General features: G+C 71.0%; 19 protein-coding genes and 3 pseudogenes (1 of these 22 running past the window's edge). 4 read left to right on the forward strand and 18 right to left on the reverse strand.

What is annotated here, in order from left to right; all coding sequences use genetic code 11:
- The 11 genes and pseudogenes from BM417_RS04775 to BM417_RS04820 form a co-directional block, all read right to left on the reverse strand.
- A pseudogene (locus BM417_RS04775) lies at positions 1 to 3626 on the reverse strand (SDR family NAD(P)-dependent oxidoreductase); its annotated part reaches 6631 nt to the left of the window's first position; the annotation flags it as partial.
- 39 nt (positions 3627 to 3665) lie between these two features.
- Positions 3666 to 11423: a type I polyketide synthase gene (locus BM417_RS04780; RefSeq protein ID WP_093588454.1), complete on the reverse strand. Its 7758-nt coding sequence runs from the start codon at positions 11421 to 11423 to the stop codon at positions 3666 to 3668.
- The gene (locus tag BM417_RS04785; RefSeq protein WP_093588455.1) at positions 11420 to 14590 is read right to left on the reverse strand and encodes a type I polyketide synthase; all 3171 of its coding nucleotides are present in this window, start codon (positions 14588 to 14590) and stop codon (positions 11420 to 11422) included. Before BM417_RS04785 ends, BM417_RS04780 begins: the two co-directional genes overlap by 4 nt.
- The gene (locus tag BM417_RS04790; RefSeq protein ID WP_093588456.1) at positions 14583 to 27509 is read right to left on the reverse strand and encodes a type I polyketide synthase; all 12927 of its coding nucleotides are present in this window, start codon (positions 27507 to 27509) and stop codon (positions 14583 to 14585) included. The genes BM417_RS04785 and BM417_RS04790 overlap by 8 nt, the downstream gene beginning before the upstream one ends.
- Before the next feature lie 187 nt (positions 27510 to 27696).
- Positions 27697 to 30927 (reverse strand): AfsR/SARP family transcriptional regulator, encoded by a 3231-nt coding sequence (locus BM417_RS04795; RefSeq protein ID WP_093588457.1) that lies wholly within the window; start codon positions 30925 to 30927, stop codon positions 27697 to 27699.
- 7 nt (positions 30928 to 30934) lie between these two features.
- On the reverse strand, positions 30935 to 31075 hold the full coding sequence (locus BM417_RS47555) for a hypothetical protein (protein WP_177320277.1): 141 nt from the start codon (positions 31073 to 31075) through the stop codon (positions 30935 to 30937).
- Positions 31076 to 31539: 464 nt separating this feature from the next.
- Positions 31540 to 34680, reverse strand: coding sequence for a LamG-like jellyroll fold domain-containing protein (locus BM417_RS04800; RefSeq protein ID WP_177320278.1), 3141 nt, complete (start codon positions 34678 to 34680; stop codon positions 31540 to 31542).
- A gap of 113 nt (positions 34681 to 34793) precedes the next feature.
- Positions 34794 to 37034, reverse strand: coding sequence for a hypothetical protein (locus BM417_RS04805; RefSeq protein ID WP_143138504.1), 2241 nt, complete (start codon positions 37032 to 37034; stop codon positions 34794 to 34796).
- 13 nt (positions 37035 to 37047) lie between these two features.
- Complete coding sequence (locus BM417_RS04810) at positions 37048 to 46368, reverse strand: RHS repeat-associated core domain-containing protein (protein WP_093588460.1); 9321 nt, start codon at positions 46366 to 46368, stop codon at positions 37048 to 37050.
- A gap of 246 nt (positions 46369 to 46614) precedes the next feature.
- On the reverse strand, positions 46615 to 46959 hold the full coding sequence (locus BM417_RS04815) for a hypothetical protein (RefSeq protein ID WP_245821696.1): 345 nt from the start codon (positions 46957 to 46959) through the stop codon (positions 46615 to 46617).
- 37 nt (positions 46960 to 46996) lie between these two features.
- On the reverse strand, positions 46997 to 47206 hold the full coding sequence (locus BM417_RS04820) for a hypothetical protein (protein ID WP_093588461.1): 210 nt from the start codon (positions 47204 to 47206) through the stop codon (positions 46997 to 46999).
- Between the two features lie 156 nt (positions 47207 to 47362).
- Between BM417_RS04820 and BM417_RS04825 the strand changes: the two genes are divergently transcribed.
- The gene (locus BM417_RS04825) at positions 47363 to 48412 is read left to right on the forward strand and encodes an amidohydrolase family protein (RefSeq protein ID WP_177320279.1); all 1050 of its coding nucleotides are present in this window, start codon (positions 47363 to 47365) and stop codon (positions 48410 to 48412) included.
- 284 nt (positions 48413 to 48696) lie between these two features.
- On the opposite strand, the gene BM417_RS04830 is transcribed toward BM417_RS04825, so the two are convergent.
- Entirely contained in the window at positions 48697 to 49113 is a 417-nt protein-coding gene (locus BM417_RS04830; protein ID WP_143138505.1) for a hypothetical protein, read from the reverse strand.
- Positions 49114 to 49255: 142 nt separating this feature from the next.
- On the opposite strand from BM417_RS04830, the gene BM417_RS04835 reads away from it, so the two are divergent.
- Positions 49256 to 49741, forward strand: coding sequence for a hypothetical protein (locus BM417_RS04835; RefSeq protein WP_093588463.1), 486 nt, complete (start codon positions 49256 to 49258; stop codon positions 49739 to 49741).
- Between the two features lie 162 nt (positions 49742 to 49903).
- Here BM417_RS04835 and BM417_RS04840 read toward each other — a convergent pair whose 3' ends face one another.
- From BM417_RS04840 to BM417_RS04855, 4 genes are all read right to left on the reverse strand, one after another.
- Complete coding sequence (locus BM417_RS04840; RefSeq protein WP_245821697.1) at positions 49904 to 50833, reverse strand: class I SAM-dependent methyltransferase; 930 nt, start codon at positions 50831 to 50833, stop codon at positions 49904 to 49906.
- Positions 50834 to 50898: 65 nt separating this feature from the next.
- Complete coding sequence (locus BM417_RS04845) at positions 50899 to 51552, reverse strand: hypothetical protein (protein WP_093588464.1); 654 nt, start codon at positions 51550 to 51552, stop codon at positions 50899 to 50901.
- Positions 51549 to 51863, reverse strand: a complete 315-nt coding sequence (locus tag BM417_RS04850) for a hypothetical protein (RefSeq protein ID WP_093588465.1) — start codon at positions 51861 to 51863, stop codon at positions 51549 to 51551. Before BM417_RS04850 ends, BM417_RS04845 begins: the two co-directional genes overlap by 4 nt.
- A 12-nt stretch (positions 51864 to 51875) precedes the next feature.
- Positions 51876 to 55967: a CHAT domain-containing protein gene (locus tag BM417_RS04855; RefSeq protein ID WP_093588466.1), complete on the reverse strand. Its 4092-nt coding sequence runs from the start codon at positions 55965 to 55967 to the stop codon at positions 51876 to 51878.
- Positions 55968 to 56211: 244 nt separating this feature from the next.
- Between BM417_RS04855 and BM417_RS50200 the strand changes: the two are divergent.
- Positions 56212 to 56322 (forward strand): annotated as a pseudogene (locus tag BM417_RS50200) (tyrosine-type recombinase/integrase); the annotation flags it as partial.
- Positions 56323 to 56380: 58 nt separating this feature from the next.
- Here BM417_RS50200 and BM417_RS49010 read toward each other — a convergent pair.
- On the reverse strand, positions 56381 to 56791 hold the full coding sequence (locus BM417_RS49010; protein ID WP_093588467.1) for an amino acid kinase family protein: 411 nt from the start codon (positions 56789 to 56791) through the stop codon (positions 56381 to 56383).
- A 91-nt stretch (positions 56792 to 56882) separates the two neighbouring features.
- Here BM417_RS49010 and BM417_RS04865 point away from each other — a divergent pair, with 91 nt between their 5' ends.
- A complete protein-coding gene (locus BM417_RS04865) occupies positions 56883 to 57068 on the forward strand; it encodes a hypothetical protein (RefSeq protein ID WP_143138506.1) in 186 nt (61 codons plus the stop codon).
- Here BM417_RS04865 and BM417_RS47565 read toward each other — a convergent pair.
- Positions 57026 to 57592: pseudogene (locus BM417_RS47565) on the reverse strand (hypothetical protein). The gene BM417_RS04865 and the pseudogene BM417_RS47565 sit on opposite strands and share 43 nt — an antisense overlap.
- Between the last annotated feature and the right edge of the window lie 79 nt (positions 57593 to 57671).

Raw genomic sequence — 57671 nt, forward strand, 5'->3', positions numbered from 1 at the left:
GCGTCGAGGTCGAGCTCACGGGTCAGCTCGTGCAGGGTCACCGCCGCCGCGGCCTTCACCCGCAGCACGCGGCCCACCTGGTCGAGGCTCAGTTCGTCGAGCACGGCGTCGTCGAGGACGGCGGCGGTGTGGATCACCGAGCGCAGCGGGACGTCCTGCGGCAGGGCGTCGATCAGCGTGCCGAGTGCGTCGCGGTCGGCGGCGTCGCACGCGGCCACGGTGACCCGCGAGCCGAGTGCGGTGAGCTCGTTGGCGAGGTCGGCTGCGCCGGCGGCGTCCGGTCCGCTGCGGCTGACGAGCAACAGGTGCGGCGCGCCCAGGGTGGCCATCCGGCGCGCGACGTGGGCGCCGAGCGCACCCGTGCCGCCGGTGATCAGGACCGTGCCCTCCGGCCGCCAGTCACGCCGGGCGAGCGCTCCGGCGGACCGGACGAGCCTCCGCGCGAACACGCCTTCCTGGCGCACGGCCAGTTCGTCCTCCGCGCCGCTCAGGCCACCCAGGAACAGGTCGACGGCGTCGTCGTCCGCGTCGGCGGGCAGGTCGGCGACCCCGCCCCAGCGAGCCGGGTGCTCCTGGCGCACCACCTGGCCGAGCCCCCAGACGAGGGCCTGCTCCGGGTCGGTGACCGGGTCCGCGTCCGAGGTGGAGACCGCGCCCCGCGTGACCGTCCACAAAGGAACTTCGTGGTCCGCAAGCGCTTGCACCGCGGCTAGAGTCGCGGCGAACCCCGCCGGAACGTCCGGATGTCCCAGCGTACGACCGTCGGGAGCGACGGCCAGCACACCGCGGACGTCCGTGAGGTCACCCACTTCAGCTGAGCGGATCACCTCGGCGCCGTGGCGGGCGAGTCCCTGCGCGACGCGGTCAGTGAGGTCGTCCGCGCCGAGCACGACCCAGGTACCCGTGACGGCAGGGGTTCCGGCGGGCACGAGCCGCCAGGTCGTCTCGTGCCGCAGGTCGTCGACGGCCGTGCGGCGACGCGGTGTGCCGGGCTCCGACCAGTAACGCTCGCGCTGGAACGGATACGTCGGCAGGGTCACGCGGCGGGTGCCGGTGCCCGCGAAGACGCCGGCCCAGTCGACCTCGGCACCTCGGGCGAACGCCTCACCGAGCGAGGTCACCAAGCGGGACAGGTCGCCGTCGTCGCGGCGGAGGGTGCCGACGGCGGCGGCGCCCGCACCGGCGTGCTCGATCGTCTCCTCGATGCCGACGGTGAGCACGGGGTGCGGGCTGCACTCGACGAAGACGGTGGCCCGGTTCGCGAGAAGTGTCGTGACGGCCTGGTCGAACCGGACGGGTTCGCGGAGGTTGCGGTACCAGTAGGCAGCGTCCAGCCCGGTGGTGTCCAGGACCTCCCCGGTCACCGCCGAGACGAACGGGATCCGGCCGGGCAGAGGCCGCACCGGGGCCAACAGCTCGGCCAGTTCTGCGGCCAGCAGCTCGACCTGCGCCGAGTGCGAGGCGTAGTCGACGGCGATCCGCCGCGCCCGCACCTCGACCGACGCGACTAGCTCGTCCAGCGCCCCGGCCTCACCCGAGACCACGACCGACGACGGGCCGTTGACCGCCGCCACCGAGATCCTGCCGTCCCACGCCGCGATCAGCTCGCGGGCGTGATCGACCGACGCGGCCAGCGAGACCATGCCGCCCAGTCCGGACAGCCGCAGAATCGCCTTGCTGCGCAGCGCGACCACACGAGCACCGTCCTCAAGGGACAGACCGCCCGCGACGACCGCCGCGGCGATCTCCCCCTGGGAGTGGCCCACCACGGCAGCGGGTTCGACGCCGTGCGAACGCCAGACCTCGGCCAGCGACACCATCACCGCCCACAGCACGGGCTGCACGACGTCGACCCGGCCAAGCGCCTCCTCGTCGTCGAGGACGTCCAGCAGGTTCCAGTCGACGAACGACGAGAGAGCCGAAGCGCACTCGGACATCCGCGAGGCGAACACCGGAGAGGAACCGAGGAGCGCACGACCCATCCCGGCCCACTGCGAACCCTGGCCGGGAAAAACGAAGACGACGTCACCGGGATTCGCCGGCTCACTGGTGACCGCGTCGAGTCCGGCGGCGTCGAGCACCACGGCCCGGTGCTCGCGCACCGACCGCGTGGTGACCAACGCGCGCCCGATGTCGACCGGGTCGTCGTCGAGGACTCCGAGGGCCTGGGCGAGATCTCGCAGGGCTGACCCGGTCCGGGCCGAGAGCACCCACGGCACCACGGGCAGTTCCGCGGACGGCTCGTCGTCTTCGGCGGGAACGGCCTCGATGATCACGTGCGCGTTCGTCCCGCTGACGCCGAACGACGACACCCCGGCGCGCCGGGGCACGTCGGTCTCGGGCCACCGCACAGCTTCGGCGAGCAGCCGAACCTGACCGGAGGTCCAGTCCACATGGGATGAAGGAACGTCAGAGTGCAGCGTCTTCGGCAGCACGCCGTGCCGCATCGCCTCGACCATCTTGATCACGCCACCGACACCGGCAGCGGCCTGCGTGTGCCCGATGTTCGACTTCAACGATCCCAGCCACAACGGCCGGTCCCGGTCCTTGCCGTACGTGGCCAGCAGGGCCTCGGCCTCGATCGGGTCACCCAGCGTCGTGCCGGTGCCGTGCGCCTCCACGACGTCCACATCGGACGGTGCGAGGCGCGAGTCGGCCAGCGCCGCACGGATCACCCGTTGCTGCGCCAGGCCGTTCGGCGCGGTCAGGCCGTTGGAAGCGCCGTCCTGGTTGACCGCGGAACCGCGCAGCACCGCCAGCACCGGATGGCCGAGCCGGCGGGCGTCGGACAGCCGTTCCAGGACGAGCAGGCCGACGCCCTCACCCCAGGCGGTGCCGTCGGCGTTGTCGGAGAAGGCCTTGGCGCGGCCGTCGGCGGCGAGTCCGCCCTGCTGGCTGAACTCGACGAACCCCTCCGGCGTCGTCATGATCGTGACCCCGCCCGCCAGCGCGAGCGTGCACTCCTCCGCCCGCAGCGCCTGCGCGGCGAGGTGCATCGCCACCAGCGACGACGAGCAGGCCGTGTCGACGGTCAGCGCCGGGCCCTCCAGCCCGAAGGTGTAGGCGATCCGGCCGGAGAACACGCTGGCCGCGCTGCCGGTGAGCAGATATCCGGACAGGGCCTCGACCTGTTCCTCCGACGGTCCGGCGATCTGCGCCATGCCGCCGACGAACACCCCGGTGCGACTGCCCCGCAGACCGTCGACCGGCAGGCCCGCGCGTTCGAACGCCTCGTGCGCGACCTCCAGGAGCAGGCGTTGCTGCGGGTCCATGGCGACGGCTTCGCGCGGCGAGATCCCGAAGAACTCCGGGTCGAAGTCCGCTGCCTCGTGCAGGAAACCGCCCTGGCGGACGTAGCTGTGCCCCGGCTGCGGCGCGCCGGCCCGGTAGAGCCGGGCGACGTCCCAGCCGCGGTCGGCGGGGAAGTCGGAGATCGCGTCGGTCTCCCCCGCGACCAGGTCCCACAGGCGTTCGGGCGTGTTCGCGCCTCCGGGGTACCGGCAGGCCATGCCGACGATCGCGATCGGCTCGCCCGCCCTGTCCTCGGCGTCGCGCAGCCGGGCACGAACGTCGTGCAGGTCGGCCGTGACGCGCTTGAGGAAGTAGCGGAGCTTGTCTTCACTCGACATGGGAGGTCCTCGGAGAACTTTGGGTCGGTGGGCGCATCAGGAGATGCCGAACTCGGTGTCGAGCAGCCGGAACATCTCGTCGTCGGTGGCGGAGTCGAGCCGGTCGGTGATCGACTCGTCCTCTCCTCCGTCGCGCCACTGGGCGAGCAGGACTTCGAGGCGGGCCAGGACGCGACCGCGGTCCTCCGTGCCGGACGCCGCCAGCCCGGCTTCGAGCCGGTCCAGATCGTCGCCGAGGAGGTCGGTCGCGGGCTCCACCAAGGACTTCAGGTGCACGGCGACGGCGTCGGCCGTCGGGTGGTCGAAAACAAGCGTGCTGGGCAAAGCGAGTCCGGTCGCCCTGGACAGGCCGTTGCGCAGTTCGACCGAGGCCAGCGAGTCGAGGCCGAGGTCGCGCAACGGCTGGTGGACGTCCACCGCCTCGGGCGCGGAATGCCCGAGCACCACGGCGATCTCGCCGCGCACGATGTCGAGCAGCAACCGGTCGAGCTCGGATCCCTTGGCAGTGCTCAGAATCTCGGCGACCGCACCACCGGACGTCACCTCGGCTGCCAGCACCTCGCGCACCTCGGGCAGATCGCCGAGCAGCGGACTCGGGCGCTGCGCCGTGAAAGCGGGCACGAACCGGCTCCAGTCGACGTCCGCGACGACGACCGCCGGCTCGTCCCGTTCCACAGCCGCGACCAGTTCCGCGACCGCCCGCCCCGGCGGCAGCCCGGCGACACCGCGCCGTGCCATCTGAACTCCGGCCTCGCCCTCGGCCATCCCGGGGCCGGCCCACGGCCCCCAGGCGATCGACGTGGCGGTCAGACCGCGGGCACGACGGGACTCGGCAAGCGCGTCGAGCGCCGCGTTGGCAGCCGAATAGGCACCCTGGCCCCCGCTGCCCCAGGTGGCCGCGATCGACGAGAACAGCACGAACGCGTCGAGCGGGGTGTCCCCGAGCAGGGCGTCGAGGTGGAGCGCCCCGAGGACCTTGGCCGACCGGACGCGCGCGAACTCGGCGAGATCGGTGTCCACCAGGTAATCGGGGTCGCCAAGGCCAGCCGCGTGCACGACGGCCGACGGCGGGAACTCCGCCACCAACGCGGCAAGCGCGTCCCGGTCGGCGACATCGCACGCGCGCACCGTGACCTGCGCGCCGAGTGCGGTCAGCTCGTCGACGAGCCCGGCATCAGCCTGCCCGCGGCGGCTGGTCAACACCAGGTGCCCGGCACCGTCCGCCGCCAGCCGCCGGGCCACCTGCCCGCCGAGCGCACCGGTGCCGCCGGTGATCAGAACCGTGCCGCGAGGCCGCCACTCCCGGACCTTCCGGCCGCCGGACGCCCGCACGAGACGCCGCCCGAACACCCCGGACGGCCGCACGGCGACCTGGTCCTCGGTGCCGCCGAGGACGGCGGCCAGGTCGAGGCCGGCTGCCGAGTCCACACCGCCATCCGGCGTGGCTGCCAGGTCCACACCCGCGTCCAGCACGGCTGCCAGGTCCAGACCGCCGCCCTGCACGGCGGCCAAGTCCACACCGCCGTCCAGCACGGCTGCCGGGTCCACACCACCACCCAGCACGGCTGCCAGATCCACACCACCGCCGTCCAGCACGGCCGCCAGATCCACACCACCACCCAGCACGGCTGCCAGATCCACACCACCGCCGTCCAGCACGGCCGCCAGGTCCACACCACCACCCAGGTCGACACACCCACCCCACCGACGCGGATGCTCCAGGCCGACCACGCGGCCCAGCCCCCAGATCTCAGCGGCGGCGGGATCCACCGCCTCACCCGGCTCGACCTGCACGGCATTGCGCGTCACGCACCACAACGGCGCCTCACGGCCCGCATCCCCGAGCGCCTGCACGAGGACGAGCACCTGACTGACGTCGGTGAGCAGCGACAACACACGATCGGTCTCCGGCACCAACGCGGCGAGGTCCGCCCGGCCGATCCCGGCAGGCAGCTCCAGCACCGTGGCGTCGAGCCTCTCGACGAACCGTTCCGCTGCAACGCCTTCCGGCACGACGACCAGCCACGATCCCGAAGCGGCCGAGACGTCGACCGGCTTCCAGACCACGCGGTAACGCCAGTGCTCGGCCCCACCGTCGGCCTCGGCGCGCCAGCGGGCCAGCGCGGGCAGCAAGCCGTCCACAGTGGACGCATCAATCGCGAGGGTGTCCGCCAGACCCGCGACGTCACCGTCACGGACAGCAGCCCAGAACCGCTCCCCGGCCGGATCAGCGGCCGCGGGCGAACCAGGGGCGAGCCAGTACCGCTCCCGTTCGAACGGGTACGTCGGCAGCTCGACCGGCACGTCCGCCGAACCGAGCAGCGAAGTCCACTGTGGACTCACCCCGCCGACGTGCAGCCGTCCCAGCGCGGTGAGCAGCGTCTCCGGCTCGGACCGGTCCGAGCGCAGCACCGGCACGGCGCCGTCGACCAGCGCGGACAGCACGGCGTCCGGACCGATCTCGACGAACGTGGTGACACCGTCGGCGCGCAGGGCCTCGACGCCGTCCGCGAACCGGACCGTCGCCTCGACCTGACCGGCCCAGTACTCCGCCGTCGCCAGGTCCGCCGTCCCGCCGGTGGGCACCATCGGCAGCGTGGCAGGGCCGAACGCCAGGCCGTCGAGCACGGCACGGAAGTCGGGCAGCATCGGCGCCATCAACGGCGAGTGGAACGCGTGGCTCGTGTTGAGCCGCTTGGTCTTGGCGAACTTCGACGCCAGCCCGGTGACCGCGTCCACCTCTCCGGACAACACCACAGCGGAAGAACCGTTCACCGCCGCGAGCGACACCCCGGAAGGAAGCGGCAGAACCTCGTCCTCCGAAGCCTGCACGGCGATCATCACGCCACCAGGCGGCAACGCCTGCATCAAGCGGCCACGGGCGGCCACCAGCGCGGCCGCGTCCTCCAGGCTCAGGATCCCGGCGACGTGGGCCGCGGCGATCTCCCCGACCGAGTGCCCGAGAACGACGTCCGGGCGCACTCCCCACTTCTCGAGCAGCCGCACGAGCGCGACCTCGATCGCGAAGATGCCCTGCTGCGCGAACTCGGTGCCGTCGAGCTCCGGTCCGCCGTCGAGGACGACCTCCCGCACGCGCGGGTCAAGGCAGGCGCACACGGCGTCGAACGCCGCCGCGAAGTCCGGGTACGTCTCGTGCAGCTCACGCCCCATCCCGGCACGCTGGGAACCCTGACCGGTGAACAGGAACGCCGTCCGGCCCGGCCGGGCGACCCCGGTGATCGCGCCACGGCCGTCCCGGATCGCGGCCAGCCCTGCCGCGCGGTCCTCTGAAGCAGTTGCGACGACCACCGCCCGGTGCTCGAACGCCGTCCGCCCGGTCGCGAGTATCCGTGCCACGTCCACCGCATCGGCGTCAACGCTCAGCAGCCGCTCGGCCTGTGCCCGCAGCGCGGTCTCGGTGCGAGCCGACAGCAGCCACGGCACAGGCCCGGCGAACTCTCGTTCCGCCGCAACTTCGGCAGGCTGTTCGAGGATGACGTGCGCGTTGGTACCGCTGACACCGAAGGACGACACAGCGGCCCGGCGAACATCGGTCTCCGGCCACGGAGTGGTCTCGGTCAGCAACGAGACCGCGCCCGCCGTCCAGTCCACCTTGGCCGACGGCGTGCCGAGGTGCAGCGTCCTGGGCAGCACGCCGTGCCGCATCGCCTCGATCATCTTGATGACCCCGCCCACGCCGGACGCGGCCTGGGCGTGCCCGATGTTCGACTTCAGCGACCCCAGCCACAGCGGGACCTCCCGGTCCTGGCCGTAGGTCGCGAGCACGGCCTGCGCCTCGATCGGGTCACCCAGCACGGTGCCGGTGCCGTGCGCCTCGACCACGTCGACGTCCGAAGTGGACAGACCGGCGTTGGCCAGCGCCTGCCGGATCACCCGCTGCTGCGACGGTCCGTTCGGGGCGGTGAGCCCGTTCGACGCGCCGTCGGAGTTCACGGCAGATCCGGCGACCACGGCGAGCACCGGGTGACCGTGCCGGCGGGCGTCCGAAAGCCGTTCCAGCAGCAGCATTCCCGCGCCTTCCGCCCACGCCGTGCCGTCGGCGTCGTCGGAGAACGACTTGATCCGCCCATCTGGTGCGAGCCCGCGCTGACGGCTGAACTCGACGAACGCGCCAGGACTCGACATCACCGTCACCCCGCCCGCGAGCGCCAGCGTGCACTCGCCCGCACGCAACGCCTGCGCGGCCAGGTGGAGCGAGACCAACGACGACGAGCATGCGGTGTCGACGGTCAGCGCCGGCCCCTCGAACCCGAAGGTGTACGCGATCCGGCCGGACAGCACGCTGGCCGCGGTGCCGGTGCCGAGGTTTCCGCCGACGTGCTCAGGTGCCTCGTGCAGCGGCGGACCGTAGTCCTGCGAGGCGACGCCGGCGAACACGCCGACGGCGTCCCCGCGCACCGCGCGCGGATCGATGCCCGCGTGTTCGAAGGTCTCCCAGGTGACCTCCAGCAGCAACCGTTGCTGGGGGTCCATCGCCAGCGCCTCGCGTGGGCTGATGCCGAAGAAGGCGGCGTCGAACCCGGCCGCGTCAGCCAGAAAGCCACCGTGGGCGACGTAGGTCTTCCCCGGCCGGCCCGGTTCCGGGTCGTGCACCTCGTCGAGATTCCAGCCGCGGTCCGCCGGGAACGGCGTGATCGCGTCGGTGCCGTTGAGCACGACGTCCCACAACCGCGCCGGGGACGTGACATCGCCCGGATAGCGGCATCCCATGCCCACGACGACGATCGGATCGTCCGAACCCGCGTGCGCGACGGGCGCCTCGCCGGTCCCGGTCTCGCCCACCAGCCACGCGGCCAGCGCGGCGGGCGTCGGGTAGTCGAAGACGAGCGTGGGCGGCAACGTCAGCCCGGTCGCCCTGCTCAGCCGGGAGCTCAGCTCCACCGCGGTGAGCGAGTCGAACCCCAGGTCGGCGAACGCACGGTCGCCGTCGAGTGCCTCCGGATACCCGAGCACGGCGGCGGCCTGCGCACGCACCAGGTCGATCAGCTCGATCCGGTCCCCCGGTGAGGGAAGGGCAGGACGCTCCGAAACCGGGGCACCGCTCGCCGTCGTGAGCCAGTAGCGCTCGTGCTGGAAGGCGTAGGTGGGCAGGTCGGTCCGGCGTGCGCCGGTCCCGGCGAAGTAGGCGGACCAGTCGACCGGAACACCATGGGTGTGCAGGGTCGCGACGGCGGTCAGCAGCGTGGCCGCCTCGTCCCGGTCCGGGCGCAGCGCGACGGCTGTCACGGCGTCGGAGAGCCCGCGGGCCAGCGCGGTCAGCACGCCGTCGGGTCCCAGTTCCAGGTAGGCCGTGACGCCCTGGTCCTCCAGCGCCGCGACGGCGTCCGCGAAGCGCACCGCGTCCCTGACCTGACCGGTCCAGTAGTCCACAGTGGACAAATTGGTCTCGGCCCGTCCGGTGCGAGTCGACACGAACGGCACGGCCGGCGCGCGGAAGTCCAGCTCTCGCACGACTTCTGCCAACGGCGCCAACACAGGATCCATGGCGGCGGAGTGGAACGCGTGGCTAGTGGTAAGACGCCGGGTGCGGCGACCCTGCGCCGCCCAGTGGGAAACGACGTCCGCGACGGCGTCCCGCGGCCCGGAGACGACGACCGAGGACGGCCCGTTCACGGCGGCGAGGTCCACCCCCGCCGGCAACGTGCCGACGATCTCGGCCTCGCCCGCCTCGACCGCGGCCATGGCCCCGCCCGCGGGCATCGCGGCCATCAACCGTCCGCGCGCGGCCACCAGTGCCGCCGCATCGGCCAGGCTGAGCACGCCCGCCACGTGGGCGGCGGTGATCTCGCCGAGCGAGTGCCCCGCTACGACGTCGGGCCGGACGCCCCACGACTCGACGAGCCGGGCGAGAGCGACCTCGACCGCGAACAGGCCTGCCTGCGCGTGGTCGGTTCGATCGAGCAGATCGCCGGACTCGGCGAACACGACGTCCTTGAGCGAGGGCGAGTCCTGACGAAGAACGTCAGGCTCAGCGGGCACGACGTCATCAGCCGACGGCACACCTCGCCGGTGCGCGTCGATCTCCGCGCACACCTCGTCGAACGCGGCGGCGAACACCGGGAACGCCGCGTACAGCTCCCGGCCCATCCCGGCACGCTGAGAACCCTGTCCGGTGAACAGGAACGCGAGCTTGGTGTCTCCAGAAGCCTTGCCCTGCACGAGATCGGCGGCGGGGAGCCCAGCGGCCAGCGCCGTCAACCCGGCCTGCAGCCCGGCCGCGCCCACGACGACCGCCCGGTGGTCCAGCAACGCACGGGTCGTCGCCAGCGAGTAGGCCGAGTCCAGGGAACCGGCTTCCGCCAGCCTTGCCGCCTGTGCCCGCAGTGCCTCCGGAGACTTCGCCGACAACAGGAACGGCAGAACGGCCGTCGTCGTGGCCGGCTCTGACTCAGGCGCGGCAGGAGCTTCCTCGACGATCACGTGCGCGTTGGTCCCGCTGACGCCGAACGACGAGACCCCGGCGCGACGCGGACGTTCCCCGGCGGGCCACGGCTGCGGCTCGGTGAGCAGCTCGACCGCTCCGGTGGACCAGTCCACGTGAGGCGAGGGCTCGTCGGCGTGCAGCGTGCGCGGCAACGTCCCGGCGCGCAGGGCGAGAACGGTCTTGATGATCCCGCCGACGCCAGCCGCGGCCTGGGCGTGCCCGAGGTTGGACTTGAGCGAACCCAGCCACAGCGGGGTCTCCCGGTCCTGGCCGTAGGTGGCGAGGATCGCCTCCGCCTCGATCGGGTCGCCGAGGACCGTGCCGGTGCCGTGCGCCTCGACAGCGTCCACATCGGACGGAACGAGCCGGGCGTCGGCCAGCGCCGCCCGGATCACCCGCTGCTGAGCGAGGCCGCTGGGCGCGGTGAGACCGTTGGAGGCTCCGTCGGAGTTGACCGCCGATCCGGCCAGCACGGCGAGCACGCGGTGACCGTTGCGTTGTGCGTCGGACAGGCGTTCCAGCACCAGGACGCCGACGCCCTCCGCCCAGCCGGTGCCGTCCGCGCCGGCGCCGAACGACTTGCAACGCCCGTCCGGGGCGAGGCCGCGCTGACGGCTGAACTCGACGAACCCGCCGGGTGTGCTCATCACCGACACACCGGCGGCCAGGGCCAGGGTGCTCTCCCCCGCGCGCAGCGACCGGATCGCGAGGTGCACCGCGACGAGCGACGCCGAGCACGCGGTGTCGACGGTGAGCGCCGGTCCCTCCAGGCCGAACGCGTACGCGATCCGTCCGGAAAGGACACTGGCGGCCAGTCCCGTGAGCAGATGGCCCTCGACGTCGGCGGGTGCCTCGTGCAGCCGCGGCCCGTAGTCCTGGCCGTTGGTGCCGACGAAGACGCCGATCTTGTTGCCACGCACGGAGTCCGGGGCGATGCCGGCCCGTTCGAACCCCTCCCACGCGGCCTCGAGCAGCAGGCGTTGCTGCGGGTCCATCGCGAGGGCCTCGCGCGGGCTCAGGCCGAACAGCTCGGCGTCGAACCCCGCGACGTCCTCCAGGAACCCGCCGTGCCGGACGTAGCTGGAGCCGGGCGCCTCGCTCGGGTCGTGCAGCCTGTCCAGGTCCCAGCCCCGGTCGCCGGGGAACTCGGTGACGGCGTCCCGCCCCAGCTCGACCAGCGTCCAGAGGTCCTCCGGCGTCCGCACCCCGCCGGGGTAGCGGCAGCTCATCCCGACGACGGCGACGGGCTCGTGCGCCTGGTCCTCCAGCTCGCGGACCCGGCCCCGCGCCTCCCGCAAATCACCGGTGGCGCGCTTGAGGTAGTCCAGGAGCTTCTCTTCGTTCGTCACGACGCGGCACCCAGTTCCTGATCCAGCAAGGCGAACATCTCGTCGGCACTGGCGGCGTCCAGATCCGCCGTGGCGTCGGGTCCCGGCGCGATCAACGCGCGCAACCTGGTCAGCACCTGGACGCGGGCCGCGCCGTCGAGGTCGCGCAGGCCCGCCTCGACGGCGTCGAGGTGGCGGTCCAGGCTGCCGGCGCCCGACCCCGATACCTCGGACTCCAGGTGTGCGGCGAGCGAGGACACCGTCGGGTGGTCGAACACCACCGTCACCGGCAGATCCAGCCCGGTGACGGAGGCCAGCCGGTTGCGCAGCTGGACACCCGCCGCGGAGTCGAGGCCCAGCTCGCGGAACGACCCGGTGAGCTCGACCTCCTCCGGCGACGCGTGCCCGAGCACGGCGGCCGCGGCGGAGCGGACCAGCTTCACCAGCGTCCGCCGCCGTTCCTGGCCGGTCTGCCCCTCCAGGTAGCCGGTCCACCTCTCGGTGACGCCCGCCACCGACTCCGCTCCTGCCGCCGGACCGGACGTGGTCAGCCAGTAGTCGCGGTGGTCGAACGCGTACGTGGGCAGGTCGACCCGCCGCCCGGCGGGAAGCAGCCAGTCGACCCCGACGCCGCGCACGGCCAGTTCGGCCAGGGACAGCCGGACCCGCGCGAGGCCGCCGTCACCGCGGCGCAGCGCACCGGCGACGACAGCGCCCGGTGCGGTCTGCTGCATGCCCATCGTCAGCACGGGATGCGGGCTCAGTTCGACGAACGCCGTCCGGCCTTCCGCCGTCAGCAGCCGCATCGCCGGGTCGAACAGCACCGGCTCGCGCAGGTTTGTGAACCAGTACCGCGCGTCCAGTCCAGTGGTGTCGAAGAAGGAACCGGTCACCGCCGACACGAACGGGATCTCCGCCTGGCGCGGCCGGATCGGGGCGAGGTCGACGAGCAGCCGCTCCCGCAGCGAGTCGACCTGCGCGGAGTGCGACGCGTAGTCCACCGGGATCCGCTTCGCGCGGTCGCCGCAGTGCTCGACCAGTTCGTCCAACGCCTCGGGCGCGCCGGAAACGACGACGGACTCGGCCCCGTTGACCGCGGCGATCGAAAGTTCCGGCCGCCCCGCCAGCAGGGCTTCGACCTCGGCGACCGGCAGCCGCAACGACACCATGCCGCCGCGGCCGGACAGCTCGGCCAGCGCCCGGCTGCGCAGCGCCACCACCCGCGCACCGTCCGAAAGGGACAGTGCGCCCGCGACGCACGCGGCGGCGATCTCGCCCTGGCTGTGCCCGAGCACGGCCGCCGGACGGACACCGTGGGACTGCCACAACGCGGCCAGCGACACCATCACCGCCCACAGCGCGGGCTGGACCACGTCGACGCGGTCGAGCTCGTCACCGCGGCGCAGCACGCGCAGCAGGTCGAAGTCGGTGAACGGCGTCAGCGCCGCGGCGCACTCGACCAGCCGAGCCGCGAACACCGGCGACGTGTCCAGCAGCTCCCTGCCCATGCCGGCCCACTGCGATCCCTGGCCGGGGAAGACGAACACCGCTGCCGAGTCCGCATCGGCGAGCCCGGTGACCGCGGTGGAGGTCTCCTCACCGGCGGCGAGCGCGGCGAGTCCACGACGACGCGTCTCTACGTCCGGGCCGAGCACGACCGCGCGGTGCTCGAACGAGCTGCGCGAGGTCAGCAACGAGTGCGCGACGTCGACCGCGCGACCATCCACACAGGACAACAGCCGGGAAGCCTGCCCTCGCAACGCGGCGGCGCTGCGAGCGGAGAAGACCCACGGCACCGCGGGGTCGTCCGGCCCGGACGGCTCCTCCGCGACGACCGGCGCTTCTTCGAGGATCACGTGAGCATTGGTGCCGCTGACGCCGAACGAGGACACCCCGGCCCTGCGTGGCCGCACCCCCGCAGGCCACGGCCGCGCCTCGGCGAGCAGCGAGACAGCTCCCGTCCAGTCGACGTGCGGCGAAGGCGAGTCGGCGTGCAACGTCTTCGGCAGAACGCCGTGACGCAGCGCGAGAATCATCTTCAGCAACCCGGCCACCCCGGCTGCGGCCTGGGTGTGGCCGAGGTTCGACTTGACCGAGCCGAGCCAGAGCGGTTCCGGCCGGTCCTGGCCGTAGGCCGCGAGCAACGCCTGGGCCTCGATCGGGTCCCCCAGCGCGGTTCCGGTGCCGTGCGCCTCCACAGCGTCCACATCGGACGCGGACAACCGCGCGTCGGCCAGCGCTGCGGCGACAACTCGCTGCTGCGCCGGGCCGTTGGGTGCGGTGAGCCCGTTGGACGCGCCGTCCGAGTTCACCGCCGAGCCGCGCACCACGGCCAGCACGGGGTGTCCGTGCCGAACCGCGTCCGAAAGCCGTTCCAGCAGAAGGACTCCCGCGCCCTCGGCGAAGCCGGTCCCGTCCGCCCCCGCGCCGAACGCCTTGCAGCGCCCGTCGGCGGAAAGCCCGCCCTGGCGCGAGAACTCGACGAACACCGACGGCGTGGCCAGCACGGTCGAGCCACCCGCGAGCGCGAGCGTGCACTCGCCCCGGCGCAGCGACTGCACCGCGAGGTGCACGGCCACCAGCGACGAGGAGCAGGCGGTGTCGAGCGTCAGCGCCGGGCCCTCGAAGCCGAAGGCGTAGGCGACCCGGCCGGAGGCGAGCGACCCCGACGTCCCCATCAGCACCCGGCCGGCGAGGTCGGCGTCGGACGCGCCGGTGCCGTAGTCCTGGTACATGGTTCCGGTGAACACGCCCGTCTTGCTGCCGCGCAACGACATCGGGTCGATCCCCGCGCGTTCGACCGCCTCCCAGGAGACTTCGAGCAGCAGGCGGTGCTGGGGGTCGGTGACCTCGGCCGCGGCCGGCGAGATGCCGAAGAACCCGGCGTCGAACGCGCCCGGCGCGGAGAGGAAGCCGCCGTGCCGCGTGCTGGAGTGCCCCGGCTCGTCCGGCCGGTGCAGGCCGTCGACGTCCCAGCCGCGGTCGCCGGGGAACTCCGTGATCGCGTCGGTGCCGTCGGCGAGCAGCCGCCACAGGTCCTCCGGCGTCGTGACGCCGCCGGGGTAGCGGCAGCCGGCGCCGACGATCGCGATGGGCTCCTCGGCCGCCCGCAAACGCTCGCGCGCCTGGTGCAGTTCGACGGTGACCCACCGCAGGTTCTCCAGCAGCACCTGGTCGTGCTCAGCCATGGTTGCCCAGCTCCTTGGAGATGAAGTCGAGGATTTCGTCGGCCGAGGCGGTGCGCAGCCGTTGTGCCGGGTCGTCCGGCGCGGGCTCCGGCCGCCTCAGCCGGGCACCCAGCGCGTCGAGCCGCGCCGCGACCGCGGCCAGCACGGCGTCGTCCACTGTGGACTCCGCCAGCGCCGCCTCCAGCCGGTCCACGTGGTCGAGCACGACCGGCCGCGCCGGTTCGGTGACCAGTCCGCGTTCGAGGTGCGCGGCGACGGCGGCCGGCGTCGGGTGGTCGAAGATCAGCGTCGCGGGCAGCCGCACGCCGGTCGCGGCGGTGAGCCGGTTGCGCAGCTCGACCGCGGTCAGCGAGTCGAACCCGATCTCGGCGAACGGCTGGGCCGGGTCGACCGCGGCCGTGCCCCGATGCCCGAGCACCGCCGCGACCTCACCGCGCACGAGGTCGAGCAACACCTGCTGCCGTTCGGCCGCGGGCACGTCACTCAGCCGGACCTGACTCTTCGGCGGGGTGACCGGGGTGCGCACGAGCCCGCGCAGCAGCGGCGGAATCTCGCCGAGCCGCGCCGCCGACGTCTCCAGCCGGACCGGGAACAGCACCGAGTCCCCGGCCGCCCAGGCCGCGTCGAACAGGTCGAGGCCCTGACGGCTCGACAGCGGCAGCACACCCGTACGGCTCAGCCGTCCAACGTCGGCTCCGCTCGTCATCGTGCTCGCTTCGGCCCACAGCCCCCAGCCCAGCGAGAGCGCGGGAAGTCCGTGCGCTCGACGCTGACGGGCGAGCGCGTCGAGATAGGCGTTCGCGGCGGCGTAGTTGGCCTGGCCCGCCGTGCCGAGGGTGCCCGCGACCGACGAGAACAGGACGAAGCTGCGCAGGTTCGCGGTGAGCTCGTGCAGGTGCCGGGCGGCGTCGATCTTGGGTCGCAGCACGGTGTCGAGCCGATCGGGCGTCAGCGCGGTGAACGTCGCGTCGTCCAGGACACCGGCGGCGTGCACGACCGAGGTCAGCGGGTGCGCGGCCGGGATCGCGGCGAGCACCTCCGCGAGCCGGGAACGGTCGGCGGCGTCAGCGGCCACGACCTCGGCTTCCGCACCCAGTTCCGCGAGTTCGGCGACGAACTCGGCCGCACCGTCGGTGGCCATCCCGCGCCGGCTCAGCAGCAACAGGTGCCGCGCGCCGTGGACGAGCACGAGGTGCTTCGCGACGAGCCGCCCAAGGGTGCCGAGCGCCCCGGTGACGAGCACGGTGCCGTCCGGGTCGAGCAACGGTTCGGTGGCGGCGCGAACTTCCGCGCGGGCCAACGCCGGGACGTGGGCTGTACCGGCCCGCAACGCGAGTTGTCCTTCACCGGTACCGAGTGCGGCGGGCAACGCGCTCAGCGAACGCGGGTCGTCGTCCACGTCGGCCAGCACGATCCGGCCGGGGTGCTCGGCCTGCGCCGACCGCAGCAGGCCCCACACCGCCGCGCCCGCGAGATCGGTGACGTCGTCCCCGGTGGCCGACCGGGTCAGCACGACCAGCCGTTCGTCCCCTGGCCGGTCCAGCCACTCCCGCACGAGATCGAGCTGCCGGACGAGCACCTCGCGGACGTCGCCGGTGCCCACGGGAACGATCACGTCGGCCCCTGCGGGCGTGCCGAAGTCTTGGTACACGGGCAGTCCCAGGTCGTCGCCGACCACGACCAGGTTCGGCGCGGACGCGGTGACCTCGATCGGCTGCCACGCGAGCCGGTACAACGAGTTCGAGCCGGCCGCGAGCTGCGCGGGCGAGAAGGGACGCAGCGTCAAGGCATCCGCGGTGAGCACCGGACGGCCGTTGTCGTCGTCGACCGCGAGCGACACCGTGTCGAGGCCCGCGGACGAAAGCCTGACACGCAAACGCTGAGCGCCCGAAGTGTGGGCAGTGACCCCGGACCACGTGAACGGCAGCCGCGGGGCATCGTCGGCGAAGAAGTCGCCGAGCCGCACGGCCTGGGCGGCGGCGTCGAGCAGTGCCGGGTGCATCACGAACGTGCCGGGTTCGGCGTCGATCGCGACCTCCGCGAAGACCTCGTCTCCCGACTTCCACGCCCGCGTCAGGCCCTGGAACGCGGGCCCGTAGTCGAAACCGTCCTCGGCCGCGGCGACGTAGAACTTCTCGACGTCCACCTCGACCGAGCCCGCCGGCGGCCAGGACAGCGCGGGCCGGGTGTTCGCCAGAGCCGCGAGCGTGCCGGACGCGTGCCGGGTCCACGGCATGTCACCGTCCTCAAGACGGGCGTGGATCCGCAGCTCCCGTCCTTCGGAGACGGTGACCTGGACGAGCATCGCGCCCTGGCGGGGCAGCACGAGCGGCGCCTCGACGGTCAGGTCCTCGACCGCGGCACCCGTCTCCCGGGCCGCGTGCAGTGCCAGGTCGAGGAACGCGGTGCCGGGCAGCAGCGGCGTGTCGAGCACGGCGTGGTCGGCGAGCCACGGCTGCGTCCGCAGGGACACCCTGCCGGTGAACAGCCGAATGTCCTGCTCGGCGAGCCGGGTCGACGCGGTCAGCAGCGGGTGCCCGGCGGCGTCGAGGCCCAGTCCGGTGACACCGGGCAGCACCTGCGGGGCGTCGAGCCAGAACCGTTCGCGCTGGAACGGGTACGCGGGCAGCGTGGCAGGCGCACCCGCGGGCAACGTCCAGTCGACCGGCACGCCGTGGACGTGCGCCTCGCCGAGTGCGTTCAGGACACGGACGAGAGAGCCGTCGTTGCGCTTCAGGGTGCCGATCGCGACCGCGGTGTCGCTCACATCGTCGAACGACTCGGCGAGCGCGGTGACGAGCACGGGGTGCGGGCTGCACTCGACGAAGACGTCGTGACCGGCCTCCACCAGCGCCTCGGTGGTGCGGGCGAACTCGACCGGCTGCCGCAGGTTCCGGTACCAGTAACCGGCTTCCAGGTCCGCGGTGTCCGTGAGCGCGGCGGTCACCGTCGAGTAGAACGGGATCCGCCCCGACTCCGGCCGCACCGGCGCCAGCACGCGGGCCAGTTCGTCCTCGATCAGCTCCACGTGCGCCGAGTGCGAGGCGTAGTCGACGGCGATCCGGCGCACCCGGACGTCCTGAACCGTGGCCAGCAGCTCCTCGACGGCGTCCGCATCGCCGGACACCACCGTGGAGGACGCACCGTTCGCCGCGGCGACCGAGAGCCGCCCGTCCCACGGGCCGATCAGCTCCCGCGCCCGCTCCACCGGTGCGGCCACGGACACCATGCCACCGCGACCAGAGACCGCGAGCAACGCCTTGCTGCGCAACGCGACCACCCGAGCACCGTCCTCAACGGACAGTCCACCGGCGACGACGGCGGCGGCGATCTCGCCCTGGGAGTGCCCGACGACGGCTGCGGGTTCGACGCCGTGCGCGCGCCAGACCGCGGCGAGCGACACCATCATCGCCCACAGCGCCGGCTGCACCACGTCCACGCGGGTCAACGCCTCGGCGTCGTCCAGCACGTCCAGCAGATTCCAGTCCACAAAGGACGACAACGCCGCCGCGCACTCGGACATCCGTTCGGCGAACACCGGTGAGGCCTGGAGGAGCTCCCGGCCCATGCCCGCCCATTGCGCACCCTGACCGGGGAACACGAACACGACTCGGCGAGCCGCACGAGCCACACCCGCGCCGCTGCCCTGCTCGGCCAGCGCGGTGAGACCGGCCCGCAGATCGCCCGCGACGACAGCGCGGTGCTCGAACCGCGACCGCACCGCAAGCGCACGCGCGACACCGGCCTCGTCACCTCCGACCAGCGGAAGAAGCTGACGCGCCCGTTCCCGCAGAGCAGGTTCGGTCCGCGCCGACAGCACCCACGGCACCGGCCCGGCCGACACCTCGGACTGTTCCGGCGCCGGAACCCCTTCCAGGACAACGTGAGCGTTGGTGCCACTGATCCCGAACGACGACACCGCCGCCCGACGCGGCCGCGTCACCGACGGCCAGTCGCGGGACTCGGTCAGCAGCTCGACGGCGCCGGACTCCCAGTCGACGTGCGGCGACGGCTCGTCGACGTGCAGCGTCTTCGGCAGCACACCGTGGCGCATGGCCTGCACCATCTTGATGACCGCGCCGACACCGGCGGCGGCCTGGGCGTGCCCGATGTTCGACTTGAGCGAGCCCAGCCACAAAGGCACGTCCCGGTCCTGGCCGTAGGTCGCCAGCAGGGCCTGCGCTTCGATCGGGTCACCGAGCGGGGTGCCGGTGCCGTGCGCCTCGACCGCATCGACGTCCGAAGTGGACAGTCCGGCGGCGGCGAGCGCCTGGCCGATCACGCGTTGCTGGGAAGGCCCGTTGGGTGCGGTGAGACCGTTGGAGGCGCCGTCGGAGTTGATCGCGGACCCGCGCAGCACCGCGAGCACCGGGTGTCCGTTGCGGCGTGCGTCGGACAGGCGTTCCAGCAACACCATCCCGGCGCCCTCGGCCCAGGCGGTGCCGTCGGCCGCCGCCGCGAACGGCTTGCACCGGCCGTCCGGTGCCAGCGCGCGCTGCCGGCTGAACTCGACGAACGAACCTGGCGTAGCCATCACGGCGACACCGCCCGCCAGTGCGAGCCCGCACTCGCCCTGCCGCAGCGCCTGGGCGGCCAGGTGCAGCGCCACCAGCGAGGACGAGCACGCGGTGTCGACGGTGACTGCGGGGCCTTCGAAGCCGAAGGTGTAGGCGACGCGGCCGGAGACGACACTGCCGGAACCGCCGGTGAACGAGTACCCCTCGGCCTCCTCCGGCAACGGGGCCAGCCGCGCGGTGTAGTCGTGGTACATGGCGCCCGCGAACACGCCGGTCCGGCTGCCGCGCAGGGACACGGGGTCGATTCCCGCGTTCTCGACCGCCTCCCAGGAGGTTTCGAGCAACAGGCGCTGCTGCGGGTCCATGGCGGTCGCCTCGCGAGGGCTGATGCCGAAGAACTCCGCGTCGAACAGACCGGCGTCGTGCAGGAACCCGCCGCGCGTCGTGTAGGTGCGGCCAGGGCGGTCGGGGTCGGCGTCGTAGAGCGCCTCGACGTCCCAGCCGCGATCGTCCGGGAAGCCGGTGATGGCGTCGCGGCCGTCGGCGACCAGCCGCCACAGCTCGTCCGGGCTCGTCACCCCGCCGGGGAAGCGGCAGGCCATCGCGACGATCGCGATCGGGTCGCCCGAGATCTCGGTCCGCGCGACAGCGGACCGGCTGTCGTCGGACCCGGCGAGCTCGGCGTGCAGGCGGTCGATCACCGCCGCCGGGGTCGGGTGGTCGAACAGCAGCGTGACGGGCAGCCGGAGTCCGGTGGCGGTGGCGAGCCGGTTGCGGAACTCGACCGAGGTGAGCGAGTCGAAGCCGATCTCCTTGAACGCGCGGTCCGGCGCCGCGGCCTGGTTCGCCAGCCCGAGCACAGCCGCGATCTCGCCGTGCACCAGCGCGGTCAGCGCCTCCCTGCTCATCCCCGCGTCCGGGCGGACGTTCGTGCCTCGGCCCGCGCGCAGGCGGACGAGACCCCGCAGCAGTGCGGGCACCGCGCCGGCGGCCCGCAGCCCGGCCTCGTCGAGCCGCAGTGGCACCAGCACCGCGTCCTCGGCACCGCGGCACCGGTCGAGCAGAGCGAGAGCGTCCGAAGTGGACAGTGTGCCGACCCCGGCGCGGGACATCCGGATCCGGTCCTGGGCGGCGAGCCCGCCGCCCATGCCGTCCGCCGTCTCCCACAGGCCCCAGGCCAGCGCGGTGGCGGGCAGGCCTGCGTCCCTGCGGTGTGCGGCGAGCGCGTCGAGGAAGGTGTTCGCGGCGGCGTAGTTCGCCTGTCCCGCCGTGCCCAGGGTGCCCGCGACCGAGGAGAACAGCACGAACTCGGCCAGGCCGGACGTCAGCTCGTGCAGGTGCCAGGCGGCGTCCACCTTGGCCCGCAGGACGTCGTCGAGTTGCTGTGCGGTGAGCGTCTCCACCGGGCCGTCGGCGAGGACGCCGGCGACGTGCAGGACCGCCGTCAGCGGGTGAGCCTCGGGGACCTCGGCCAGCAGCGCCGCGAGCGCGGCGCGGTCGGCGACGTCGCAGCCGGCGAGGGTGACGTTCGCCCCCAGCGCCTCCAGTTCCGCGACCAGTTCTTCGGCGCCGTCCGCGGTACGTCCGCGACGGCTGACGAGCAGCAGGTGCCGGAAACCCTGCCCCGCGAGCCGCAGAGCCAGCGCGCGGCCGAGCCCACCGGTCGCGCCGGTGAGGAGCACTGTGCCGTCCGGGTCCGCGGCAGGCGCGACGTCCGGCACGGTGGCCCTGGCGAGCCGTGGCGCGTGAACGGCACCGTTGCGGTGTGCGACCTCCGGTTCACCGGTGGCCGCCGCGGCCGCGATCTCGGCCGGGCTCAGCTCGTGGTCGCTGTCGAGCAGCACGAACCGGCCGGGGTGTTCGGTCTGGGCCGAGCGGACCAGGCCGCGCACAGTGGCGTGCGCGAGGTCGCTGAGCACGAAGACGAGCCGGGCGCCGTCGAACCTGGGGTCGGCGAGCCAGGTGCGGACGAGTCCGAGCGCGTGTGCCGCGGCGGTGTGCGCCTGCTCTGGCACCGCACCGGTGCCGATTTCCGGCCGCACCGCCACGAAGTCGGGCACGTCGACGAGGGAGTCGGGGCCAGTGGTGATCACGCACGCCGACGAGGTCTCCGGCGCGGGCACCGGCGTCCAGGTGATGCGATACACGTCGTCGTGGGCGACGGTGGCCGTCAGCTGGTCCGCGGTGACCGGTCGCAGCACCAGCGCGCCGACCGAGGCGACCGGCACACCACTGGCATCCACAATGGACATTTCGACGTCGTCGCCGGCCGGGGTGTACCGGACGCGGATCGTGCTCGCGCCGGTGGCGTGCAGGCGGACGTCGTGCCAGGAGAACGGGATCCGGCCCGCGCCGACCCCGGCCGGGTCGCCGAACGCGACGGCGTGCAACGCACCGTCGAGCAACGCCGGGTGCAGGCCGTACGCCGCCGCTTCCGAAACGCGGTGCTCCGGCAGGGCGACTTCGGCGAACAGCTCGTCGCCTCGCCGCCACACCGCGCGGAGGCACTGGAACTCGGGCCCGTAGCCGAACCCGGCTTCGGCGAGCCTCGCGTACCGGCCGTCGAGGTCGACCGGGTCGGCGTCCGCGGGCGGCCACACCTGCTCGGACGACGGCACGTCGCCTCCTGCCGAGACGAACCCGGCGGCGTGGCGAACCCAGCCCGCGGTCATCGAAGGCTGGTCGGGACGCGACGACACCACGATCGTGCGCCGACCGCCCTGGTCGGGTGCGCCGAGGGCGACCTGGAGCTGGACCCGGCCGTCGGCGGGCAGAACCAGCGGTGTCTCCTGGACGAGCTCGTCGAGCCGATCGCAGCCCGCCTGCCCCGCCGCGAGCAGCGCGAGTTCCACGAAAGCGCTGCCGGGCAACAGGTTCGCGGCCAGCACGACGTGATCGGCCAGCCACGGCTGCGTGCGCACGGACAGCACACCGGTGAACAGAACGCCGTCGGTGCCCGCGATCTCGGCGCCACCGCCGAGCAGCGGGTGCCCGGTCGGGGTGAGCCCGGCCGCCGCGGCGTCGGCGGGCAGCGAGCGCGGCGGCAGCCAGAACCGGTGCCGCTCGAACGCGTAGGTCGGCACGTCCACCGGAGAAGCACCGGACGTGACAGCGGGCCAGTCGGCCTCTACGCCGCGCACGACCATCCCGGCGAGCGCGGTGAGCACGGACTGAAGATCATTTCGTTCGGCCCGCAGCGTGGGCAGGACCGAGAAGTCGCCCTCCGGCAGGCAGTCACGGGTCATCGTGCTCAGCACGGCGTCGGGCCCGAGCTCGACGAAGGTGGTGACTCCGGCGTCGGCCAGGCGGCCGATCGCGGCGGCGAAGCGGACGGTGTCGCGGACGTGCCGGCCCCAGTAGCCGGCGGTGCCGGGGTCGCCGTCCCCGCCGACCACCAGCGGAATCCGCGCGGGGTGGTAGGTGACCGACTCGGCGACCTCGCGGAACGCGTCGAGCATCCCGTCCATCAACGGGGAGTGGAAGGCGTGGCTGACGTTGAGCCGCCGGGTCCGGCGACCGAGCTCCGTGAAGTGCCGCGCGATCGCCGTCACCGCGATCTCCTCTCCGGCAACGACGACAGCGGCCGGTCCGTTCACCGCGGCGAGCGACACCTCGTCGCCGCACAGCGGGAGGACCTCGTCCTCGGCCGCCTCCACCGCGACCATCGCGCCGCCGGCCGGCAGCGCCGCCATCAGCGCGCCCCTGGCCGCGACGAGCCGGGCCGCGTCGGCGAGATCGAGGATCCCGGCGAGATGTGCGGCGGCGAGCTCACCGATCGAGTGGCCGGCGAGGAACCCCGGCCGGACGCCCCAGTGCTCGAACAGCCGGAACAGCGCCACCTCGACGGCGAAGAGCGCGGGCTGGGTGTAGGAGGTCCGGTCGAGCAGCTCCGAGCCGGACGCGAACACGACAGTCCGCAGTGGACGGTCCAGATGCGGGTCGAGCGCGGCGAACACGTCGTCGAGCGCCTGGGCGAACGGCGGGCAGGACTCGTACAGGTCCTGTGCCATCCGAGCCCGCTGGGAGCCCTGGCCCGTGCAGAGGAACGCGAGCACGCCCTGCGACACCCGGCCGATTTCCTTGCTCCCCAAGGCGTCCAGCGCGGCCAGATACCCGTCGCGGTCAGCGGCGACGACACCGGCCCTGTACTCGAACCGGGTGCGAGCGGCCAGCGTGGTGGCCACCCCGGCGAGCGGCAGGTCCGGGTGGGCGATCAGGTGGTCCCGCAACCGTTCGGCCTGACCGACGAGCGCGTCTTTCGTCTTCGCGCTGAGCAGCCACGGCGCCGGGGAGTCGCTCACCTGGCCCTGATCGGTGGCAGGTGCTTCCTCCAGCACCGCGTGCGCGTTGGTGCCGCTGATCCCGAACGACGACACGGCTGCTCGGCGAACCCGGTCCCCCGCCGGCCACGCGACGGGTTCGGTCAGCAGCCGGATCTCGCCCGCGGACCAGTCCACGTGCGGAGAAGGCACCTCGGCGTGCAGGGTCTTCGGCACGACACCGTGCTGAAGAGCGAGCACGAGCTTCACGACGCCACCGATCCCGGCGGCGGCCTGGGCGTGCCCGATGTTCGACTTCAGCGACCCCAGCCACAACGGGGTCTCCCGGTCCTGACCGTAGGTGGCCAGCAGTGCCCGCGCCTCGATCGGGTCACCCAGCATGGTTCCGGTGCCGTGCGCCTCGACCACATCGACGTCCGAAGTGGACAGACCGGCGTCGGCGAGGGCCTGGCGGATCACCTTGCCCTGGGCGGGACCGCTCGGTGCGGTGAGGCCGTTGGACGCGCCGTCGGAGTTCACCGCCGAGCCGCGGACCAGAGCGAGCACGGGGTGCCCGTGGCGGCGCGCGTCGGACAGCCGCTCCAACAGGACGACGCCCACGCCCTCGGCCCAGCCGGTGCCGGACGCGTCGGCGGAGAAAGCGCGGCAGCGGCCGTCGTCCGACAACCCGCCCTGCTTGGCGAACTCGACGAACATCCCCGGCCCGGACATCACGGCCACGCCGCCGGCGAACGCGAGCCCGCACTCCCCCGCACGGAGCGCACGCACGGCCAAATGCAGTGCCACCAACGAGGACGAGCACGCGGTGTCCACGGTGACCGCCGGGCCTTCGAGCCCGAAGACGTGCGCGACGCGGCCGGAGATCAGGCTGGTGGTCGTGCCGGTGAGCAGATGTCCCTCGGACACCTCGGCGGCCTCGTGCAGCCGCGGTCCGTACTCGTGCGAGGTGGCGCCGAGGAAGACGCCGTCGCGGTGGCCGCGCACGGTCTCCGGCCGGATGCCGGCGCGTTCGTAGGCCTCCCACACGGCCTGCAGGACAAGTCGTTGCTGCGGGTCCATCGCGAGGGCCTCGCGCGGGCTGATGCCGAAGAACCCCGCGTCGAACTCGGCCGCACCGGCGAGGAACCCGCCGTCGCGCACCGCACCGCTGTCCCAGCCCCGGTCGGCGGGTGGCGGGCCGATCGCGTCCGTCCCGTCGGCGACCAGCCGCCAGAGGTCCTCGGGGCTGTGGACGTCACCGGGGAACCGGCAGGCCATCGCGACGATCGCGATGGGTTCGTCCTCGCGCCCGGACTCCTCCGCGGTCTCGGGCTCGGTCTCGCCGGCGAGGTGCGCGGCCACGGCCGCGGGCGTGGGGTGGTCGAACAGCAGCGTCGCCGGCAGCGCGCGGCCCGTGGCCTCCGCCAGCCGGTCGCGCAGTTCGAGGCCGGTCAGCGAGTCGACGCCCAGGTCGCGGAAGGTCCGGGAGGCGTCCACGTCGTCCGCCGACCGGTGTTCCAGGACGGCCGCGACCTCGGCGCGGACCAGGTCCAACGGGCTGGCCGGATCGCTGGCGCGGGGAGCTCGTTCGGCCGCGGGGACGTCTCGTCGTTCCTGCGGTTCCCCCGGCAACCAGTAGGACTCGCGCTGGAACGGATAGGTCGGCAGCTCGACCCGGTTGCCCTGCCACGCGGCGAAGACCGCGTCCCACTCGACGTCCCGGCCGGTCACGTGCAATGCGGCCAGCGCCCGCAGCACAGCGGCGGTCTCGGACCGGGAACCACGTTGTGCCGCGACGACCTCGGCGCCGATGACGGTCGCACGGGCCTGCTCGGTGAGCACCCCGGCCGGGCCGATCTCCACGAAGTCCGTGACCCCGGCGGCTTCAAGTGTCTGAACGGCGTCGGCGAAGCGAACGGCCTCACGGGCCTGGCGCACCCAGTACCCGGCGGTGCCCAGATCGGTCGAGAGAAGCCCGGTCACCGTCGACACCACGGCCAGCCTCGGGTCCGAATAGGACACTTCCGCCGCGATCCGGCCGAACTCCGCCAGCATCGGCTCGATCCGGGCGGAGTGGAAGGCGTGGCTGACGGTGAGCCGCTTGGTCCGGTGCCCGCGTGCGGCCAGCACCTCCGCGGCGGCAAGCACCGCGTCCTCGTCACCGGACAACACCACCGCCGCGGGCCCGTTCACCGCGGCAAGGGAAACCCGGTCGCTCAGGAGCGGACGGACGTCGTTCTCAGCGGCCTCCACCGCGACCATCGCACCGCCGACCGGCAACGCCTGCATGAGCGCGCTTCTGGCGGCGACCAGCTTGGCTGCGTCCGCGAGGGAGAACACCCCGGCGACGTGCGCCGCGACGAGCTCGCCGACCGAGTGCCCGGCGACGAGGTCCGGCCGGATCCCCGCACTGGCGAACAACTCGAAGAGAGCCAGCTCGAAGGCGAACAGACCGGGCTGGGTGTACTCGGTGCGGTGGAGGTCGTCACCGTCCTCGCGCACGACGTTGGCGAGCGGCCGGTCGAGCAGGCCGTCGAACGCGGCACAGGCGGTCTCGAACGCCTCCGCGAACACCGGGAACGCCGACGCCAGTTCCACGCCCATCCCGGCGCGCTGGCTGCCCTGACCGCTGAACAGGAACGCGAGCGACCCGCGCGGCGCGACCCGGCCGCGGACGATCTCGTGCGCGCCCCCGCCACCGGCCAGGGTGTCCAGGCCGCGCAGCAACGCCTCCCGGTCGCGACCGACGACGACCGCGCGGTGCTCGTGGTGCTTTCGGGTGACGGCAAGAGAAAGTCCGGCGTCGACAGAGTCCACTGAGGACAGTGCGCCGTGCATCCTGGCCGCCTGGTCCCGCAGGGCGTCCGGCGTGCGGGCCGACAGCAGCCACGGCAGGGCGGATGGCGTGCTCGGAGCAGTGTGGTCCCGCGGCGGCGCCTCCCGCACGACGACGTGACAGTTCGTGCCGCCCATGCCGAACGACGAGACTCCCGCGACGAGCGGTGCACCGGGTTCGGGCCAGTCCGTCACCGTGGTCTGCACCCGCAGGCCGAGTTCCCGCACCACCGGGTTGGGCGCTTCGAACCCGAGGCTGGGCGGCAGCTTCCTGTTGCGCAGCGCGAGAACGACCTTGACCAGCCCGGTGACTCCGGCGGCCGCCTCGGTGTGGCCGACGTTCGTCTTCACGGAACCGACGACCAGCTCATGCCTGAACACCTGGCCGAGAGCGGCGGCCTCGACCGGGTCACCGGCCTTGGTGCCCGTGCCGTGGAGTTCGACGTACTGCACGTCCTGCGGCACGATCCCGGCGCGGTCGTAGGCGAGCCGCAGCACTTCGGCCTGGGCGTCGGCGTCCGGAGCGGTGAGCCCCGCCCCGCCGCCGTCGTTGCCGATCGCGCTGCCGGCGATCACCGCGTGCACGAGGTCGCCGTCGGCGAGCGCCTGGTCGAGGGGTTTGAGGACGACGGCCGCGCCGCCCTCGCCACGCACGAACCCGTTGGCGCGCAGGTCGAAGACCCGAGAGGTCCCGTCCGGCGACAGACCGCCGAAGCGTTCGGCGAGGACGGCGCCCTCCGGCACGAGGTTGAGGTGCACGCCACCGGCGATCGCGACCGCGCATTCCCCGCGGCGCAGGCTTTCCACGGCCTGGTGCACGGCGACCAGCGAGGACGACTGGCCGGAGTCGACGACGAAGCTCGGCCCGCGCAGGCCGAGCGCGTAGGAGACGCGGTTGGCGATGAGACCGCGGCGGACGCCCGCCATCGAGTGCCGGGTGACGGCATCGGTACCCGCGCGGTCGAGCAGGGTGGCGTAGTCGTCGGAAGCGGCGCCGACGAACACACCGGTCCGTGCCCCCGGCACCGTGCCGGCGTTCTCCACGGCCTCCCAGGCGAGTTCGAGCATCAGCCGCTGCTGCGGGTCGATCGCGGCGGCTTCGCGCGGTGAGATGCCGAAGAACGCGGGGTCGAAGTCCGCGACCCGGTCGAGGTAGGCGGCGGGTGGCGCGGCGGGATCGGTGACCCGGCCGGCGGGCGGCGCACCGATCGCACATCGGCTGTCGCGCAGGAGTGCCCAGAACCCGGCCGGGTCATCCGCCGCGGGCAGTCGGCAGGACAGGCCGATGATCGCAATCCCCTGCGGCATGAGCCCTCCTCGCCTGGTCGCCCGCATTGCCTGCAAAAACTAGAAAGAACGGCTTGCCGCTCACTTCCACCGACTTCTCCGCCGCTGAAAGTCACGGATCGCGACGAAAGCGCTGCGGTCCGTGACGTTCCGGACAGACGAAAGAGGGGCGGCCCTTGTGGACCGCCCCTCGATGCCTTGTGCCGCCTCAGAACTGGGCGAGTGCCTCCCCGGCACGCCGTTCCAGCGCCGGCACCCCCGCCGCGAGCGTCAGGCCCTCCGCGCACAGGTTCCGCGCGACCTCGCGGTGCCCCAGGCCCACCTGTGCCCGTGCCAGTGCCAGCAGGCAGTGCACCTCGATCTGCCGCAGCCGGTCCTTCCTGGCCAGTCGCAGGGCTTCCGCGCCGACCAGCAACGCCTCGTCGTGGTCGCCACAGGTGCCGAGCACCGTCGCCATCCCGCACAGCGCTTCCGCCACGTGCCAGGGCGAACCCCAGTGCCGCGCCACCGCGACGGCCTCCTGCTGGTGGCGCACCGCCGACTCGGACTCACCGAGCACCGCCTCCGCGCAGGCCAGCGCGTTGAGCGCGCCGACCTCCGTTTCGCGGTTCTGTTCGTGCCGCGCGATCTCCAGTCCCTGCAACGCCTGTGCACGGCCCAGCTCGTAGTCGCCGAGGTCGATCGACACGAGACTGAGCCCGCACAACGCCGAAGCCTGGCCGTACGGATGGGAAAGCGCCTTGTGCAGCTCGAACGCCCTGGTCAGCGAACGCCGTGAGCCGGCGAGGTCGTCCTGCAACCGTTGCACGAGGCCGACACCGACGAGCACCGCGGCGGTGCCGAGCTGGTACCTCTCCGCGGCGGCGAGTTCCAGCGCCTCGTCCAGGCACGCGCGGGCCGCGTCGAGCGCGCTGCGCTGCCGGTGCACCGAGGCGAGGTTGTTGAGCGCGATCATCTGACCGAGCCGGTGACCACGCTCCCGTTGCAGCTCCAGCGCATCCTCGAACTGCTCGGCGGCCTTGTCGAACCGGCCGGCCACCCGCAGCGCGATGGCCGACGCGTTGAGCGCGGAGGCCTTCCCCTCCGGCCAGTTCACCTTCTCGAACACGCGCAGCGCCTCGGTCATCCACTCGACCGCCTGCTCGTGCCGTTCCCGGTGGACGAACGCGAGCCCGATGCTCTGCGCGGTGACCGCTTCCACGGCCGGCACGTGCTGCCGGCGCGCGGCGGCGAGGACGGTCGTCGCGAGCTCGACCCACTCGATCCGCCGGCCGCGGTGGTAGAACGACGTGCGCACGGCGTCCGCGAGATACCAGGCGATCGGGTACGGCCCCTCGGTCACCGCCTGTGTGACGACGGCGGACAGGTTCTCGTGCTCGGCGTCCAGCCAGGCCGCCGCCTCCGCCGAGTCGGCGAAGGAGATCGGGTTCTCCGGCACGGCAACGGGTTCCCGCGGCAGCCGCTGGTCGTGCCGGCGCCCGAACATGCGCTCGGCCGCGTCGGCGCCGGACAGGTACCGCTCGATGAACCGCTGCCAGGCCTGGGCCCGCGGCTGCGCCGGTTCGTCCGCGAGGGCCTGCCGCAACGCGTAGGCGCGCAGCAGGTCGTGCAGCCGGTAGCGACCGGAGACGTGCTGCTCGACCAGGTGCGCGGCGGCGAGCTGCCGCAGCTGGCGCTCCACCGTCCCCACCGCGTCCCCGGTGAGCGCCGCCGCACCGCAGGCGGTGAAGTCGGGGCAGGAGGCCAGGCCCAGCAAGCGGAACAGCCGCCGCAGTTCAGGAGCGAGTGCCTCGTAGGAGACGGTGAAGGCTCGCGTCACAGCGCTTTCGTCGGCGTCGTCGAGGATCAGCTGGCCCAGCCGGTCGCCCTTGGCGAGACCGGCCGCCATCGCGGCGACGCTGCTGTCCGGGCAGGTCACGATGTTCGCCGCGGCGATGCGCAACGCCAGCGGGAGATGCCCGCACAACCGCGCGAGCTCTCCCGCCGCCTCCGCCTCGGCCACCATGCGGTCCTGCCCGAGCAGCCCGTCGAGCAGAACCCGCGAGTCCTCACCGCTGAGCGGCCCGAGGCCGAGCGAGAAGGCACCGAGCTCGGCGACCAGCCGCCCAAGCCGGTTGCGACTGGTGACCAGCACGGTCCCGGTGGGCGGCAACAACGGCAACACCTGCTCGGCGTCCCGCGCGTTGTCGAGCACCAGCAGCACCCGTCGATCGGCGAGCAACGACCGGTAGAGCCCGGCCTGCGCGTCGACCTCCTCAGGAATCCGTTGCGGCTCAACACCCAGCGCCCGCAACAACTGGGCCAACGCCACCGTCGGCTCCATCGGCTCGCGGTCGGCGTCGAACCCGCGCAGGTTCACGTAGAGCTGCCCATCGGGGAACTGGTCACGCACGCGATGGGACCAGTGCAGCGCGAGCGCGGTCTTCCCGACCCCAGGAATGCCGTGGACGATCCACACGTCCGAGTCCCCCGCGCGTGCGCCAAGCTGCCGATCCAGCCGCGCCAGCTGCTCGGCCCGTCCGGCGAATCCGCGCACGTCACGCGGCAACTCCGCAGGCCGCGACGGTGACACCACCTCCGCCGCCGGCACGACAACCTGCTCGGGCTCGTCTTCTTCCCCCTGAAGCACCTGCACGTGCATGGCGCGCAACCGTTTCCCGGGCTCGACCCCCAGCTCGGCGTCAAGCCGTTCGCGCGTCTCGTTGTAGACCTCCAGCGCCTCGGGCGTCCGCCCGGACCGTTGCAGAGCCAGCATCAGCTGCTCCTGCAAGCGTTCACCGAAGGGGTACTCGTTCACGAACCGGCGCAACTCCTGCAGCACATGCGTGTGCCGCCCGATCGCGAGTTCGGCGTCGAAGAGCGTCTCCAGCGCGGCCATCCGCTGCTCAGCCAGCACCTGCCCACTGCGCCGCACCAGCATGTCCGTGGTACCACCCAGCGGCGGCCCCTGCCACAACTCCAGCACAGCACGCAGCCGGTCGACACCACGACGCGGCTCACCGCAGTCGATGAGCCGACGGGCGTCCTTGGTGATGTCGTCGAAGACCTCGACATCCAGCTCCCTGGGCCCGACCTCGATCAGATACCCAGGCTCACGGCGCACGATCACCTCACGCCCGAGCAGCTTCCGCAACTCCCACACACGAACCTGCAACTGCCCACGAGCACTGGCCGGCGGCCGGTCCTCCCACAACAGGTCGATGAGCTGGTCCTCGGACACAACCTGGTTGGCGTTGAGCAACAACGCGGCCAGAACGGTCCGCTGCTTGGGCCCGCCAAGCCGAGCCGGCCCATCAGCACCGACAACGGTGACCGGCCCGAGCAGCCGGTACTTCAAATCCGCGAACGCCGGAATGGCCAGCACGGGCGCACGCCCGTCCGACCGGCTCCGCACGTGCGCGGCAAGCGATCTGGGGGCGACGTTGTGGTCGACTGTCATCGGCGACTCAGTCCGAGCCGAACGCACGGTCGTCGGCCTCGGGCAACGCCGCTTCCACAGCGGGAACGGTCTCGGTGTTCCACATGATCAGCAGATTGACCAGGAACAACAGTGATATGGACATGACGACGACGGCGGAGCTCATCATGGCGGAGATCCTCACCAGCCCCGCTGACACGCCGCTGACACCACCGCGCCCAGTTGTTAGCGCGCACCGGGCGTGTCCCCGGATCCCGGACGAAAGCCGACGGACTCCACCGCCTCGATCAGCGAATTCGCCGAAACACCATAGCTGTATGAAGTTTCAAGGACAGTGTCGGACTGTGACGCAAGTCGCTCACGCCACACCTGGGCGGCGCGGTCCGCAGACGATCCTGCCGAAAGGTCCACATTGGACACAAACCTGCGGCGGCACCCGCCCGGCTGCCGCACCGCGCCGGCAAGAACGGCCACCCGGATCGCGGTCAGCGTGAACGGGCTCGCTCACGGATGACCGAGCTGTCTCCGAAGTCTTCCCCGAGCTCTCTCGGCCCAGGCTCGCGGGAGGCGAGCAAGGCGCACCCGGCCGAGGCGGAATCGCTGGGGCCAGGCCGAGCCTGGCCCCAGCTTCTTTCACGACGCGTTGGTGAAGGGCAGATGCACCGCGGTCACTGGCCCGAAGTCCACGTTGCCCGTCAGTTCGGTGTCGTTGAGCGCGCGGCGGTGGACCCGGAACTCGTCCAGCGTTCCCTTGAAGCGATTGGTGCCGTCCGGCTTGACGCCGAGACGGATGCCGTCCACGGCGAACGTGTCACCGTAGGTCAGGGATCCGGCGACAGAGCCGCTCGACCGGTTGTTGTCGACGAGCAGCTCCAGGGTGTTGCCGGAACGGCGGATCGTGACGAGGTGCCAGGCGTTGTCACCGAATCCCGCGGCTGCCGAGGGATCGGTGACGGCCATTTCGTAGGCGCCGGCATCGGTCTGGACATAACCGTAGAACCGGTCCTTGCCCGGCTGGGCACGCAGCCACATCGACCTTTCAGCGGCGCCGGTGCCGTAGGCCCAGAAGATGACCTGGTCGGCGGATGCGCTGGTGGCGGAGTACTTCACCCAGGTCGAGATCGTGAAGTCACCGTCCGCCAACGCGATGCTCGGGCGGTACGGCAGATAGGCCTCGTCGTCCGTGCCGTCGAACTGCAAGCCCGTGCCGTAGCGGCCCGTGACAACAGCGGGCGCGCCGAGAACCTTGGCGTTGCCGCAGTGAACGGAGGCGTTCGGGGTCTGCGGCCCGGTCACTGGATCGACGACGTCGTGTGCCTGGGTGTTCTGGCCCCCGAACCTCCACCACAGGGCGGGCGTGTCGGCCGGGAACCGGATCGTGGCCGCGGTGGTGAGTTCGGCGGCGGTCAACGCCCGGTGGTACAGCCGGAAGTCGTCCAGCGAGCCCTGCATCACGTCGGTTCCGTCCATCTTGGACCCGAGACGCAGACCCCTGATGCCCTCAGCCTGGTCTGCGCTCACCGATCCGGTCAGACCCGTTGCTGTCGCCGGGTTTCCGCCATCGACACTGAGCTGGACCTGCCCGCCGGTGCGGGTCAGGGCGAGCAGGTGCCAGGCGTTGTCGCCGAATGCCGTCCGGCCGGTGAGTGCGTCCGGCAGTGCGACCCCCACGGACGAGGTGTCGGTTTCCAGCCAGGCGTACAGCCGGTCCTCCCCGGGTTGTGCCCGTACCCAGACCGAGCGTTTGCCTGGCGTCGTGCCGTACGCCCAGAGCAGCGCCTGGTTGGGCGTGCCCGCCGTGGCGCTGTACTTGAACCAGGCGGCCATCGTGAAGTCATCTGTCCCGAGGTCCAAGGTCGGCGAGAAGGGCGCTTCCACGCCAGGATGCGACGAGTCCACCTTCAGCGCCCTGCTGCCGGGACGTCCTGCCTCGGTCTGGATCCCACCGAGAACGGTGGCGGTGGCGCAATGCCCGGAGACGTCCTCGGTGATCGGCGCCGCCGTCCTGCCGGGCACGACCGCGCCGTCGATCCTGGCCATCGCCAGGTCCAGCACCGGCCTGCCGTCGCGGTTCAGCCCGACATCCCTGATCCGGCCGGCGTACGCGTCGCTGACGCCCGCGTCCTGCTTGCCACCAAGGCGAATGCCTGTCACGCCCTCGCTCACCGGCCCGGCGATGCCGCCCGCCGCAGCCGATGCCGTACCTACCGTGAGCTGCATCTGGCTGCCGGTCCTGGCAACGGTCAGCTGACGCCAGGTGTTGTCCCCGAAAGCCACCGTGCCGCTGCTGTCCTTCACCGAGACGCTGGCACCACCACCGGAACCCTCGATCCACGCGGTGACCTGGTCATCGCCCGGTTGCAGGCGTACCCACAGCTGCGGAACACCCGCACCCGTGCCATAACCCCAGACCAGGACCTGGTTCCGAGTCGAAGCCGTGGCCTGGTAGCGGAACTGCAGCGAGAGCGTGAAGTCGCCGCTGCCCGGATCGATCGTCCGCGTGTACGGCACGTCCGCGTAGTCGCCGGTTCCGTCCAGCAGCAGACCGTCGTTCACGGTCGCGTTTCCCTTGAGGTACGCGTCGTTCGCTTCGGGGGTGCTGTCCGGAGTGGTCGATCCAGCACCCTGGGCCGGCTGGCCGGACGGCGTTCCGACGGTCGTGCCCGGCAGACCCAGCTGAGCCGCGGTGAACCGGGTGAACCGGATCTCGTCGGCGGAGAACGTGGCCCCGCCTTCGTACAGCAGGCCGATCTCGCCCCCGGCCAACTCGGCTACGTCCGAGTAGCCCGAGCGATCGTTGGTGACGAGCCCGTTGGGCGCGCTGGCCCAGGTGGTGCCGCGATCGGTGGAGTACCGGAACCGCATCTGCTTGCGTTCCGCGGGATCGGCCGGGGCGGAGAAGATCAGGACGTCGCCGGGCGTGGTCCGGTAGGTGTTCTTCAGCGCCAGCACCGAGCCCTGCACGTTCGGTGTGACCAGGGACGGCACCAGGGAGAACTTCGGCATCGTGGTGCCGCCGTCGGTGCTGACCGCCCTCGCCCTGTGGTCGCTGTCCTCGATCTCGTTGCGTGCCCCGGCGTACACCGAGCCGCCCGGCAGCTCGGTCACCACGATCTCGCCAGGGCTCAGTTCTCCTTCCACATAGGAGTTCTCGGTCTCGCTCGCCTGCCAGGTCTCGCCGCCGTTGTCGCTGTAGAGCACTCCGGCCAGCACGACCCCGGTGGCGGGCTTCTGGTGCGCGCCAACGATGAGACGCCCCTTGTGGTCACCCTGTTCCAGCTGGATGCCGTGCGCCGGGCCGGTGGCGAACCAGCCGTCGTTGGTGCCGTCCATGCTGGCGCCCAACGGTTTCGGCGCCGTCCAGGTCAGTCCGTCGTCGGTGCTCTGCTGGATCCACGGCAGCCGCTTGCCGGTCAGCGTCGCGTCGTTGGACGTGGTGATCAGCAGGATCTTCCCGTCCGTCCGGTCGATCACCGGGACGGGGTTGCCGCGGGTGAAGGGCGCGAACTGGTCCGTCGGAGTTCCCTGGGCGACAATCCGGATCGGCCCCCAGGTCCGGCCGTCGTTGGTGGACCGGCGGACCACCAGGTCGATGGCGCCGCGATCAGCGCACGTGGGCGACTTACGGGCCTCCGCGAACGCCAGCAGCGTCCCGGACGCGGTCCTGGACAGCACCGGGATCCGGAAGCAGCCGTAACCGTTGGTGCCGCCGCGATACAGCACCTGGTGTGAGCTGACGACGCTGACACCACTGGCGTTGGCCGCCGTCGGCATGAAGGGCAGCAGAAGGAGAATAGGCAAGAGAATCCGCAGGAAACGCACAGTCACACCAATCATGAGAACGCGGGGCCAGGCTTGGCCTGGCCCCGCGTGCGCTGTCGGTCGAGTCACTTCCGGGAGTAGAAGCGCGGAACTCCGTTGTTGCTGATGAAGCCCACCATGAAGGTCTGGCCGTTCGAGTTGATGAAGGTCATCGTGGTCGGGTCGCTCGAGGCCTGGTCGGAGTTGCCGGTTCCGGCGATCAGTTCCGGGTCACCCCACGTGTTGCTGCCGGTCGAGGTCTCGAAGAACCGGTAGATCTCGTTGTCGGTACCGCGGTAGACCACCGCGATCCGGCTCGTACCCGGATCCTTCACAGCAGCCGGAGCGCCCGCCGCGACGGCCGCGCCGATGGTCTGCCAGTCGGTCGGCCAGGCACCGCTCTGGTCCTGCAGCTTGGTCTGGATCACGCCGGCGGCGCCGCGGACGAACAGCTGCGGCACGAAACCGGGACGCAGCACCACGGCGGGCTTGCCGGTGACGTTCTCGCCGCCGAGGGCGGTCCACCCGGACACACCGCCGTCGTCGTAGTACTGGATCGTCTCCACCGAACCGGTGGCGGTGACACCGAAGACCCGGACACCACCCTGGACCTCGACCGCGCGGACCGTGCCGGGCGCGAGGTGCTTGTCACCCAGATCCCGCCAGAACGGAACCGAGCCGCTGTGGGAGTAGGCCCACAGCTTGCCCGCGCTGTCGGACGCGAACAGCACGACGGTGCCGTTGCCGAGCTTGGCGACCTCCGGCGGCGCGGCCATGGAGCCGCCCAGGTCCACCCACGGGTCCCAGGTCGTCGTGCCGACAGCGGTCTGGGTACGGGACCACACGGCACCGTTGGGGCGCAGGGCGAAGATCCGCACCTGGCCGGTGGGCAACTGGGTGATGGCGGGCTGGCCGGTGAACGACTGCCCGTCCGACAACACGGTCCACTGGACGTCGTTCTCGACGTCCACGTTGTCCTGACGGCCCCAGCGGACGTCGCCGCCGTCGTCCACGTAGGCGTGGTGCAGCTTGCCCGCGGTGGCGCCGTCCACCGGCGCGGCCATCAGCATGGACATCTTGGAGTCCTGCTCGATCGGCACGGTCGGCACCGGCCCGGCGAACCAGCCCTGCAGGTCCACGATCACGTGTGCGGGCTTGGAGCTGCCGTTGCGGATGTGGATCTTGCCGTCGGCGCCCGGTTTGAGCGTGATCATGTTGCCGCGCCAGATGTTCGCCTTGAAGTCCATGACGGTCACGGCCGGTTCGGTAGGGCCGGCCCACGCCTTGAGGTAACCCGCGGCTTCCGGCGTGACGACGATGTTCACGACGGCGCCCTCGACCGCCTGGGTCGCCATCCCGCTGATCCCGCCGACCTGCACGTCGAGGCTGGCGTTGGCGGCGAGCGGCTGGCCGTTGCCCGCGGTCCGCGTGTTGATCAGGCGCTTGGTCAGGTCACGCCAGCCTGCGCCCTGGTTGGACGCAGTGCCGAAGTAGCCCTCGGCGAGCACGACCAGGTTGATCGGGTCCGGGCCGTTGTTGCGGAAGGTCACCTTCCCGTCCGACAGCGCGAGCACCGCGCCGGACTGGGTGGATCCCGCCTCGTAGTTGAACACCGCCCGGTTCACCGAAGTCCCCGGACCCGCCGACACCCAGCCCGCCGTGGCTGCCCCTGGCACCAGCAGGTTCACCATCGCCGCACCCGCACCAGCCGGGATCACGCCACCGGTGAGGGTCACCGTGCGCGAACCACCGGCCGGGATCGTGCCGGTCGTCGTACCCGTACCGCTGCGGGTGTCGATCACTCTGGTGTGCGCGACCGGGACGAAGCCGCCACCGGTCGCGCCTTGCGCACCAGTGAAATAGCCCTGTACCTCGGCGACCATGTGGGTCTTGCCGGCCGCGTTGTAGACCGACACCTTGCCCTGCGGGCCGAGCTTCACCACGGCGATGTTGGAGATGTCCTCGCCCACGCCCGCCGAGATCATCGTTGTGCCAGGCCGGGTCTGACCGTCCGGCCACGCCACGGCCCAGGTCGCCTCGGTCGGGTTCAGCAGCGTGATGCGCATGACCACCGAACCGACGCCCGTCGTGGGCACCGCTCCACCGGTCACGGTGAAGGTGGTCGTGCTGGCCTCGCCGCGCTCGCCCGTGGCACCGATGCCGCTACGGGTGTCGAGCACGACCGGCGACGAAGACACCGGGACGTAGTCGCCGCCCTTACCCGCCGCATCGGCGTGCGCGACCTGCGCCCCGACGACCGGCACCACTGTCCCGACCACGCCGGCGACCAGCACGGCCGCCAGCCCGGATCTCATCCTTCTGAACACGGCGTCACTCTCTCTACTTCGTGTACCCGGTTGGCGCGGGATTTCCGTTGCTGTCCTGGAGCAGGCCGAGGTTGACCAGGCCGGGCCCGGACCCTCGTTGGTTGTAAAGGGAGTTGGGCACGACCTCGTTCTTGTTGATGCCCCCTGGGCGGCCGTTCTTGTAGAAGCCCTCAGCCGTCATCTCGAAGGACACCGGGATCGTGCGATCACCCGCGTACTTCGGAATCACCTTGTAGTAGACGACCTGACCTTCCCGCACCGCGGTGGCGACCTCGCGCTCGAACGCGCGCATGTTGTCCTCGAGTCGGCCCGCACCTCTGACCCAGTAGTTCGCGGCCCGGCTGCAGGTCGCCACGTTCTCGTACTTCTTGCCTTCACCGCCGAGCACGGCCGCGAGCAGATGGCACGAGTTGATCGTCAAGCTCGCGGTCGCGCCGTAGTTCTGCGAGACGTGGTTCTGCGCCCACTCGTAGCCCGGACCCCGCTTGGCCTTGTTCTCCCCGTAGGTCTTGGTGACGCATGCCTCCACACCGGTGGCGCGGTTGCCGTGCGCGGAGTCCACCGGCATGTAGTTCGGTGACGGCAGAGTCTGACGGCAGTCCCGTTTCTGGCGCTGGTGCTGGCCGGAGATCAGCCGGTCCGGTTGGTCGGAACCGTGGATCGTCACCACGACCGCCCTGGACGCGGACGACACGTTGTGCTGGAGCTGCCCGACCGCCCGCACGGCCGTCTGGTAGATCGAGTCAACGTCGGTCCGTGCGTCGTCGACGACGTCCCGCACCGTCCCGACTCGCCCGGCCGGTGCCTTCGGTGTCGACGAGACCTGGTCGGGATCAAGCAGGATCGGCTTGGTGGCAGCCGGATCCACAGCGATCGGCGTGTGCTTCGCCGCGTTCGCGTTGTCCGCACGCGCCCTGTCGGAGATCGCCTTCGCCCGCAGGTAGGCCGCGATCCGAGCAGCCTCGGCACGAGCCGCGGTATCGTCCTGCGGATCGACATCGCCGTCGCCGTCGGTGTCCTGGCCGGTGTCCGAGTCCGGATCCGCCGCCTGCTCCCACGGCGACCGCCCGCCTCCGCCACCACATTGGGACGTCCACGGGTGCGTGTCGCAGAACTGGTCGCGCACTGACGTCGGATTGTGGGAATAGCGGAAGTAGTCGCCGCAGGACATCCCACCCGACCAGCGCTCGCACCCGTCGTAAGGCATCTGGGTCGGCTTGAGCACCTGCCACGCGGCCCACAGCGGAATCGAGATCCGGCCGAAGCCCCACTTGGCACCCTTGCCGATCCTCGACCACCACGACTTCTTGGGCACGGAGATGTCCGGGGCCAGGCGCGGAGCGCATACCGTGTATCCCTTGCCCGCCGGGCAGAAGTGACCGGTGGGGTCGGTGTTGGTCACCGGGTTCCCTGCGCCGTAGCCGTAACGGTTGGCGGTGAGCGCCGAGCCCCCGCTGGTGTCGACGTCGTCCCGGGAGACGAATCCGCCCGTGGCCGGGTCGTACCAGCGTGCACCCATGTCGACCTGACCGGTCGCCTGGTCGGTCCAGTCGCCCTGGTAACCCAGCGCACCGGTGTTCCCGGCCTTCGCGGTCACCTTGCCGAACGGGTCGTAGGTGGTCGAGTCCGGCAGCGCGCCGAGTGTGGTGTCCGCCGGGTCGAAGCCTCCGACGACGTCACCGTGCGAGTCCGAGATGGACAGTCGTTTGGTGCCGCCCCGGTTGGTCGCCACCAGCTCGTCGCCAGGACCACGGGCGTACGTTTCAGTGCCGTCCGAGACGATCTCGTCGTTCTGGCCCGCGTAGGTGAACGTCGTGCCGTTGCGGGTGGCGACTCGGTCGAAGCCGTCGTAGGCGTAGGTCTGCGCCCCGTTGGTGATCATCCGATCGAGTGCGTCGAAGCCGGCCTGCTGAACCTGCGACCCGGTTGTCTTCGACCGCAACGTTCCTCGCGCCGAGTACGCATAGGTGCTGTCGCCGTCGGACAACAACCGGTTGCGCTCGTCGAACGTGGAGGCCTTCGACCCGATCTTGGTCCGGTTGCCGGCGTCATCCCACTCGTAGCCGGTGGTCACGCCGCCGGCCGTGCTGCTCTTGAGGCGATAGCCCTTGTCGTAGTCGTAGGTCGTGGTACCGGCACCCGCGACGCCCGTCGTGGTCCGGCTGGCGACCGTGTCGGTGCGGTTGTAGCCGTACGTCGTCGACGCGACCGTGGCGTTGGCGGAGTTCGTCATGACATCCGAACTCAGCCTGCCGAAGTCGTCGTAGCCGAGAGTCCGCTTGCGACCCGCGCCGAAGTCGATCGTCTTGACCTCACCGGTGTTGTCGTAACCGAACTTCTGGCTCGTGCCGGTGAGGCCGTCGGCCACGGTGTCCAGACGGCCCTTGTCGTAGACGTACGCCGCGGTCCCGGCGGCGTCCGCACGGCTGATGACGCTGCCTTCCTCGTCGTAGCGGTACTCCGCGACACCACCAGGACCTGCCGTGGTGAAGAGATTTCCACGGTCGTCGTAGGTGTAGGTGTTCGTGCCACCCACCGCACTCGCCGACCTGAGCCTGTTGGACAGGTCGTAGCCGTACGTCGCCGCCGCGGTCTGCGCCTCCGCGCCCGTACCGGTTTCCGAGGTGGGCCGGTTCGCCGCGTCGTAGACACGTTTGGTGACAACGCCTCCCGGCGCGGTCATCTGCACGGCGTTGCCGTTCTCGTCGTAGCCGGTCGTCCAGGTCCGGTCCGCGGCGTTGGGGTGTGCCGTGGTCGGCGGGTCGATCGTGGACTCGGGGACGCCGAGGCTGTTGTACGTGGTGATCGTGGAGTTGCCCCGGCCGTCGGTGTAACGGGTCCGGCGCCCGGCCGCGTCCACACCGTACGAGCTGGTGATGGACTTGTTGTCCGCCACCGGCTCGACCTGGTTGATCAGCTGGTTGGCCGAGTTGTACGTGTAGGTCCGCACGGTCTGGTCCGGGTCCGTGACGGTGATCAGGTTTCCGGCCACGTCGTAGCCGAACGTCGTGCTCCGCAGGGTGGACCCGTCGGCCTTCAGCACGTTGTCCGCGGTCTTCTGCCCGAACAGGTCGTAGATCACCTGGGACGTACGGCCCTGGGCGTCGACAGCGCGGACGGTGTGCCCGGCGAAGTCGTAGCCGTACTGGACCTGCACACCGTTCGGGTCGACGGACCTGGTCAGCTGGTTGAGCGTGTCGAAGGTGTAGGTCGTCGTCGCCTGTTTCGGCGAGATCTCGTTGACCACGTTGCCGACGTCGTCGAAGACAGCCCTGCTGGTGAACGCGCCCGCGACCGGGGTGCGCTCGATCGAGGTGGCCGTCACCTGGCGGTCGAGGTCGTCATAGGTGGCCTCGGAACGAATCCCCGTCGGATCCACAGTGGACAGAACCTGACCGGATCGGGTGTAGCCGAACGTCGTGACCGCGCGTTCGTCGTTGGTCGACGCGGGCACGTCGACCTTCGCCACCCGGTTGAGCTGGTCGTAGGTGCTCCGCGTGATGTTGCCGCGCGGGTCCTTGACCTCGACGATGTTGCTGTTGCCGTCGTACTTGGTGAAGGTCGTCGGCGTGACGGCCTGTGTCGCACCTGGCGCCTGGTAGGACGGCTTGGCCGAACTGGTCGAGCGGCCGTTGCGGTCATAGGTCGTGCGGGAGACGTTGCCGATTTCGTCCTTGTACTCGGTCATCTCGCCGAACGTGTTGTAACCGGTCGACGCGCTCGGCGTGGCCGTGCTCGCCGCCTGGCCGCCACTCTCCACCGACAACGGCGCCGCGGTCGAGGTGACCCGCTGACCGATCTCGTCGTACGTCAGCCTCGCGGTGAACGCGTTCGGGTCGGCACCGGTCGCGTTGCCGCGGGGGTCGACTGTGGACGTCGCCAGCCCGCGCTGGTCGTACTTCGTCTTGGTGACACGGGAAACCGTGCCGTTGGTGACGGTCTCCTGGATGAGGTTGTCGGCGTCGTCGTAGTCGTAGGACACCTGTTCCTGGCTGTTGCCGGTGATCCAGGGCACGTTCGACGGTTTGCCGGTAGTCGTGACGGTCTTGACGTTTCCGTTGCCGTCGTAGGTGAACGCCGTGCTGCGCATCAAGCCGCTCGGGTCCGCGGTGGCAGTGGCGACCCGGCCCAGCTTGTCGTAGGTGCTGGTCTTGACCGTCTTGCCGTTGGCCCTGACCTGCTTGACCGGGTTTCCGGCGGCGTCGTAGGTGTTGTCTTCAAGCACGAAGTCGCGCGTGGTGCCGTCCGGGTTGCGGAACTTCTTGAGCACGGCCTTGGCGAGCAGGCCGTCGTCGAAGTAGGTGTACTCGGTCCGCCGTCCCATCGCGTCGGTCTCACTGGCGAGCCGCCCGGCGAAGTCGTAGCTGTAGGCCTTGAGCACCAGGTGGTCGCCTGTTGCCGGAGCGCCCTCCGGGTCACTGCGCCAGTCCCGCAGCCGCACCTCGGCGAGCGTGTTGCGAGCGGTGTAGGCGTAGTCGTACCGGTTGCCGTTCGAGTCCGTTGTGGACGTGACGTTGCCCTGGACGTCGTAGTCGAACCAGGTCTGGCCGCCTTCGGGATCGGTCGTCGTGATCGCGCGGCCGTGGTCGTCGAGCGTCGACGAGGCGGTGCGGGTCTGGTCGTTGCCCAACGCGTCGGCGGTCTCGACCGAGGTGACGTTGCCGTCCGGATCGTAGGTGCTGGTGATCCGCTTCTGGTGCTTGACGCCCGTGACCGCGTTCGTGGTGACCGGCAACGTCGTGGTGCGCAACCGGGACATGCCGTCGTAGGTGTACGTGGTGACCACACCGGCCGGGAAGCTGTCGGAGACGTCCTTCTTGGTGATCATCCGGCCGACCTGGTCGTAGGTGTACTCGGTCGACCGGCCGGACGGCTCGGTCACCTTCGCCAGGTCACCGTTGGAGAAATAGGCGTACTTGGTGATCTTGCCCCGGGCGTTGGTGACGGAGTCGACCAGTCCGGCGGGCTGAGTACCGCCGCCGACCGCGCCTTCGCTGCCGGTCGTGTACTTGTACGACGTCTGAGCACCATCAGGGGACGTCTGTGTCGCCAACTGACCGCTCGAGTGGTACGCGTACTGGGTCCGGTAGGTGTTGTCCGTCGCGCTCGCCGAACGCGCGTCCCTGTTCTCCGTCGGCAGGTCGTTGCGCGGGTCGTAGAGGTTCGTGACCGTTGCCGGGTAGGACTTGTACGACGTCTGGCACTGGTTGGCGTCGGTGTCCCGGCAGGTCTTCGTCGAGGTGACGTTGCCGCGGGCGTCGTAGGTCATCGTGGTCGGGTTGCCGTTCTCGTCCCGAACCGTGGTGAGCACGCCCTCGTCGTTGTATTCGAACGTGCGGATGCTGACACCGTCCACTCCGTACCGGACGAACACGGGGCCGCCTGAGTCGTCGGGGATGACGGTGCAGAAAGCCGGGTCGTTGGGGTCCGGCTGGGTGCATTGCCGCACGGGGTCCGGTGGCGTCTCGGCGGGCTCGCCCGGCTTGTCCTCCGGCCGGGCCTCCATGCCCAGCGGCTGGCCGAGGCGCAGCAGCTGACCGCTGATCGCGTCGAACTCGTACAGACTGGTGCGGTTGCCGGGATCGAGCACCTCGATGCTGCGGCGCAGATCGGTGTCGCCGCCGTACACCGTTGGGGCGCCGACCTTCCACACACCGCCGTTGTTGTCGGTGTACTGCTTGACGCGGTCACGGCCCACGTCGTACGTGGCGAGGGCATCGACCCGGCCACTGGGCAGGGTGACCTTGCTCAGCAGGTCGGCCTGCGCGGTCGCGGCCTTGTGGTGGGCCATGACCGAGGCCGCGCCCAGCGGGCCGGCGTAGACCGCGACCTCGTCGATCAGGCCGCTGTAGGACCGCTGGGCCGTCGTGCCCCACGCCGGCCACGAGCCCGGTGTGCTCGCGTACGCGGCACCGATCTGGTTGAACGTCAGCAAGGTGTGGTCGATCGTCTTGCCGGTCAGCTCGCCGACCTGCGCACCGTCCAGGTAGAGCGTCTGGGTCGAGCCCATCGACGACAGCACGACGTGGTGCCACTTGCCGTCGTTCACCAGGGCGCTCGTGGTGATCGGGGTGATCGATCCGGTGCCGAACTGGCCGCGCAGCTTGCCGTCGGTGCCGACGTACAGCACCGGGACGCCGGTCGTGCTCGCCGAGCCCAGCGCCTTGTCCTGGTAGCCGATCAGCGGGCCGCCCGAGCCGGTGATGGAGTTCTTGAACCACAGCTCGATCGCGCCGTCGCGGCTCTTCTTCACCGTTCCCTTGGGCAGGTCCACAGTGGACGTCGTACCGTTGAAGGACGCGGCGGTGTCAGTCGCGCCGGCCAGCTGGCCGGCGGCGTTGAGCGTGACGTTCTTGTACGTGCCGGTGTCCTTGCCCAGGTTGACGGCGACCTCACTCGCGGCCGCGGTTCCCTCGTCCTCCCCCAGCCGCCAGTACGACTCGGGCCGCGAGTCGAGCACGGCGCTGCGGTAGTGCGAACCGGCGCTGTACTCGTAGTTCGTGCACCCCGGCGTCGGCCCGCACACCTTGGTGAGCAGGTCGCCGGTGTAGCTGTAGGCCCAGCTCAACGCTGCGCCGCCGACCGGGTCGGTGTCCAGTTTCGTGACGTGGTTGCCGGTCCAGGTGAACGTCAGCGACCGCCCGGCGGTGTTGGTCTGGCTGTTGGCCACCTGCGCCTTGCGGAGCTTGCCGTCCTGGTAGGTGAGCACGGTCGACCGGTTGGACACGTCGGTGATCTTCGACAGCTTGCCCGTCAACGCGAACTGATAGGTGGTACCGGACTTGTCCAGCAGCTTCCAGGACGTGCTGTCCAGGGTCAGCGAGGCCGTCCGGCCACCCGGCGCGACATAGGTTCCGTTGGCGTTGCGGCCGAATCGGACCGTCTGCCCATCCGGATAGGTGACCACAACGCTGCCGGAGCCGTCGTCGTCGGACACGACCTTCATGTCGAAGACACTGGTCCAGCCCGCGCCGAACAGACCGTCCCGGCGCGGGTCGATGCTGTTGTACGTTCTGGTCACCGACAACGCCGGGCCGGCCGTGCCGACGGTGGCGTCCACAGCGGACGTGGTGAGGTTGCCGGTCTGCGGGTCGAAGTCCTGGTCCTGCAAGCCGTTGGGCGCCGTGGACACCCGTGCGGTGATCTCCGGCTGCGGCACGTTCGCGAGCAGAACCGAATAGGGCGACGGCACCTCGGTCGTGGCGTCCTTCACGAACGCCCGCCACATGTAGGTCTTGGTCCAGCTGAGCGTGCCGGACGGGACCGGCCAAGCCGTCTTGGTCCCGTATCCGGAGTTCGTGCAGTTGATCGGCTTGCCGGCCGGATCGCGTTCGCAGAGCTCGAACTTGAACTGCAGCGCCGAGCTCGGCGGCGCGTCGACGTCCAGTGCTCTGGCCCACAGCTGCGGGGTCAGGGTCGGCGTCTGGTATCCGTTGGGCGGGAACAGTTCCTGCACGACCGGCGGGATGTCGAAGACCTGCAGGATGATCCGGCCGGGCGGGACCTGGTGGTCGGTGAACACCGGCCCGCCGGTCTTGACCATCGTGAAGTCGAGGAAGTACTTACCTGGCGGCATCGCTTTGATGGTCGCGTCGAGGGTGACCTTGCCGTTGCGCTGAACCGTCGCGGTCAGGTTCGCCGCGCGCTGCTGCGTGACCGCGGCGCCGTCGGACTTGTAGGCGCGGTAAGCCAGGTAGTAGTCGCCAGGAGCCCACGCGGCGGCGCTCTTGTTGGTGACCGTGATCTTGACCTTGCCGTCCTGGTTCTGCAGCACAGGCGGGTTCGGCCGCGGGTCGGTCAGCTTGTAGGTCGCGTTGTACGGGCTGTGCGTGACGTAGAGCTTCGGCGGGTTCGCGGTGCCGCGGTCGGTGAACTTCTTGGCGCCGGCGCCGCGGATCGACAGGCCGTAGTTGGGCTGTTCGCCGTTCACCCAGCGCTGCACGAGATCCCGGCCCGCGCCACCGAGGTTGAACAGTTCACCGGCGCGCGGGCACGCCGACGCGGGCTGCCCGAACGCGATGTAGCCGTGCGCGAACGACTTGCTGGCCAACGTGGCACCGACCGCGGGCCCCGGGTAGGTCCCGGAACCCGACGACCAGTTCTCGGTGACCGGGTGGACGTCGACCTGACGCGGGTTGCAGGACTCGGCGTCGAAGTTCACCAGCCACAGCTGAGCACCGAAGATCGTGTGGTACTGCAGCCGATTGACCAGATCGCCGAACTTGATGTAGGCGTTGGCGTTCGACCCGATCGCGAGCTCTCCGGAACCGGCCGATCCGGCGGTCATGCTGGCGTCCGCGGGCCCGCTGCCGACCGGCAGCGCGACGGTGGGGTCGACCGCGACCGGGAACGCCCGGATCGGATCCTTCAGCCAGGCCTCGTCGACGGTCAATTCGAGCGCGCCCTGGACAAGCCGGTAGGACACGGCCCTCGACACCGAACCCTTGGCGTCCACCATGTCACCGGGCGGGATCACCGCTCGCGGCTCGCCCTTCTCATCCTTGAACACGACTTGACCGTTGTCGATCTGCGGCGTCAGTCCTTTGAGGCGCAAGGGGAAGGTGAATCTCGTCGGTGCGTCGGGCCCCGCGAGCACAAGGGTCTCCTTGACCCCGCCCGCCCTGGATTCGAGTTTGAGATCTACTTTGGGCGCAACCCCTGGGTACACGATTGTGGCGCCGTCGACCTGCGGTGTGGACGCCGCGGCACCGGCCAGGGTGTACGACACGGAGTGATCGTCGTCGACAGTCAGCGTGACCAGATCGGCTGCATCGGACCGCCCGGCGAAGCGCAAGCCCACTTCGCCTGCCGCGTTTCGCCACCCCTTGCCTTGATCGTCCACCAGGGTCGGGTCGATCGGCGTCCAGGTGCCGTCCTTGCCGCGGTAGTTGAGTTTCGAGGTGGAGAACTCGGTTGTCTCAGAGCCATCAGGGTTTGCGTAGACCCGCTCGTACTCCGAGCGTCTCGCCGGTTGTTCCGCACTGGCCTTCTCGTCGAACCCCTTGACCTCGGTGAGCGGCGGCTCGGCCTCGGTGACCGTGTTGTCGACCTGCTGTTCCCAGGTCTGCTTGGGATAACGGCTTCGCACGCTCGCAGGCAGTGTCCGGTTCGCCGGTGTGCCCTCGAAATGCGTGCCCGCGCCATCGGCGGCCGAGCCCCACACCTGCCCAGGTCTGTGCAGAGCCGCGTACGCGGCCTCGTCACCCAGCTGATCTCTTACCGAGTCACCGGTCGCCGACACCACCATGAGGACCGCGAGACCACCTGCTACGACTTTCACGAAACCGCTGGGCACCAAGAAGAAGCCGAAAATGCCGGCCTTGCGTCTGCGCACGTGATCCCCCAAGTGGACCCGAACACTCCGATGAGCGTCGGCGACGTACCTCTCCGGCAATCGGAAAAGATCGAGTTGGACGAGGCGTGATATCTCAGTCGAATGAGGTGGTCGAGCCGACACCGATGTCGACAGTTCCCGGCCTCAGCGCTTCCGAGGCCGACTTGCATTCCGGCTGCCCGGCTCGCGGCCAGGTGCTCGAGCAGCCGCCACCCTGCGGCACGCAAGCCACAGGGTGCGGAGGTCTCACCACCAGCCGGAGCAGCGGCCGGTGACGCTGTCGCAGAGGCGGAACGAGATCTTGCCGACATCGCTGTAGCTGCCGGAGTAGGACGAGTTCTTCACGACACCGTCCTCACGGCGCTGCAGGTAGGTGTGCGACGGCAGCGACGACGGACCGTTGGTCCACCACCTGCCGTCGTAGTCGTTGCCGTCCCACACCCACGACTTGCACAGAGGCAAGGTGCCACCTTCCGGGCCTCGCAGGTCGCCACATTGCTGGGCGGCCGACGCGGGCGAGGCGAGGAGGATGCTCGCACTCGCAATGGTGCCGACGGCGATGCCGATCTTCCTGACAGCGTTGAGAAGCACGATGAATCCCCTTTGCGCGTGGGATGAAAAGGAGAGATCAGGCATCGATCACACGGGCGACGAACCGCGGGCCCTGCCCGCTGCGGCCGTCGGACGACCACCGGATCACCTTGGCGCCCTTGGCCGCGCTGCCACGGGCGATCGATTCGGCGTTGCCGCGCTTGTAGGTCACCAGGTTGTGGTCGGTCGCTGAGCTGGCGAGCGGCGTGACCGCGGCAGCGAGGATCGTGTCGCCAAGACGAGTCATCGACTGTCCCCAGTTCCATGATCGGTGCGGGTCACACGCCCGCGCCCAAGCTAGGAACCGGCGCTGACATTTCACTGACAGGTGACGGCGGTCACAACTGCATGATCAGATCGGACTCGACATTGGCCGCGCGCACATCGCGAGGGGAGACTGTGGATGGCACTCAAGGTTCGAGGCATCAGGTTGCCGGAGCACGAGGAAGTTGTTCTACAGATCGACGGCGAGCAGCTTCGAACCGCGTCGGCCGGCGGACACGACGATTTCGTGGTCGATGGTGGGTGGTTGCTCCCAGGCCTCGTCGACGTGCACACCCACCCCGGCACTGACAAGCCGGGCGACGAGTTCGACCTGACGCTGTTCCGGCAGCACATGGTCGAGCACCGCAACGCCGGAGTCCTCGCGGTGCGTTCACCTGGATCGGCCGACCGCGTCTCCGGTCGTGTCCACGACGACATCGACCTGCCCCGGCTGCGCACCGGAGGTCAGTGGCTCGCCACTCCCGGCAAGTTCTTCGCGGGGTTCGGCCGTGACGTCACCGAAGCGGACCTCGTCGACGCCGCGGTGGAGGAGGCCAAGGCCTCCTCCGGCTGGTGCAAGATCATCGGCGACTGGCTGCCCGGCACACCTCCTGTACCGCTGCAGGTGCTCACGGCGGCGGTTGACGCCGTGCACTCGATCGGCGGCCGCGTCGCGGTGCACTGCCAGACGGCCGAGGGCTGCACGAACGCTGTTCTCGCCGGTGCCGACAGTCTCGAGCACGGCCTGCACCTCGACCACACCCTGCTGCCGCGGATGGCGGAACAGGGAACAGCGCTCGTACCGACCTTCACCGCGTTCGCCAAGACCGTGGAGCAGCTCGGCCAGGACGTACCCGAGAACATCCGGGAATGGCTGCGGTCCGGTTGGGACGGACTGGCCGGAACGGCCCTGGCAGCTCACGAGGCCGGGGTGACAGTGCTGGCGGGAACGGACAGCAAGCCGTGCGGCGACATCGTGGGTGAGATCGACTGGCTGGTTCGCGCGGGGTTGCCTCCCGAGGTCGCCGTCGGCGCGGGTTCGTGGACCGCGCGGTCGTGGCTCGGCCTGCCCGGACTGACGGACGGGGGCTGGGCCGACATCGTCGTCTACGACGCGGATCCGACCGTCGACCTGGGCGTGCTGCGCCGGCCGAGCCGAATCGTCCTGCGCGGGAGAGTCATCCTCTGATCAGGCCCATTAGGCCGTTCGTCGAGATCGTGCGATCTGTTCGCCGAGCAGGACCAGCTGTCATGACCTTGCGGACCGTCCCTGCGAACGCGTTCTCGTCGACCACCTCGGAAGACCAAAGGAAAGAGCGCTCTCACCGGGCCTCACAGTGAAGCGAACTCGCCCTGCCCCGCGCCAGATCATGCGCCTGAGCCGAGTCCGCCATCATTGCCAACTCAGAAGGGCAGTAGCCGTGTTCGGCGGCCTGTCGCCGGTCGTACGCACCCGCGCTACCGCAGCACGCGCTACTTCACCGGGAACTCCTGCAGCTTCGGATCCTGCAACCAGCAAGCGAACCTCTGATCAACGATGGCCTCACGGGTGTAGCTCCCCGAGCAGAACGCCCCTTCGGTCATCAACTCGGCCCGCACTCGCTTGCCGTCCTTGTAGTACAGGAACACGCCACTCTTACTGCCCCAGGGCGCGTCCACCTTCTCACCGGTGACCTCTTCCACGTAGCCGGCATCAGCACCGTCGAGGTCCACGACGTACAGCTTGTCCCAGTCCCACGAGGTGAACTCGGTGAACGGGCGGGTCTTGTCCACCCGCTCACCGATGAACGTACGCACCGCTGAGTCCAGGTCACCGTTCGTTTCGACCGAGATGCCTCCGCATCCCGTCAGCAGCAACAATGCGGCCTCCAGCAGACCAACGATCCGCACGTTCACCTCCTCCAGACAAGCTGCACGGCAACCCCGGCAACGGTGCCCAGGGCCGTAGCGCGGGTGGACCTCCCAGCACCGACACGGCGTGCGACCATGTCACGCCGCGCCCACAATGAGGCGCTGGAACCTGGGGGAACAAGTGAGAATCAGATTCGCAGGAGTACTGGCGGCACTCGCGTTCGTGGCCGCGTGCGGCACCGATGTGCCGGCCGGCCTGGCCGACAAGGTGGAGTCGGGCTGTCCCGGCCTGCTCAAGCCCGAACCGCTGGCGGTCATCACCAAGGGCTTCGTGGTCTCGGAGGTGAACTCCGTGGAGACCAACGGCTGCCAGGTCTTCGTCTCGACCGGGAAGCAGGTTCTCAGTCTGGGGCTTGTCGCTTACGCGAGCCAGGAGGAGTCGGAGCGGCTCACGCCGATGCTCTGCGCCAGCGGGGTGCTGGACTCCGAGACCAAGTCGTGTGAGGCCGGGCAGCCCGGAGACGAGGGACTGTCGGTGCACGCCGTCGCCGGGCGGTGGAACGTGCGGGTGCACGTGTACGAGCTGTCGGTGAACGACGAGATCAAGGAAGCCGTGCAGCAGATCATCGAGGATCTGAGAAGCTCCGACAAAACCAGGAACTCCTAAAGAACGATCTTGGATGCTGTTGATCGTCGATGCGTTTACCTTGGCGCACAGAAGGGTGAGCAGCTTCCCTGGATCGTGTCCGACGAGTTGTGAGCGCGGATCTTGCGGTTCGCGCCCCGGTTCGGTCTGACGCCGTCTGATCGGGGCACGGCAAGCGGGAGATCACACTGGTGGTACTTCTCTGATCCCGTAGCTGGACCCGATCTCGACGCCACTCTTCGCGCGCAGCATGCGGATCGTGTGCAGCGCCGGGGACGGTTCGCCTTCGAACGCCGCGGATCCGCCGAGGTAACCGGCGATCAGGTCGGGAGCGGAGCAGTCCTCGACACCGGTGAACCCGAGGGCTCGCAACTGTGCGGCGATGCCGTCGGGAGTGAAGTAACTGAACAGGGGTTCGCCGACGCCGGCCAGCCGATCGGCACGTGCGCGCTGGTAGGCACGTTCCGCTTCGGTGGTCGCGGACCGCAGGTAATCGAAGACCACCTCGACCGGCTGGGCCTGACCGGCGATGTAGGCGAGGGTGGCGTGGGCGGCATCCGGGGTCAGGTAGTAGACGACGCCCAGCCACACGAACACGGCCGGGTCCGTCCGGCTGAATCCGGCGGATTCCAGTTCCGTTGCCAGTGTTTGGGTTTCGAAGTCGACCGGCACGAAGGTCAGCGTCTCGGGGCTGTCAATTCCGGTCGTGGCAAGGCGTTCTCGCTTCCACGCCTGGGTGGCGGGGTGGTCGACCTCGAAGACGCGCAGGTCCCGGCGCGGATTGCGATAGGCGAAGGTGTCCAGGCCCGCGCCCAGGATCACGACCTGCCGCACACCGGCGGCGACGGCCGTGGCCACGGTGTCCTCGGCGAAGCGAGCCCTGGAGGCGAAGAACAGGCGGCGGGGCCGGTCTGTGACGGCGCCGCCGAGGCGATCGGTTGCGGCCGTGCCCAGACTCGGCAGTTCTTCCGCGGCGTAGCCGAGCAGACGTGCGGCGAGGGGGTCGGTGAAGATCTGCGGCCGATCAGCGATCTGGTGGTAGGCGCGGGCGTACGCGGTGACGAGCGCTGTCCGGCTGGGTCCGCCGTTCTCCATGTTCACGACGCTACTCATGAAGTCGCTACCCACCAAAGAAGCCGATCAGCTGAGGGCTCTGTGGCCACATCGGCACGGGACACTCACGGGTCCTGCGGCCGTGGCGGATCACAGGCGACCACCGCCGCCAGACCGTCCACTTCGGTCAGATCAACGGTCTGGAGTCCGAGCGGTGTCTTCAGGACGAGCTTGCCCGACGACGTCGAGACGACCTCGCCGCACGACCGGTCGCCGCCGGGGAACCTGACCTCCACGCGCGGCTTGTCCTTCGCCGGGCCGTACCACGTCACGCCGACCGCGGCGGCCAGTAGAGCCGTGCAGGCGAACGACAGCGCCACACCGCGGCGCAGCGCGCGTTCCGAAGCGCTCGCCTCGGTCCACCGCGCGACCTCGGCGGGGTCGGCCGCCACCGCGCCCGCAGGCAGTGCGGCCGAGCGCGGGCGGCCGTGGGCGGCGCGCATCACCAGCAGGGCAGCCGCGCTGCCGGTGACGAGGGCGGCCAGCAGCAGGACGCCCACGGTAGCCGCCCAGGCCGGAGCCAGCTGCGTGACGTCCGAGCGGCCCCGCACCAGGCCGAAACCGATCAGGCCCGCCAACAGGGCGCCGAGACCGTTGCGCCACGCCAGGGCTCCGGCGCGGAGACGGGGGAGCTCGTCGGCGAGCAGGGCACGGGTGGCCTTGGCCACGTGCCGGTCGCCGGGCACCGCCGGTGGGCCCGCGGACACCTTCACCGTCATGACGCCACTGCGGTCAGCTCGACCGTCCAGTACGCACCGCAGCCCTCGTCGGCGTCCGGCCTTCCCTCGTGCGAGCCGTTGCAGGTGCACATCACCGGTGTCGGCCGCACACGGGCCGACGTGCCGGAGGCTCCGAGGAAGACGCCTGTGGGCACCAGGTAGTCCATGCGGTCGCCGCAGCGCGGGCACGTCCCGGTCAGCAGCACGCCGCGGCGTGTCTCGGTGGGCTCACACGTCGCCGAGAACGCCTCGGCGTAGGTCTCCGCGGTCACCTCCGCGAAGGGCAGCGGCGACGGGGCAGGGTTGCTCATGGGCGTCCTCGGTCAAGGTCCGATGTGGGCGAACGGGGTCCAGCGGTGGGGCCAGTCGGGTCTTCGGTCCCGGATGCGGCGCACCACCTCGTGCAGTTCGGCGGGCGCGCGCTCGTGGTCGACCCGTCCGTGCGCCGCGATCCGGCCGTACAGGGTGCTGAACACCTCCGAGGAGGTGTCGCCGTCGATCGACCAGAGCGCCGCGACGACGTGGCGGAAGCCGGTGTGGTGCAGGGCCGCCGCCAGCGTGATCACCTCGTCGAGGAGGTGGACGCCGCCGACCGCGGTCTTGCACGCGGACAGGCCGGCGAAGTCGCCGCGGCACCGGCCGTTGCTCAGGTCCGCGACGGTCAGCACGCCGTCCCGCAGCCGAAGCCCTCCACGCGACGGGTCTCTCAGGTCCTGGTCGCCGTGGCAGCTGAAGTGAGCCCACCGGTGGTGCGGCAACGCGGCGCGAACCGCCGTCGTGGTGTCCAGCACGGTGTGCGCGTCGCCGGGAAAGCCCCGCAGCAGCGCCTCGCGTTCCGCCTTGCTGTCAATGTGGGCCATCCCGTGCGCGTCCGGCACGTCGACCAGCAGCAGCCGATCGGACGCCGGGTCCGCCGCGACGTCGGGACGGCGGGCCTGCAGCAGCGCCCGCAGGCTCGGCGAGTACGACGACACCACCCGGTCCAGCACCGTCCGATGGCCGTCGCCGTGCCGTCCCGCGGTGTGCAGCGGCAGCAGGGTGAGCGGCCCGGTCGGGCACCACCACACCCGCGGCCACGTCGCCACGTCCCCGGTGGGCGTGGCGGTGAGGCCGAGCGCGTCGAGCACCGGTTCGGCGATCGCGTCCCACATCCACGCCTGGAGGTCGGCGAGCAGGTGGTCGACGCGTTCGTGCGCCTCCTCCACCGCCCGCCCGGCGTCGAGCAGCCGCCGGGCCGCCGCCCGCGGGAACTCGTCCGGCACCGGCTGCCGGGCCTCGGCGTGCCGCAGGTCGGCGGCCTCCGCCTCACCCAGGACGACGAGGTAGCGCTCGGCTCGCGCCACGACCTCGGACAGGGTCAGATCGGGCAACGCACACGCGTGCACCCCGTCGGCGCGCACCAGGAGCGCGTCGCACCGCCACTGGCTCACGTTGACGATGACCACGGGCCCGCGTTCGGCCGCGGCCGACAGGATTTCCGGGGGCGGCGGGAGCAGGAAGTCGGCGAACCCGTCCACCGCTCGGACCTGCGCGACCAACTCCTCCCACTCGTGCGCCGCCGCGATCCGCCGGTCGACCGCCACCTCGAGGTCGCCGCGCGGGGCCAGTCCCGGCTCCAGCGCGGGTTCGTCGGTGAGTTCGGCGCCCACCGCCGCCAACCGGTCGGCGAGCTCCGGCCGCACCCGCCGCAACGCGCTCAGGTCGGTGCGCATGTCCAGCAGCTGCGACCACGACACACCGCGCCCCTGTTCGAGCAGGACGACGGCACGTTCGACCTCGCCCGTGGTGATGGCGCAGGCCGCGGCGTCCGCGGCGGCACCGCCCCACCAGGCGAGTCGTCCCTGACGACCGTCCCGGTCGAGGCCGCGCCAGGCCATCAGGGGCAGCAGGGCGACCGCCCGCGCGTAGCTGTCCGCCGCCTCCTGCCAGCGGCCCAGGTGCGCCGCCAGGTCGCCCCGCCGGCGGCTGTGGCCCACCCGCTCCGCCGTGGGCGCGATCTCGATCGCCGCGGCGCGACGCAGGGCGTCCAGCACGGCCGCGGCCTCGGCCTCGTCCCCCGAGCGCTCGAACCGCTCCCACAACGCCGTGGCCAGGTTGTGCAGGAAAAGCTCCTGCCCCCGGTGGCCGTCCCCGGTCGCGACCGCCGCCTCGTGGTGGGCGACGGCGGCCTCCAGGTCGGCCGCGTCACCCCGCTCGCCGAAGCGCGCGTGCAGGGCGAACCCGAGGTTGCACAGGTAGGCCGCTCGATCAGAGTCGTCCGCGGCGGCGTGGTCGATCACCCACGACATGTGGGTGATCGCCGCGTCCAGGTCGGCCGGATCCCCGCCGTCCCGGTACCGGATCAGCAACGAGCCGCCGAGGTTGGACCGGGCCGCGGGGAGGTGCTCGGTGCCGAGTCCCGCTGCCTCCACGTTCCCGGCGATGGCCCGGTCCAAGTCGTCCCGGTCGCGGGTGCGGCCGTACCGGAACTGCAGGGCGTTGTTCAGGCTGCCCAGCCGGGACGCCCGCGCCGGATCGTCGCGGTCGGTGGCGTCCACGGACGCCTGCGCGTGCTCGACCGCGGCGTCGAGGTCGGCGGGGTCGCCCAGCCGGTGGTAGCGGTGCCGCAACGCCTCGCTGAAGAGGGACAGCACCTCCGGCCGCGCGGGGTGGTCGCCGCGGACGGTGGCGACCGCGGCGCGGGTGTGGGCCACGGCGGCGATCAGGTCGTCGAGCCTGCCCAGCACGGTGAACCGGCGCGTCAGCGCTTCGCCGAGGCCGGCCGACACGGCCGCCTGCTGATCCGGCAGCGCGGCGTCCACCGCCTCGCGGAACAAGGTGATCGCGATGTCGAGTTCGGCCATCTCACCCAGCCGCAAGAACCGGAGGTGGTGCGCCCTGCCCAGGTGCCCCAACCGCGCCGCGCGCTCGGGTTCCTCGGCGCCGGTGGCGTCGAGCAGCCACCGACCGTCGGCGACCGCGGCGGTGAGGTCGTCCCCTTCCTCACTCGCGGTAAGTCTCGCGTTCAGCGCGTTGGTGAGGTACGCGAGCGCGGACGCCCGCCGGTCACCGTCCTCCGGCGAGGCCTCCACGACGGCGCGGGCGCAGGCGATCACCTCCACGAGGTCACCGCTCGCGCGCCGATCGAGGTAGCGCCGCCACAGCGCGCCGCCGAGGTGCTCCACCAGCCCGACGCGGCGCCAGTCGTCCGGGGGTGCTGTGGCGAGGGCCTCGCGAGCCGTCTTGACCAGCTCGTCGACCAGGTGCCTGCCGACTTGCTCGTCCAGGTGGGGTGCCGGGCTCCCCTCGCTTGGTTCGTGCGGGTGGCGTGTCGGCTTGTCGGGCAGGTCCCGGTCGGAGCGAGGTTCCAGGTTCTCGCCGTCTGGTCGGTCGAGGTGCAGTGCCAGCGCCGACACCAGGTTGGCCAGGACGGTCAGCCGTAGGTCGTCGGGCATGATCTCGGCCGCCGAACGCGCGGCTGCCAGCGCGGCATCCGCGTCCTCGGGTGACGGGCTCAGCCCGTGCCGGGTGCACAGCGCCACGCTCAGATTCGTCAGCGCCGACGACCGCTCGTCGTCCGTCTGCTTCACCTCGAGGGCCGCGCGCCACGCCAGGATGATCGCGTCCAGTTCGGCGGGGTCCTTGGAGTGGCTGTACCGCTGGTGCAGCGCGCCGGCGAGCGGCAGACGGCACATCCGCCGCACCTCGCCGGGCGCGGTCGGCGAGGCGATCGCGGCGCGGAAGGAGGCGATCGCGGCGTCGAGGTCGCCGTGCTCGCGCAGCACCTTGCCGAAGTTGAGGAGGTGCGCCGCCCGGTACGCGTGCCTGGCGGGCACGGTCTCGACCGCACCACGCGACCAGGCGACCGCCTCGTCCAGGTCCGCGCGCACACCCGACCGCTTGAACCGGGTGTAGAGGGCGATGCCGAGGTTGCCGAGCCACATGTGCCGCTCGGGGTGGTCGTTCCCGCCGCGGTCGACAGCGCGCCGCAGCAGGCCGATGGCGTCCGCGAGATCATTCCGCTTCCGCGAGCGCATCAGCAGCTGAGCGCCCCGTTCGCCGAGGTCTCCGGCCTCGTCCGCCCTGTCCGCCTGGACGATCTCGGTAGTCGCGGGTGTCTCGATCGCGAGCAGGGCGCGCAGTTCCGCGGGCACCAGCGCGGAGTTCACCGCGTGGACGGAGCGGAACAACGCGACAGCGAGCTGGTGGTCGTCACGGCCGCCGCCGGGCGTCAGCGCGAGGTGGCGACACCAGTGCAACCAGGCCACCGCGTTGACCACCTGCAACGGCACCGGCCGCCGCCCACACTCGGCCTGGGCGGTCGTCCACAGGCGGCCGGACTCGGTGAGCGCCTTGGCCGACAACACCGCGTCCACGTCACCCCGCTTGAGGTACGCCGCCGACCGCCGGCGCACCGCCGTGAGCAACTTCCGCACAACCCTCCCATCGGCGACGGCCAAGTCCGCGCGGTGGGGATATCCGACGCGCCGAGACGTCCGTGACACCTTGGCCGGAGAAGACCCCGAATGGAGCACTCGTGACGGGTCGAGCTCGCGCGTTGCACCGAGGGTGTGTCCTCCATCCGGTCCAGGGCAGGGCGGTCCCGGTGTGCGGCTGCGGTCGAGGCGTCTCGTGCGGTGGCTGGCCGGGCCGCACCGGATCGTGAGCGCCGACTACCTCGTGAGTTGGTTGCACACCAAGGCGTTGACACTCAAGCCAACAACGATGGCGAACTACTACGCATATGTCCACAAAGATCTGATCCCGCACATCGGGTTGATCAGACTCGAAGACCTGTCCACCAACACGTCGTGCTCTACGTCCGCAACCAACTGGAGGCCGGCTGCGGTCACACGACCCTGCGTCGTTGCCTTGCGACGTTGTCCAGGGCACTCGGCCATGCCGTGCGGCAACACCGCTTGCCGTACAACGCGGCCAGATACGTCTCGGTCACTCGACCCACGAAGTACGAGCCGGTCCCGCCGCTCACGAGCTGCTCGATGGACTCCTGTTCGACCAGCCAGAGCGGCTCGGGTGAGGGCACGACGCGGCGCCAGTGCGGGCCGCCCTCGGCCATAGTCCAGCCGTTCTGCGCGGCCAGCCGGTCCGCTTGGGCGCGGTCGTAGATCGGGCCGATGAACTTCGTCGGCGCCGAGAACGCCGGGTCGGCCGCATCGACCACCGTCTGCGTCACTGCGGCGAGGACCGGTTTGCGGACGCCCGCGTTGCGCTGGACTGGGGCGAGCCAGTAGCCGATCATGCCCTGGGTTCGGCGCCGAGGGGGTACGGGCGGGTGAGTGACGGGTCGGCCTGCTTTCCAGGGCGAGCAGGCCGATCTGGGGACCGTTGGCGTGGCAGACCACGAGTTCGTATTCGGCGTCCAGCGGCGCGAGGACTCGCGCCGCAGCTTCGACGTGGTGGAGCTGGACGGAGGCGTCCGCGTGTTCGCCGCGCATCAGCAGGGCGTTGCCTCCGAGTGCGATGACGATGCGCATCAGGAGGCGAGCCCGGCGACGATGACCGCCTTGATGGTGTGAAGGCGGTTCTCGGCATGTTCGAAGACGACCGAGGCAGGCGAGGAGAAGACCTCGTCGGTGACTTCGGCGCCGTCGAGGCTGTACTGGTCGTGGACGCAGCGGCCGACCTGAGTAGTGCGGTCGTCGATGGACGGCAGTCAGTGCAGGAACTTCGTGTCGGGATTGCCGGTGGCCTTCATCAGCTCGGGGATGACGCGGTAGGGCGTCAGCAGGGGCACGCGGGTGTCCCAGCCCTCAGGTGAGTCGCCCATGCCGACCCAGACGTCGGTGTAGATGAAGTCGACGCCCGCGACGGCCTGTTCCGGGTCGTCGCTGACGAGCACGCGAGCGCCGCTCGCCACAGCCAGTTCGTGGGCCTTGACGATCACGTCGGCGGGTGGTCGCAACGCGGTGGGTGCTGCGATGCGGACGTCCATGCCGAGCAGGGCGCCGGTGATGAGCAGCGAGCGGGCAACATTGTTGTGGCCGTCGCCGACGAAGGCGAACTTGATGTCCTCGATCTGGCCGTTGAAGTTCTCGGTCATGGTTTCTCGGTCATGGTGAGGATGTCGGCGAGCATCTGGGTGGGGTGCGCACGTTGCTCGAAGCCCAGCACGATGGTCC

This window comes from Lentzea waywayandensis (genome assembly GCF_900115955.1).
GTDB classification, from domain to species: Bacteria; Actinomycetota; Actinomycetes; order Mycobacteriales; family Pseudonocardiaceae; genus Lentzea; species Lentzea waywayandensis.

Bases quoted from the DNA above. Each gene is read 5' to 3' on its own strand.
- BM417_RS04785 (WP_093588455.1), bottom strand. From the start codon at position 14,590: ATGGCTGAGCACGACCAGGTGCTGCTGGAGAACCTGCGGTGGGTCACC.
- BM417_RS04790 (WP_093588456.1), bottom strand. From the start codon at position 27,509: ATGCCGCAGGGGATTGCGATCATCGGCCTGTCCTGCCGACTGCCCGCG.
- BM417_RS04795 (WP_093588457.1), bottom strand. From the start codon at position 30,927: ATGACAGTCGACCACAACGTCGCCCCCAGATCGCTTGCCGCGCACGTG.
- BM417_RS47555 (WP_177320277.1), bottom strand. From the start codon at position 31,075: ATGATGAGCTCCGCCGTCGTCGTCATGTCCATATCACTGTTGTTCCTG.
- BM417_RS04800 (WP_177320278.1), bottom strand. From the start codon at position 34,680: ATGCCGACGGCGGCCAACGCCAGTGGTGTCAGCGTCGTCAGCTCACAC.
- BM417_RS04820 (WP_093588461.1), bottom strand. From the start codon at position 47,206: ATGACTCGTCTTGGCGACACGATCCTCGCTGCCGCGGTCACGCCGCTC.
- BM417_RS04825 (WP_177320279.1), top strand. From the start codon at position 47,363: ATGGCACTCAAGGTTCGAGGCATCAGGTTGCCGGAGCACGAGGAAGTT.
- BM417_RS04840 (WP_245821697.1), bottom strand. From the start codon at position 50,833: ATGAGTAGCGTCGTGAACATGGAGAACGGCGGACCCAGCCGGACAGCG.
- BM417_RS04845 (WP_093588464.1), bottom strand. From the start codon at position 51,552: ATGACGGTGAAGGTGTCCGCGGGCCCACCGGCGGTGCCCGGCGACCGG.
- BM417_RS04850 (WP_093588465.1), bottom strand. From the start codon at position 51,863: ATGAGCAACCCTGCCCCGTCGCCGCTGCCCTTCGCGGAGGTGACCGCG.
- BM417_RS49010 (WP_093588467.1), bottom strand. From the start codon at position 56,791: ATGATCGGCTACTGGCTCGCCCCAGTCCAGCGCAACGCGGGCGTCCGC.